Raw genomic sequence first — 51,855 nt, forward strand, 5'->3', positions numbered from 1 at the left:
CAATTGCAGAATTAGTAAGAAAAGGAGTAAAAAATATAACCTGTATATCTAATAATGCAGGAGTTGATAATTTTGGATTAGGTCTTCTTCTTCAAAAAAAACAAATCAAAAAGATGGTTTCTTCTTATGTTGGAGAAAACGATGAATTCGAAAGGCAAATGCTTAGCGGGGAGCTGGATGTAGAGTTAATTCCGCAAGGTACTCTTGCAGAAAGGTGCAGAGCAGCCCAAGGTGGGTTTCCTGCATTTTACACACCGGCAGGGTATGGTACCGAGGTAGCTGAAGGAAAAGAGACCAGAGAATTTAATGGCAAAATGTATGTGCTGGAACATGCATTTAAAGCAGATTTTGCCTTTGTAAAAGCCTGGAAAGGAGATGAGGCTGGTAATTTAATTTTTAAAGGAACCGCCAGAAACTTTAATCCATGTATGTGTGGCGCAGCTACTATTACTGTGGCAGAAGTAGAAGAGTTAGTTCCGGCGGGAGAACTGGACCCCGATCAAATTCATATTCCGGGGATATTTGTACAACGTATATTTCAAGGAGTAAATTATGAAAAAAGGATAGAACAACGAACAGTACTATCCAGATCATAAACTTTTCAGAATTAGATAAACTATAACAGTATGCTAGATAAAAACGGAATCGCAAAGCGAATAGCACAAGAGCTTAAAGACGGATATTTTGTAAACTTAGGAATTGGGATTCCCACATTAGTTGCAAATTATATACCTAAAGATATTGCAGTAGAATTTCAAAGCGAAAACGGAGTGCTGGGGATGGGACCTTTCCCTTTTGAAGGGGAAGAAGATGCCGATATTATTAATGCAGGAAAACAAACTATAACAACTATGCCAGGTGCATCCTTTTTTGATTCTGCTACCAGTTTTAATATGATTAGAGGCAAACATGTGCACCTTACTATTCTTGGTGCTATGGAGGTTTCTGAAAATGGAGACATTGCTAATTGGAAAATACCAGGTAAGATGGTAAAAGGAATGGGAGGAGCCATGGATTTGGTTGCAAGTGCAGAAAATATAATTGTTGCAATGATGCATACTAATAAAGCAGGAGAATCAAAATTATTAAAAAAATGTTCTCTTCCGCTTACCGGAATAAACTGCGTAAAAAAGATAGTAACAAACCTTGCAGTTTTAGAAGTTACACCAAATGGATTTAAACTTTTAGAAAGAGCTCCCGGAATAAGTGTAGAAGAAATAAAAAAAGCTACAGAAGGAAATTTAATCATAGAAGGAGATATCCCTGAGATGATCTTATAAGAATATAATAAAAACAATATCTAGAAAATAAAAAGTAGCATAATGATCACTATAGATCCTAAAGAAATTTCCATAGGAAAATTGCATGGTATGATGTTAGGATCCATTGGTCCCAGACCAATTGCTTTTGCCAGTACCATAAATTCTAACGGAGTTCCTAATCTTTCTCCGTTTAGTTTTTTTAATGTATTTAGTGCAAATCCGCCAATTCTAATATTTTCTCCAGCCAGAAGAGTTAAGGATAATACCACAAAACACACATTAGAAAATGCAAAATCAACAAAAGAAGTAGTTATAAATATAGTTACCTATCCTATGGTACAACAAATGTCATTATCCAGTACAGAATATCCTGAAGGGGTAAATGAGTTTGAGAAATCTGGACTTACAATGGTAGCTTCTGAAAAAGTAAAACCTGCAAGAGTTAAGGAATCACCTGTACAGTTTGAGTGTAAAGTGAATGAAATAATACATTTAGGAGATCAAGGTGGAGCAGGAAACTTAATAATTTGCGAAGTACTTTGTATGCATATAAGTGAAGATATATTGGATAGTAATGGAGCTATTGACCAGCATAAAATTGATCTGGTAGCAAGAATGGGCGGTAATTGGTATACCAGAGCAAATATGGGGATGTTTGAAGTGCCTAAGCCATTAAGTACTTTAGGTGTAGGAGTTGATTTGCTTTCGGATACTATTAAAAATAGCACTGTTTTTACAGGAAATGATTTAGGAAAACTAGCGAATGTAGATAATATTCCTTCTATCCAAAAATCAGACGAATTTTTTAAGGAACAATTGGAGTTAAAAGAAAAAATTAATCAAGGTGCTATTGAAGATATTCATAGGCTTGCAAAACAGTATTTGGATCAGGATAAAGTAGATATTGCTTGGTATATATTGGTAGCAAAAGGATTATGATTAATCTAAAAAAATAAAAAAGGCAGCGTTTCTTGATATAAAAACGCTGCCTTTTTTATGGAAGGGTGTTTTTATTTGTCAGGACTTATCCAATCCAATAAAGAAGCTGCACCTGCACTAGCACCAGCAGCACCAGCAATTCCTCCTGCTACAGCACCAATGCCAGTAGGAGATCCAACCAATGCTCCACTAGTAGCACCAGCAGCATCTGCTATACCAACAACTAACCATTTCCACCAACGCCTTTTAGAGGAAACCGAACTATTTTCTGACCCTCCAAGTTGATGATTCCAGAAATATAAAGAATGCCGAGCAACAGAAGATATTTTTAAAACTTCGTCCTTTTCAGAATCTTTTAAGTTAGAAAACAAGATGTCATTTTCAAAATTTACAATTTTGTCTTTAACATCTTTATAAGTTAGATTTTGTTCTGAAAGAGAATTTTTTAAAATCCCGAATAAGTCATGGATTTTTTCTTTAGTTGCAGCAGTAAGGTTACTGTTTTTAATAACATTAGCATACAGATTTGTCGAGTCGGCTAAAACCTCTCGGGTTTCACTAATTTTCATACAGGTATGCGTGTAGGATTTATCAAAATACTCATGAAAAATGGTATTAGAGTACTCAATATACGCATCTGTGTTTTTTCCTAATTTAGCTTTGTTTAAAACGACCTTACTTAAAATAAAGTTATGTTTTATACCACTACTATCCCATTTGTTATTTTTGTTGTAGGGGTTTACCAATTCTTTTTTTGAAAAATCAGTAGAATCTTTTATATTTTTAATATCTACGATTTCGTTTTCGTCATTAGTTGAACAAGAGTATATCGCAAAAGCAAATATTGCAAGAAGGACTCCTAAAGCTAGTTTTTTCATTTTTATTTATTTTTTATAATATTACTTTCTAAAACCTGACCATCGTTTAGGTATTTTTTGATGATATGATGACCATTAGGCAGTGTATTTATTAAGTTTTCGTTTTGGATTTCCTGACTATTTAATTTTTTAACTTCATAATCCCCACCATACAACATAGCATCAAATGTGATCACTTCTCCGCCATTAAAAGAAGATGGCATAGGATAATTACAATTTTGTGTATCTGTAGTAGATACTTGAGTAATTTTTATACTAGTAAGATAAGGATGTCCAGTTGGTATTTGATGTATTCCATACGATTGCATAACCGTAGGAGTAGTCTGCCCACATCCTACAAACTCATAATCAAATCCTTTTTGAAAACGAGGAGGGCTGCTAGGAGGAGGTGTTCCTTGATGACCACCAGCGTATCCTCCATCAAAAGCAAGGTATAGTGCATCAACGGTATTCATTTTTGTATTTAAGAAACGATTAGGAACAGATTCGTCTGTAATAAAGTTTCTCATGTAGGTATATTGACCTTGTGTAAAACCAGTTCTACAAGTATTATAATATGCCATGATATTATTGATAGATGGATTAAACAAACTAAAGTTTACAGAAGTAGAACAAGTGGCATTAGCTTGCCAACCCTGAGGTCTGATAGTACAATTGGAGTTATACATTGCACTTCCACTCATATATTTTCGGATAGATCTGTCAGGATTAGTATCTTGTATTCTGTCTCCTAAGGTACTCCACTGGGATCCATCATAATTTTCTTCTAGTGCACATTCTGCGTCATTGGCTTCTGCCAGTTGTCCTCCTACCATTTTCCATTGTGTATGGGTATGATAAAGCCCTAAATAATGCCCCATTTCATGCGCTAACGTATAATATTTAAAATCAATACTTGAAGGATTAGAAGAGTTTAATACAGGAATTTGATCTTTACGAATAACAATAAATTTATCATATATATTAAATCCGCCTCCAAAATTTGCCATTCTGGTAATACATATACCATTGGTGCCTTGGCTTGTGGGAGATTGCCCGTTAAATGTGTCACTAATAAAAATATGAATAGCATCTGGGGTAGAGAGTGTAAAAAGAGGATTTATATTAGCAGCATTAAAATCTAATAATGCGGGATTTGATATATTATCATATCCTTTATATTTAAAAAATATATTAGCTTGATTGTAATTCACATTTAGAGATCCTACAATATCCAATGCTTTATTTTGTTGATCTGCTACAGGAACATTGTTACTTATAAAATGAACTTTTACATTTAATACATATTGTGTGTTAGAAGTAGCAAATGTAGGATTGCTTCCTATTTCTGCTCCGGTTAAATTTAAGTCACGTTTTTTAGGAGGAGGAGAGTGTGTTCCGCATTGCTCCCCGTAAAAAGGCATTATTGTTTGAAACTCGGTAGGGTTTTCAAATATCATTTCATCTTCTTGAGCCGAAATTAGCTGTATAGAAGATAAAATTAAAAAGTAAAATAATTTAAGGCTGTTTTTCATGTTTGTTGATTTGTTGTTTTAGTTATCTCCTTCTTTGATAATTCTTTTTTACATTTTTTTCTAAGCCTATATGAAGACCAAAACAAATACGATTTAAAAATTAACAGAAAGGAGTTTTATTGTGTTTTATGTGATAGGTAGTTCCTGTTGTAATTTTATGTTACCCTAAAAGGTGAAATATTTTAAAGACTATTTAAAAAAATGAGTAAGTTATACCTACATTAATTTTGAAATCGTTCCTATAGAAATTGAATTAGATCTTTTTTATTGAAAGGTTTACAACAAAAAAAGAGGGTGTTTGACTTATCAGTACACCCTCTAACTAATTTTTTTAATCCATTAGGGTTAATTCATTTCGTAATAATCTAATTTTAAATCGATAGAGCCTTGTTTATGAAAACCATAAACTTTTTGTGATTGGATTCCTATAATTAAACTGGCTCCCTGATATCTTGCGCCACTAAATTTAGCTTTTACTCTTCGTCGTCTTTTTTCTTTTACTTTAAATTTTCTAAAAGATTTCTCACATTTTTGATATAAAGTACCATCACTTGTACCATTAATGTCTGTTATTCCTACAGTGATCCTGGTTCTTCTTCTCTTCCATTTTCCTCTTTTCTTTTTGTACCCAACAGTCAAAGCAGATATTTTTTTGTATCCCCACCAATCATTATTGATAACTTTAGATTTTCTTTTTATCCGATTAGAGCCATTTTGATGATATCGAAATTCTTTGACAAAAGTTTTACACTCAGAATTGGTTTCTGTGATTTCTTTTCTGAAATCCTTTATGATCACATTTGGATTGTTAGTTGGGATATTGTTACTAACTTGTTCTATGGCTCTTATATCCCATTTTTGTACTTCAATCCAATGAAAATCATCTAGTCGTTTATAGTAAACATACTCATCCTTTGACTTGCCAATGATTACTTCTGAGTTGCTGCTTAATAACGATCTTTCGGTTTCATCTTCGATGAAATGGTTGTCAGGATCTTCATTTATATTCCAATCTCCATCTCCTTGTTTATCTAACCAATCGTTTTCTAAAGATTCTATTTTACTACGCAGGGAGCAAAATGCCAAATCGGTTTCAAATTTTCGTAAGGTATTATCCTCATCAAATCCTGATGCATCTGCTAAAGAATCGTATTCCTCATCGGTTATGTCTGCTGGTACAGTAGCGTCAAAACTATCACAATCATTTTCGATCATATCGTCTAGTTTATCGATAGTTTCCCAGTATTTATCCCAGCTAGGAAAGATCAAAATATTATTCTCACATTTTGTGTTATTTGCTATATTGATGGATTTAATATAGTCAAACATACTGCTTTGGGTTTTGGATACCTCCAAAGCATCTGTTGTTCCTATTTCTTGTATTGCATTATCGTTTTCGCAAGAAATAGACAGTAATCCTATTATGATTAGAATATTTAAAAGATTTGTTTTCATAAATATGGTGTTTTTAGGTTTTATTATAAACCAGAACTCGACTTAATACCATTTTAGCTTAAGTCGAGCAAAGGTTATATGAGTATTTAATCTATACCGACGTTAAATTTGCTTCCATGCCATCCATTGCCTCTACGTGCCGCTCCGATTATCTTTACTCTAAAATTTTCTGGACGAGTTAGTATATTACCCTGTACAGGAGAAAAACGCCATGCACTTCCTCCAGTTTCTGACACATTAAAACTAAATTCTGCACCCCAATCAAATGTTTTCTTTCGTACTCCAATTCCAAACCCTTTGTCTAAAAACGATTTCTGAAAGATTAGTTTTCCGTTTTCAGGAAACTTTGCCACAAATGTTCTGTTTGCTGGGGTTGTAGTAGAAGAACCTAATGCACCTTGCAATTGCGAAGTAACCGTTGAATATAGGTTATTGTAAAAATAGTCATTTAGTTTTGATGCTTTAAGATTGCTATCGATGCCATTTTGAATTTGATTATCCAACCAATCCCAACCAGTACTAAAAAACTCAAAAGATAAATCGTCTTTAAAGATCATTGGTAATGCGTTCATGTTAGCATAGGTTATTGCGGGAGTTCCCCAATTCCAACTAGGCAATGTTGTTGAGTTTTGTAGGTAAAGAATTTTTTGATTATTCATAAAATAAATTCTCTCCTTAGTTTGATTATTAATTGCAGTATTGCCTAATAGCTTATCTAAATCATACTGAAATTGCCCAGCTTCTACCACCAATCTAATTTCGTCTATAGCTTCGATTCTCCAAAACCCTGTCCAGCCTCTGTATTGGTGTACGCATTTAACGCCTAAGTGGTAAACAAGCAGGTAATTATAGTTAAAAGCTTTTGTTTTTACCCTTCTGCGTCTTTCATATTTATCTTTACATACGTTATTATCTCCAAATAAATTACCAAATAAGCCACTACTAGGAGTACAGTAACTTAAATTTTTAACAAAATTATTGTAACTAGGATCTGTAGCAGTCACAGATCCAGGAGTAGGATTATAAGTGCCTCCACCATAACCTGAATCTGGTAAAATAGGTTGAATTCTAAAATAAGACAGCCCTTTTTCAACAGGTTGTGTTATACCATTAATTGGAAATTCTTTATGTATAGCTTCTTTAGCTCTTTCATCAGTTTTATAAGTCAAATCCTGGGGAATATTCTTTGCTTCAAGATATTTTTGCAGATCTTGGTATTTGTCCTCTTTTACAATAAATAAACCTACATCTGTATATTTATAAATTTCATCAACAATTTGAATTTCAGAATTAAAATCTAAAAATGCAGCAAATGTATCATCACCAACGATCTCTTCGGTATAATCCAAATAGTCCAGAGCTTCATTTTTTTCTCCGCTAGGACTTCCGATTGGTGAGCTTCCTTTTTCTTCTATTTTTTTTAAATAATTTCTATATAGAAATTCTTCATTTTTTTCTGAAACTATTGGTCTTAATGAATAGAACCCTTTTTCATAAAGAGGTTGAAAATATTCGTACAATTTTTCCTCAGAGGCATCTGCAAAATTTTTGTATAAGTCTTGAAACTCTTCTTTGCTAGAAAAATATAATCGTCCATTTTTAATTAGACTTTCTCCCTTACCTGCTTTTGAGGTAGTCGAATTTTGATTTTCAGAAGATTCAATAAGTTCTTTTTCGCAAGAGCTTATAAATAATATCCCCAGTACTATAATTAGATATTTTAAATTTTTCATGTGAGTTAAAATTTGGTTTTAAGTTAAAAAGATGATTAAAAATTGTTTATTCACGAGTAGCTGTACCTATTTGTTTAATTAGCTACTTGGGTAATTCGGAAAGATTTTTTGATATTTCATGGTGCTGATAATTAGATTATAAACTTTTAATAATTGCATATACCCCAGCTAGTTCTTGCTTTTTGTTTCTGTTACCCTAAAAAATATTTTTTAATCCACATTGTGGAGTTTAATTCTCTCGAGGCTTACCTCGAAAACAAAATATATTTTCGGAAGTATACTTCGTGAGCTTCCTTCGAGATTATTGATTTAAAATTCATATATTTTTAATACGAATATCTTTTGTATAGTGTAGTAGAATGATATAATGGTTTTGGTTGTCTAATGTTTGCTAATACGTATAACAGGTGTGATTTGTAATTTCAAAATGTACAATGAAATACTATTCTAATTATATTAGAAAATAAAGTAAGTAGAGGTTTAGGAAAAGTTATTTTCGTTTTTTAAGCCACCACAAGAAAACTACAAAAAAGAAGATTCCTGTAATCGAAAACCATATCCATGAATAGGAAGTAGTGTGTATTGCACTAGCATCACCTATAAGAATAAGCGAAGACCAATAATAAGGGGAGATTTTGCTAAGGCTATGATTTTTTAAGTATTCTAATTTTGCCAAATGCAGAGCTTTTGATTTGTTTTTTCCTTTTTTTAAATACTTGTAAAAACTAGTAGTTATGTATTGCCCAGATTTATCATCCACATTCCACATAGAGCAAATTACACTATTTGCTCCTGTATAAAAGAAACCTCTTGCCAGACTCATTACACCCTCTCCTTTATTGAGCTTGCCTTGTGCAGAGTTACAGGCACTAAGTACAACTAGCTCAGCATTGTTTTTGGTAGTATATAATTCATTTAGGCTCATTTTTTCATCTCCAAAAGCAATCCACGGTACAATCGAATCTGTTGCGTTGGCATGAGTAGAGAGATGAATTATTTTAGAATGGAGGGTATTCTTAAAAAAATTATCTTTTATAGCTGTTTCTCTGGTAAATAAATGTCCGGGAAAAAGACTTTCGGCGTCTGTTACTTCCTTTTCACTTTCTCTTAGAGATGTTAATTGATTATCATAAGTAAAATTTACTGGAGCAAATCCAGTAAAATTAGTTGTAAAATCGCGGGTTATATTTTGATTCTCTTTTAAAAATGAAATAGAATAAGCATAATTAATTTCGGTACTTGCAATTAAGTAAGACTCTGGAGTAGGTTGTTTTTTTGAAGTTATCAAAGCTTCAAAAGGGAAGTTTTGCAGACTATAATCAGGTATTATGGTGATTTTTTTGTTCGCTATATATTTTTGGGTATTATTGAATGGAAACAATTTTTGAAATAGTTGAAATGCCAAATTTTTATAACTTTCAAAATCGTTTTTGGAAACAAAAGGAGATCTTATTTTTGATTTAAAATCTACTATATGGTTATTTAATTGTGAGATATCTTTAAGCTCAAAAATATTTGTAGTATCCTTGCCAATTAATAATCCATAACCGTTATCCTCATTAAGGATATATTCTATAATAAGCTCTTCTTTAGTAAGAGAGTTTTGAAGTTCTTTTAAGGAGATTATTTTAGCAAGAGTTTTGTAATTATAGTATTTCGGGTAATCTATTTTTAAAGAATCTATAAACTTATGATATGCTATTTTTGTATTAAATAGTATGGAATGTATGGAGTCTTTTTTGTTAGTTTGATCTAAAGAGTAAGCATCTTGTAGTTGATATATATTGTTTTTTAACTGTTCTTCTTTTTTAAGAATATCATGAGGTAGTTTTGAGTTTTTTTTAAGCTCCCTGTCTTTAATGTCTTTAAGAAGAAGCACTGCCTTGTTTTTTTCCATAAAATGGAATGCTTTTTCTGGATTATTGGTTAGAAAAGCAGTTTTTGTAGCATTTTGGTATATTTTTGAGGCTTGTTCCTGCCAATGTAATCTAGATTGTTGGTCCTCGATTTCAAAACGCATATAATCTATGAGGCGTTCTGCTACATCAATATCTTTGTATATGGTGTTTAGCTCTTTTTTAGATTTTTTATAAATATTTTTATATCCAATCAAAAAAACATAAGCATCCAAAATATAGTTTTTATATAAGGAGGATTCGATTTCTATTTCGGGAACAGAAGCTACGGATAAAGTAGTATCTAAATTAAGATATTTAGCAATAGATAATTCTATACATTCTACAGCTTTTTTATAGTTTTTTATTTTAAAATAGTAGATCCCCAAATTATGAAGAAATATAGCTTTAACTAAATTAGAATTAGAGTGTTTTAATCCATCAGACAAATAAGAATATGTTTTTTCGAGATCATATTGTAGGTATAAATTCCCAAGATTAATGTATATTCCTGTCTCAAAAAATTCATCACCTCTTGCCTTTGCAATCTCTAATGCTTTAAGATAATGCTCTTCAGATTTATTTTTATCTCCAAAAAAATCTTTATCGTATAAGTTACCTAGTATTAGGTGTGTATTTTGAAGATAAGATGGATGTACAGGAGTTATTCGTTTAGAATTAAGAATGTCGAGTAGTATTTTTCGTCCTTTTTCAAGGTTTTTCTTTCCGTTAATACTTTCATGAATTTCTGCTAACTTTATAGATGATTCTATTTCTCCTTCTGGATAGGAGCTGGCAAAATATAAATTTTTTGCCATTTCATAATAATTAAGAGCAGTATAATAATCTCCATTTTCTTCATAAATCACCCCTAATCTATAAGCAGCCCTACCTTGGTATTTATCGACTCTGTTTTGATGCAGTACAGATTTATAATAATTTTCAGAAAGGTCAAAAGATTTGTTTAGGTAATGAAACAAGCCCAAGTTGCAAAGACCTCGTCTATAGGATAAAGAATCCAAGTTTTTTTCGTTACGTATGGATTTTAGGTTCAAATCCCCATAAAACAATGCTTCTGTATAGTTTTGGTTTTGATAAAAATAGACAGAAATCGCATAGGTTAACTCTTTTATCTCTTTTTTTGGAGTTACAGATAATAGACTATCAATTTTTTCTTTTTTAGCAGATAGAGAAGTTTCAGATTGAAGAATAGAGTCCAGAACATCAAAATCACTTTGCCCAAAGCTTAAATTATAAATAAATAAATGTACACAAGAGATTAATACTATTAATCTCTTGTGTACAAATAGAGTTTTATGTCTTCTTAAAAAGAAGTTATATTTTTTAGAAATCGTTACAATCTCCATCCCAGTTTAATGCAGTTTTGTCTACAGCTTCTGTAGGGCGGGATTTAACTTTTGGACCTGGCCTGCAGTTAGAACAATAAGCGATATACCATATTTCTACCTCCTTACAATCTGTAAGCTCCACACCTAATAACAGAAAATTATGTTCTCCATTTCGGATGTTTTGCTTCTGTTCTTCAGTGACATCACCCTGATATCTTACGGTTAGTTTTCCTTCGGTGTCATATGTATTGTCCGACTGTTTATTTACTACGGTACTATTTTTAGAAGGATTTTCTGTTTTGCTATTTTCTACTACAGTTTCATTATCTGTAGAACAACTAGCAAGAATAAGAACTAAAAGAATCAATACTTTTTTCATATTTTATTTTTAATTTAGGTACTAAAATAACTTATTTTTTTTACTGTAAAACCTTAAGCGTATAAGATTTCATCAATTAGTTCAAAATACCTATTTTTGTTACCCTAAAAGTATATATTTCTTACATTAGACTGGATGCAAAAAAGTGATTATTTTATTAAAGGTATTCTAGAGTCTGATGAAAAGGTTGTTGCCAAAATATACAATTTATTCTTCCCTAAGGTTTTATCTTTTGTGTATAGAAATAATGGGCAACGAGAAGATGCTGAAGACGTTTTTCAAAAAGCATTACTGCAAATTTCTGCAAGAATTAAACTTAGAAAACTAGAAGTTATCAATACCTCATTCGAGGCTTATTTATTTACTGCATGTAAAAACTTGTGGCGTAGAGAATTAAATAAAAAACAAAAAAGGGTAACAAATGATGAGGTTAAGGAACTGGTAAGCGAAGAGTCAGATATGGCGTATGCTTTACTAGATCAAGAGCGATGGGAGTTATTTAGGGATAAATTAGAACAGTTATCCGATAACTGTAAGGAAGTGTTAAACTTATTTCTTAAAAAAGTATCCTACGATCAAATTGTAAAAAAACTTGGATATACGTCTGAAACCGTGGCTAGACAGCGAGTCTTTAAATGTAAAGCAAAGCTAATAGAAATGATTAAAGCAGATAAACGATTTAGAAATCTAAAATAAATGGATACTAACCAGGAAAAATATCATGAACAAATAAGTGCTTACTTAAGGGACGAATTGTTACCTGAAGAAAGAATACTGTTTGAAAAATCTTTGGAACAAGATCCTGAGTTATTACACGAATTTAAGATTCATCAAGAATTATTTACGCAAGTAGAAGATAATAAAGGTATAGATGATGTGTCATGGGATTATGATACAGAAGATGTTAGGATTTTGGCAACCTATTTTAGAAGTAAAGAAGCAGAAAAACTTAAAAAAACAATACAAAAAGCTCAAAACAATTATCAAACGACTAAAAAAACAGTAGTTTGGAAGAAAAATATAATCCTGTCATTTTTTGTAGCAGCTTCAGTTGCAGTATTTGTTTTAGTATATATTTTTAATAGTAAATCTTCGACTACAGAAATGTACGTAAAATATAGTGAATGGGAAGATTTACCATCATTAACAAGTAGAGGTGAGGATAACAAATTAGTAGAAGGAGAACGGCTTTTTGTAGATAAGAAGTATAAGGAAAGTTACGCAATATTTACAGCTCTTCCACAAAAAGAACAACAACCTTCTGTATTAATATATTTAGGGCTTTGTGCTTTAGAATTGGATCAATTAGATAAAGCACTTCATTATTTTGAACTTCTAAAAAATACAGATGCAATAGATAGCTCTAAAGGATATTGGTATCTGGCATTAACCTATCTAAAACAAAACGAAAAAGAGAAAGCAACAAATATATTACAAGAATTGGTTTCAGGAAACCACTATAATAATACTAAAGCCAGAGAATTGCTGAATCAATTGCAATAAGCATTTTATTATCTTCTTTAAAGCGTAACCATATATAATACTTTGGCTACATTTTTTATTTAGGTCAACAACCATTTTCGCTTAAATACTAAATTCTACAACTTTTAATGGATCCTTGATCCCAATTCAGAGGTGTCAAAAATGTAGAATTTGATCTTGATCCGTCTTGATCCCCTAAAATCTAATTACAGTAAGTTCTAAACGCAAAAAAGTCCAACATTTCTGTTGGACTTTTGCTCCCCCTCTTGGGCTCGAACCAAGGACCCTTTGATTAACAGTCAAATGCTCTAACCAACTGAGCTAAGGAGGAATTTGTTTTTTCAACTAAAGAGCGTTTTTCTCTTTTGCGAGTGCAAATATATACTATTTTTTATATCTCAAAAAGTTTTTTTCAATTTTTTTTCAGCATTATTATAAGATAATAATCAAATACTATTTTAAAAGAAACGATTGCTAAGCTAAGGCAGGTGCGTATCTGTTTGAATATGAGCTATTGATTAAAAAAAATCCTTTGCGTTGTTTTATTTTTTGAATTCAAAAAAATTAATCCAAAAAATAAATATTTAGGCTATAAAAGTAAAGTGTTGTATTAAATACAAAAAGAGACAAAATAAAATTGGGGTAACTATACATAGACAGTTACCCCGATTTTATTAGTTAAAATTAATCTGGTATAGCATTTTTGCTATCCAAATACAGCTTTATAAAGATCATTACCATTCGCAAAAAGAAGTAATGTAATAAGAATTACAAATCCTACAAGTTGTGCATACTCCATAAATTTGTCGTTAGGTTTTCTTCCGGTAACAATTTCATACAGTAAAAACATTACATGACCACCATCTAATGCAGGGATAGGTAGGATGTTCATAAAAGCTAAAATAATAGAGATAAAAGCAGTTGTACTCCAAAAAGCACCCCAGTTCCATTGATCGGGAAACAACCCTCCAATAGCACCAAATCCTCCCACGCCTTTGTAAGCACCGGTTTTAGGATTAAATATCTTTTTCATCTGCTTCACATAGCTGCCTAAAATAGATACCCCTTTGTTAATTCCTGCCGGAATAGATTCTAAAAAAGAATATTCGATCGTCTCTACAGTTAGAAAACCTCTTTTTTCTAATTCCAAGTAATCTATATTTCTTATCACGCCTATTTTTCCGTCTTCGCTGATCTTGGCAGTGACACTTTTTTCTTGTCCGCTAACGCTTTTTACTAATAAAGAGATAGAACCACCTTTGTTTTGATCAACAATAGGTAGTATTTGATCCATATAGGTAACTTTTTGATTGTTTATACCTATAATCTGGTCTCCTTTTTGTAGATCAATTCCAGCATTAGGAGAGTCTTTAGGAACTTCTTGAATAATAAAAGGGAAACGTGGCTCTATAAACGATGTCTTATCTTCAACATCCAGAAGCTTTGCAATAAAATCAACAGGAATCTCCTTTTTTATAGTGTTTCCATCTCTTAGTATAGTTAATTCGTTACCATTTATAATTTCTATTGGTAGCTTGCTAAATTCTTTTACAGGATTTCCATCGATTGCAGTTATATTATCTCCCGTCTGTATTCCAAGTTTTTCGCCAATTTCAGTATTAGAAACATAAAACCCATCTTTTAAACTATCTGCTTTGATAAATTTATCGCCATAGGCATAAGCAATTCCAGCATAAATAATAATTGCAAGAATAAAGTTTACAGTAACTCCACCTAGCATAATAATTAATCTTTGCCAAGCTGGCTTGGATCTAAATTCCCAAGGTTGTGGCGGCCCTGCCATTTGTTCCTTGTCCATGCTTTCATCGATCATACCAGCAATTTTAACATATCCGCCTAATGGCAACCAACCGATACCATATACTGTTTCGCCTATTTTTTTCTTGAATAATGAAAATTTTACATCAAAAAAGAGATAGAATTTTTCAACTCTGGTTTTAAAAATTTTAGCGGGGATAAAATGCCCTAATTCATGTAAAACAATTAGTAAAGATAAACTTAATAATAGCTGTATCGCTTTTATAAAAAATGGACTCATGGGTCGTTATTCAAAATTAAATCACGCAAAAGTAACCTTTTAGAAGTGTATATAAAAAAAATCTAGTGTACAGTTAAGAATATTTAGGGTTTTTTTAATGAAAACGACTTCTGTATAATAGATAAACCTTGTAATTTTGTCGATATATTAAATTAATATGCTTCAGTTTTTTTCTAAATACAAATTTTTTGCAATTGTACTTTTTGTTTTATCAGCAATTATCATTTCTATTATATATTCTATTTTAAAGCCAAATAAGGTTTTACCAGTGTATGAACCCGATATGGTAAATACAGAATTAGTGGATAGTACAGTACAATACATACGTAAGTATCATAAAATCGCAGATTTTAAATTGATAAATCAAAATGGAAAAGAAGTAACACAACGAGATTATGAAAATAAAATTTATGTAGCAGATTTTTTCTTTACTACTTGCCAAACCATTTGCCCTGTTATGACAGATCACATGAAAGAGATTCAGGAACGGTTGTACGAGGATAAAGATGTATTATTGCTGTCGCACTCTGTTACCCCTCAAATAGACAGCGTAGCTCGTTTAAAAAAATATGCTATAGAAAAAGGAGTAGATGATACCAAATGGAATTTGGTGACCGGAGATAAAAAACAAATATATGATCTTGCACGAAAATCATACTTAGCTGCAAAATCTGATGGAGATGGAGGACCTTATGATATGGTGCATACCGAAAACTTTGTTCTAATAGATAAAAAAAAACATATTAGAGGGTTTTATGATGGCACTGATCCCAAAGAGATAGACAGATTACTAGAAGATATCAATATTTTGAAAAACGAAAATAAGTAAGAAAACCCGGGTATTGCCTTATTTTGAAACTTTAGCTTTTTCAATACAATTTTTTACATTACTTTTGCCTTGTTTAAAATCAATCTAAATAAATATTGAAGACTACAATAGCTACACTTAAAAGAGGTCAGCGTGCATTAATCAAGGAGATTACTTCAGATATCATTCCCCTTAAATTACTAGAAATGGGGTGTTTGCCGGGAAATGAAGTTGAACTGTTGCAAACAGCTCCTTTTCAATGCCCAATGTACCTCAATATTAATGGTAGCCATCTTGCCATACGTAAAGAAATTGCAGCTCAGATAGAAGTAGAAATCATTTAACAGCAATTTTTATATGGCTAAGCAAATTAAAGTTTCATTAATCGGAAACCCAAATACCGGAAAAACATCTGTTTTTAATTTGCTTACCGGCCTAAACCAACAGGTTGGTAATTATCCGGGAATTACCGTCGAGAAAAAAGAAGGGATATGTAAACTATCCAGAGGGGTTAAAGCCCATATACTGGATCTGCCGGGAACATATAGTCTTAATGCTTCCTCACTGGATGAAAATGTAGTAATAGAGCTACTTCTCAATAAAAAAGATAAAGATTTTCCTGATGTAGCCGTAGTGGTTAGCGATGTAGAAAATTTAAAACGAAATTTACTTCTTTTTACACAAATTAAAGACCTCGAAATACCCACTATTTTGGTAATTAATATGGCAGATCGTATGGATCGAAAAGGTATTTCAATAGATATTCCTTTATTAGAAAAAAAACTCCACACCAAAATAGCGTTGGTTAGCGCACGTAAAAAAGAAGGAATAGAAGACCTTAAAAAATTAATAGAATCCTATACATTATTACCAAAGACATCTAATGTTAACGCACTATCTTTTGCTCCAGATTATTTTGACAGGCTGCAAAAGGCATTTCCGGACCAATCCTTATATAAACTTTGGCTGGTAATCACTCAGGATGTTAATTTTAGAAAGTTCAATAAACAAGAAATATCCATAGCTCCGGATTTTAAAATTAAATCGGAAAGCGAACTTAAAAGACTACAGCAAAAAGAAACCATAAAAAGGTACCAATTTATAAATAGTGTACTTAAGGAGGCATTGATAATAGATGAAAGGGCAGCCACCGGAATGCGAGCTAAACTGGATAGAATCCTAACACATAAAGTATGGGGGTATTTTATCTTCTTTGCAATACTATTGTTGATATTTCAAGCTATTTATGACTGGTCATCTTATCCAATGGATTTGATTGATGAAGCTTTTGCATGGTTAAGTGAAACAACAAAATCTATATTTCCAGAAGGGCCTTTGGTAGATTTGATAACCGAAGGGATTATTCCAGGACTAGGGGGTATTGTTATTTTTATTCCACAAATTGCATTTCTTTTTCTTTTTATTTCTATTCTTGAAGAGAGTGGATATATGAGCCGAGTAGTTTTTTTGATGGATAGAATAATGCGAAAATTTGGATTAAGTGGTAAAAGTGTAGTTCCGCTAGTATCCGGTACTGCTTGTGCTATCCCTGCAGTAATGGCAACCAGAAATATCGAAAACTGGAAAGAAAGACTGATTACAATACTTGTAGTACCATTTACAACCTGCTCGGCAAGATTACCCGTATATCTTATCATTATTTCGCTGGTTATTCCAAACGAAAAAATAGGTTGGATATTTGGTTATCAAAGTCTTACGTTAATGTTTTTGTATTTTTTAGGATTTGGTACGGCAGTGGGATCCGCTTGGATACTTAATAAAATTTTAAAAATTAAGAGTAAATCTTATTTTGTTATTGAAATGCCCGGGTATAAAATCCCTTTATTTAAAAATGTAGCAATTAATGTAATTGAAAAAACAAAAGCCTTTGTATTTGGGGCAGGAAAAATTATTTTGGCAATTTCGATTATATTATGGGTATTGGCAAGTTTTGGACCCAATGAAAACTTTAATAATGCAGAAAAAATTGTTACTGAACAGTACACGGATCTTACGGAAGAAGAATTAAGTAATAAAATAGCATCTCATAAATTAGAATACTCTTTTATAGGATATGCGGGTAAAGCAATAGAACCATTGGTAGCTCCTTTGGGATATGATTGGAAAATCGGAATAGGTATTATAAGCTCTTTTGCAGCCAGAGAAGTATTTGTAGGCACTTTGGCAACCATATATAGTGTAGGAAGCGATGAAGAAGAAACTATAAAAAACAGAATGGCTGCCGAGGTTAACCAAAAAACAGGAGAACCACTATTTAATTTGGCAAGTGGAATATCTTTATTGTTGTTTTATGCTTTTGCAATGCAATGTATGAGTACTTTGGCTATTGTTAAACGAGAAACTAATACTTGGAAATGGCCAATGGCACAGCTTGTTTTTATGAGTGTTTTTGCATATAGTGTTGCACTTATTGTATATCAAATTTTAAAATAGAAGGTAAGCTTTCTGGTTTTGGTACGACTTTATAATTACCTTTCAATTTAAACCAGATTATTGTATAATTTGGGAAATGTTATTAAGTTAAGAATTTAAACTATTGATTTAAAGATTGTTAATAGAGGATTCCAAAGTAAGCAGGAATCCATGATAAAAGTAAAGGGGTATTTTGCTTTTACAGATATTTAATCCTCAAAAAGATACAGCTTAATTAAACGACATTAATAATTTGGGTTAAAAGAAAAATAGTAAAAAAAGAAAAAAATGAATATTCTTATACAAAATATACTGGTAGTGTTGATTTTTGTACTTGCAGTAGGATTTTTGATTAAAAAATTCTTTTGGAAACCATCCTTTTCTCCTGCAAAAAAAAAATCAACGAAGTCTTGCGGTGATTCAGGATGTGGATGTCATTAATTTGTTTGTATAAAACAATAACTTATTTTTTAAGCCATTTTAAAGGGCCACTACTAATTAAATACACTCCACAAAAAATCAAAACACAACATAATAATTTTGTAATAGTTAGATCACCCTTGTATTGGCTATCGATAACCAAATAAGATATAGTGGCAACAAGTAACATTGCTACTGCAGGCTGTACATAAATATAACTACTGGAAACGGTAGGTTTTACAAATTGTAACGCAAACATATTAAGTAAGTAAGCCAAAAAAGTAGGGCCAATAACCACATAGAATAAAGAAACCCAGTTCGAAACAGCAAAAGTAGTAAAATCAGTATGGATTAATTTTTCTATACAAAAAGGGAACATACTTATAAACCCGAATAAAAAAGTCCAGACAATTACTGTAATAGGTTTATATTTTGACATAAGGGGCTTTACAATAACCAGATAAAATGCAAAGGCCAGCGCATTTATGCATACAAAGATATTTCCTAACAGAGAGCCTGTTCCTAGGTCAGACCCCCCTAAGTAAATTAACAGAACAGCTCCCGTACCGCCAATAGATATCCCTGTAATACGTTGTATTGTTAGAGGTTCTTTTAATAAAAAATAGCTGATAATAACCGTAAAAATAGGCATTGCCGTAATGATAATAGCAGCATCTACAGGAGAGGTAAGGCTAAGCCCGTTCATCGAAAAGAATTGATTTGTTGCCACTCCCAGAAAACCACATAATGCCAGTCTTGGAAGATCTTTTTTATCTACTTTTTCTTTAATAAAAAACTTAAGAATTAAGAATAATACACCAGCACCACTTATTCGAAGAAATACTAATGCAGAAGCTTCAATTTTGTCTGGCATTAATCCTTTGGCTACAAGGTAATTTGCTCCATAAATAATATTAACGCTCAATAAAGCTATGTGAGCCTTCGCCTTGTTTGATATCATCCCCCAAAGTTAATGAAACTCTATTTTAAAAAGTTTGAAAAACGCATTTAAAACAGGTAGTTGAATTAATTCCGTTGTATAACGGGATCTATTATCATTTTTGAATGATTTGAAGGAGAACACTATTTTAAAAAGTTTGAAAAACGCATTTAAAACAGATAGTTGAATGAAACAAATATTGTATACAATAGAGTTGAGATATAGAAAAAAGTAGTTTTATTTTACTATCAATTCTAAATAATATTCAGGAGCAACAATAGATACAACGTGTCAAATACAGGATTTAATTAATCCCTCTTTCTTTTTTAATTTGGTCGTATGCCTTTTGCACTTCTTTAAATTTTGCTTCTGCTCCTTTTATATGAATATCATCCATGTGTTGAACCTTATCAGGATGGTATTTTTTTGCCATGGTTCTAAAAGCTTTTTTAACATCGGCATCTGTGGCAGACTTGTCAATTTCCAAAATCTTATAAGCATGGTCTCCGGTCTTAAAGAACATAGCTTTAATACTTTCAAAATCTTTAAAATTTATTCTTAAAAAGCCTGCTATTTTTTGTATTTCTTCAGCTTCAGAAACACTTACCGATCCGTCTGCATTTGCGATACCAAATAAAAAATGAAGAATTTGTAATCTCGAAGGATATCTTGTATGTTGTGTAATATACATACATATACGTTGAGCAGAAATCTCTCTGTTTTTTATAATTTCATTAAACGTTCTAAAAGTTGCATTAGCACGTTCTTTGCCGTAAGAACTTACAAAATAACTTCGTACATAATCTAATTCTGTTTGATTTATTTTGCCATCTGCTTTGATTACAATAGAAGAAAGGGACAGTAAATTCAACTCAAAATCGGCAGGTGTAACCTCTGGCTCTTGCGTAAATACTTTTTTAAAACCACCACTGCTTTTGCTTGTTGCAGAATCAATTAAGCTACCTACTATAAAACCTAAAATTGCTCCCGGAAATCTAAAAAACACATATCCTATTATAGTAGTAAACCATTTAATCATTGAAAACCATTTTTTGGGATGTAAAGATAAACTATTTATTAAAAGGTGCTTTTTTGTTCTTTACAATAAATTAGTATTTATAAGTATCAGTTCGTTACAATTCCCAAAGCTAAATTAGTGCAAATGTAAATAGATTTTGCGACTACTTGTCAGGTATATCTATGTGGTACATAATTTGTAACTTTGTATATAATTGCAATACAAAATATAACATTATGATTATGGTAGTTAATGCTAAAATAGTGTAGGTGATTTGTGTTTACAATTAAATAAAGAATTAGTGGATTATTAATACAAGAAAAATAAAAAATATGTACCCAGCAGATTTAGTTAAACCAATGCGCGAAGATCTTACGAGTATTGGCTTTGAAGAATTACACACAGAACAAGCTGTTGAAGCAGCAATAGCAAAAGAAGGGACTACACTAGTAGTTGTAAATTCGGTATGTGGTTGTGCAGCAGCAAATGCTCGTCCGGGAGCAAAGGCTTCATTAAATAATAATAAAAAACCAGATAATTTAGTAACCGTTTTTGCAGGTGTAGACAGAGAAGCAACAGATAGAGCACGTAGTTTTATGGTGCCATTTCCTCCATCTTCACCTTCTATGGCATTGTTTAAAAACGGAGAACTGGTACATATGCTAGAACGTCATCATATAGAAGGGCGTCCTGCAGAAATGATAGCAGAAAATCTTAAAGATGCATATAACGAATATTGCTAGAAAATTAAAAGGGTGTTTTGGTTTTTAAAACACCCTTTTTTATAAAAAAATGTTTAACACATGGGGCAAGGGGGATTGTTGTTTTCATTTCCAACACAACTGCAGTTTGATTCCCTCTCTATCCAAAAACCAGCATTAACCTGTTTTAAGATTTCTTTGTTCAATACTTGAACACCATTAATATTTAAAATTGTTTTTGTCATAATATATTGTTTTAAGAGTTTAATGATATGAATGTATGAAGATTTTCTTCTCTTTTCTCAAAATTAGCCTTAAAATCCCTTCCAATGTTGTTTAAAAAAACAGTTCATATTTTGTTGGTAATTAGCAAAGTAATAATGATTTAGAACAATTTGATTATTATGTTGGTGAAAGGGTTGTTTTAAAGATATAACATAGTGTTTTTAGACATTTTAATTTTGTACATTATTCTATTGGTCAACTAAAAATAATGTAAGACCTTGCAATACGTTCACACAAGTTAAATTTTATTAATTGTAACAGAGATAATGGGAGCAATAAAAAAGATACTTAGTTATCCGCTTTCTGTAGTTTTTTATTTATTTTTTGGATTAGCACTAGTGGTTTTTCAACCATTACAATGGCTAGGAGTAAAATTGGGAGGTGCCAAAGCACATAGGGGAGTTGTAAATATAATGAACCTGTGTTTACTACGATGTTTACATATTCTGGGAGTAACATTTAGCTTCAAAAACCCTCATAAATTACCAAAAGAACAATCTTTAATAATAGTGTCCAACCACCAGAGCATGTTTGATATCCCTTTAATATCCTGGTTTTTGCGTAAAAATAAACCAAAGTTTATTTCTAAAATTGAATTAGGTAAAGGAATACCAAGTATATCTTTTAATTTAAAATACGGGGGGAATGTTCTTATAGATAGAAAAAACCCAAAACAATCTATTCCAGCATTGTCCCAATTTGGAAAATTTATTTCAGATAATAATTTTTCTGCTGTAATTTTTCCAGAAGGTACCCGAAGCAGAAATGGAGAGCCAAAAGAATTTGCCCCAACCGGTTTAAAGATATTATTTAAAAATGCTCCAAATGCATTAATAGTACCAGTAACTATAAATAACAGTTGGAAATTAGTGCGATTTGGCAATTTCCCGATGGGAGTAGGAATACACCTAACATTAGAGGTTCAAGAACCTTTATTAATTGATAAAGAACCAGAAATATTACTGGATAAAATACAAGAAAGAGTTACTTTAGCAATCAGAACGTAACATCAATAATAATGGCTTTAGATAATATAAGATTAGAGGTAATGCAATTGCTGGAAAAAAAGGTGGATTCTTTTATAGATAGATTTTTGATTCCGGTAGATAAAATATGGCAGCCAACCGATTTTTTGCCGGATTCTCAAAATGAAGATACTTTTTTTGATGAGGTTAAAGAGTTAAGAGAACTGGCAAAAGAACTTCCTTATGATTTTTGGGTAGTTTTAGTTGGGGATACTATAACAGAAGAAGCATTGCCAACTTATGAGTCCTGGTTAATGGATGTAGAAGGAATAAACCAGCAAGAAGGTGGAAATGCATGGTCAAGATGGACCCGTTACTGGAGTGGGGAAGAAAATCGACATGGTGACGTGCTTAATAAATACCTGTATTTGTCTGGCAGGGTAAATATGATTGAAGTAGAAAGAACCACACAATATTTAATTAACGATGGTTTTGATATTGGTACAGACAGGGATCCGTATAAGAATTTTGTATATACCAGTTTTCAGGAACTAGCTACCTATATTTCTCATAATAGGGTAGCAAAATTAGCAAAAGAATATTCTAACAAATCTTTATCCAAGATGTGTAAAATTATTGCAGGAGATGAAATGCGCCATCACAATGCATACAGTGAGTTTGTTAGTAGTATTTTTGAAGTAGATCCAAGCCAGATGATGATCGCATTTAGCGATATGATGAAGAAAAAAATTATAATGCCAGCACATCTTCTTAGAGAATCCGGGCAAGCTGTGGGGAGTGCCTTCGAAGATTTTTCATGGTCAGCGCAACGAATAGGAGTATATACCTCACAAGATTATATCGATATTATGCAACGTCTTATTGATCGATGGGATATTGATAAAATAATGGATCTTACCGATGAAGCAGAAAGAGCACGAGATTATTTAATGAAGTTACCCGCAAGGATGCAACGAATTAGCGAGCGGTTAGTTATTCCTAATGATATTTTTGAATTTAAGTGGGTACAGCCAGCAATAGCAAAATAATAGGTTTGAGGTGACAGAAGATCAGATTATATCCAAAACTATAGATTTTGTAAAAGATAAACTCTCTGGAGCCGAAGGCGGTCATGACTGGTTTCATATCCAGAGAGTATATAAAAATGCATTATTAATTTCTGAAAGAGAAAAAGTAAATCTCTTTATAGTTTCTTTAGGCGCTTTATTACATGATATTGCAGATTCTAAATTTCATGAGGGAGATGAAACGGTTGGCCCTAAAGTGGCAAGAGAATTTTTAAATACTCTAAAAGTTAATAACGATATTATCGAGCATGTAATTAAGATTATTGAAAATATTTCTTTTAAAGGAGGAAATGAACATCAAAAATTCAGATCTCCAGAATTAGATGTTATACAAGATGCAGACCGCTTAGATGCTATAGGTGCTATTGGTATTGCAAGATGTTTTAATTATGGAGGATTTAAAAACAGGGCATTGTATGATCCCGAGATTGTGCCTGACCTTAGTATGAACAAGGAAGAATATAAATCTTCAAAAGCACCTACAATAAATCATTTCTACGAAAAATTATTGCTTCTCAAAAACAAGATGAATACACAAACAGGTAAAAAACTAGCAGATAAACGTCATGTATTTATGGAACAATTTCTAGAGCAGTTTTATAAAGAATGGGAAGGAAAATTGTAACTGGTTATTTTCTATATTTTTTTGATGCATACAATTAGTAATAAATTGCACAAGGATAGATTAAAACAAACGTAATTGTCCGTCTTTATAATGAGAATGTAAATCACAATTTAAGAGAATCCTTTTTTGGTCTGGCAAATATTTTTGCCGGGCAATAGTAAATAATTGATGTATTTGCTCTGCAATAGTCCCGGATCCTTTCATTCGTCTTCCGTAGGTACTATCATTTAAGTTTCCGTCATGGCATTCCATAATTTGATTCAGAATTTTATCTTTTCGATCTGGCAAAGTATTTTCTAACCATGTAGTAAAAACTTTTCCGATAGCACCGTTTAATCTAACAATAGTATATCCAACACTTTTGGCCCCACGGTCAGAAATTTCTTTAACCAATGGTAATATCTCATGGCTGTTTATAGAAGGTATAACAGGAGCCATCATTACACTTGTAGGAATACCCAAAGTATTTAGTTTTTCTAAAGCATCCAGACGTTTTTTATACTCGCAGTCCTGGGCTCTAAAATTCTTCGGGTCTCTTCATTTAAGGTAGTAATAGATAAAAATACAGATACCAGATTATCTTTTGCCAACTCTGATAAAATATCCAAATCCCTTAAAACAAGAGTGTTTTTGGTTATAATACCAACAGGGTGTTTATATTTTAGGAAAACTTGAAGTAATTGGCGTGTTATTTCCAGTTTTTTTTCAATAGGTTGATAGCAATCGGTATTTCCGGAAAGGGAAATAGGATAAGCCTTCCAATTTTTGTTCTGCAATTTTTTTTCTAATAGTTCGGGAGCATTTTTTTTAACCAAAATTTTACTTTCAAAATCTAAACCTGCACCATAACCCCAATATTCATGAGAGTTTCTGGCATAACAATATACACAACCATGCTCACAGCCTTGGTATGGATTAAGAGAATATAACATACCTACATCTGGGCTGGAGACTTTATTTACTATCGTTTTTGGAAAAGTTTCTATAAAAGAGGTGGGGATTTTTTCTATAGACTCTCCTTGTAGAGAGCAATAGTTTAAAAAATCATCCCGGGTCTCATGATGGTTTTCTAAGAATTTGCTGTTTATTTTTTCCTGTGCCCCTCTTCCTTTTATATACTTTTCAGACTTCATGATTATATGAATTTAAAATTATAAAGATATATATATTTTGGAAAAATTCCATTTTAAAGGAATATTTCCACAAAATAATGGTTTTTATGCTCCTTAAAATCGGTAAAAGCAAAAAAAACATTAAAATTACAGGAACAGAGTATAAAAAAGGGGTTAAATCCCCCGATATACTTTTTGTGTTTAACCAAATAAATCTTCAACTTTAGGTATTCTATTAAACCACTTAATTTTCACACCTAACAATCATACTCTTATGAAACCTAATTTCTCTACAACCCCTTATCTGGAAGAACCCATTTTCACCTCTGACATTTCTAAACTATTGGATACCTGTGATGATCTCAAGAATTTAATGATTAGTATTTATATGATAGAGGAGGATAAATTTTTGTATTGCAATAAAGTTTTCAAAACTCTTTTGGGTTTTGATCCCAATGGTTTAATAGAAAAAGGCTGGGATTTCTGGTTTTCGTTGATCCACCCTTGCGAAGTTTCCAGAATAAAAGAAAAAATCTTCACTTTTTTTAAAACACCGCTTGTTAAAGATGTCATTACCATGCAATACCATATTACTAATTATAAAGGAGAAAGGATTTATATAAAGCATGAAATCCTGATTTATAAATTAAAGAAAAGGATATTGGCTTTGAACTATTTTTTTGATGTTTCTGAAAAAGAAGAAATAGAGCGCTGTGTTAAAATTAATGGAGGACATAGGGGAAAAAATGTTTATAAAGATGAATTGGATCAAATATCCTCCAGAGAAGAAGAAGTTCTTAAACTTATAGCAAATGGATACTCTTCAAAACAAATTGCAGACGAACTTTCTATAAGTAACCATACAGCTGTATCCCATCGTAAGCACCTGATCAAAAAGTTTCAGGTAAAAAATACTGCCCAACTTATAAAAGAAGCATCCAAGCTTTTGGAGTTGTAATTTAGCATTTGATTAAGTACATGATAAAAAACATATATTAGCATAAATGGTTGATATTTAGTAAACTACAATTGTATTTGTTGTTTTTTGTTATCCCAGCCCTTCAGCTCAGCTCAGGATAAACCATAGGTTGGATCCATTTTGGCATAGTATTGTCAATGAGCTGATTTCATTCTGTTGAAGAATAAAATCTACTGCAACTATAGATTTTAGCTTCTATTATTTGTGCTGATTTTTACTACATGAATTTTCATACTTTAAGACATATAGTATGAAAATTCGTGAAATCGTTATTAATGGAGACACTCTTGAAGAAGCTTTGTTTAAGAGTAGTAATACCCCTTAAGGATAACAAAGCTACCTCTGCCCTTGAAACCTATTTTGAAGAACACTTAGATACAACTTCAGAAGAGATTTACAAGAGATAATTACAGAAATCAACAGTAATTTTGGCGGAATCCTTAGTTGTATAGGAGAAGATACCACACAGGATATTATCGCAAAGTATTTTACAAAAAATGGGAAGCTTACTTTTAATTTTGCAAACTATCAAGACAGGGTAAAATTGAGGCAATTAATGGTAGAAGAGCTTTATCATCTAAGAAATAGGGATATTCTTGCACCAAAACTAGAAACTATTAGAAAAACCCCAAAACAATTTGCTAGGATAATACCCACACAAAAACCTTTTGATAAAGCTACAGTTGCTATATTATTATATGAATTTGCCACAGGAGAAGGGCAGGAAGAGCGCAAATTTTAACAGGTTACTTATACACTGTCATATCCCCCAAAGTTTCAGACAAAAAATACTGCCCGGTTTATAAAAGAAGCATTCAAGCCTTTAGAACTGTAATTTAACTTTCTATTAACTACTTATTAACTAAATATTTAGATTGAAAAATCCCCAAAAATGGGGATTGATTTCCTTGTCTTTTTTTTCAAACTTTAACTATCCCTTAGAGCAAAGTGTATCCATAACATAACTTTAATAGTAAATAATTTTAGTAATCTGTTTTATTAAGTGTATAGGGTTTGATATTTTATCAAACCGGTTAATTTAAATTCTGTCTATGATCGGGTTAGCATTAAAATTATTAAGAGATGAATTAAGTAACTATGTTTTTCAGAATAAAAGACCTGGAGACTCAATCACACAGGATGATATCATATTGCATAACATAGCATTGATGGAGAGTGATACGCAGGCAGATCTAAGCAATAAGATCGTTATTACTCTGGTAAACACAGAAGAAGAAAGTACTTTAAAAAATAATGGCAATATTTTAAGAACCCCAAGTGGCATAAAATATGTAGAGCCACCTGTTTTTTTAAACCTGTATATCCTTATTTCATCCACATTAGGGCAGGATCTACAAGATGCGTATGAATTTGCTTTGGGTAGATTATCCTTGGTAATCCAATTTTTTCAAGCCAAAAAAAGCTTTACCATCAAAAACTCCCCTTTTACTACCATTTCTGGGGATAGTAATATTCCTCAGGAGAGCAAAGACGAGTTAAAACTAAACGTAGAACTGTATACTCTGACCTTTGAACAAATAAATCATCTATGGGGATCTCTGGGCGGAAAACAAGTTCCATTTGCAATGTATAAAATACGCTTAGTGAGCATTAAAGAAAATTCTGGAGAAATAGCTCCTTTAATAGAAGAAATAGTAAACAATCAAAGTGTAATAAATTAGTAATGGGCAATAGTACAATCTTTAAAAGATTATTCGAGGTTCAGATAGTACATGACTATTATTTAACCACAGCAGATGGAGAATCATTTTTTGATAAAAACCAGAAACAAAAAAAGGATATAATAAATAAAAAACTCATAAATAGAATATATGATGTTAAATCATTATTTGAAATTGAGCCTGATGCCTCGACAAAAAAGAATCTGGACAAATATAAACTGGTTTGGGCAAAAACAGCATTGGGTTTTATAGTAGGAACAGAAGTTAATGTTGAAAACCAAGCGGGTGAGATAGTATATAAACCTCGTTTTGAACTCAAACCTGATCTAAATTTTACTTTTTCAATTCAACCAAGTACACCTTTTTTTAATGGAATGACCAATATTAGCTTACGCCCTTCCTTACCATCAATTTATTATTTTACCAATAAAAATAAAGAAATATTTAACGAACCTGTAATACCAGCATATACATCCACTCCAATTTCAAACAAAGTAGCTACAGTACAAGGTGGCAAAATATACGAAATGGGCGCACTTGCAGAACTTGCAGGATCGGTTCAGGAAGCAATACAATATACAGACGGGACAGACCCAAATCATTGGGAGGTAATAAATGACAAACGTTTTGTGAGTGATGCAGATCGAATATTACTGCCTAATAGTTTTGAATATAAACTTAAAAAATCGCAAAATATCACTCAGATAGATTTTGTATTGCTGGATCAAAGCGATAACCAAATAAAAACGATAAGCAAAACAGCTGCACAAGCTATCCAGAATATAAAAGTAGACTTTACCAAAGTAGATGATAATGATATAGACTCAGATACTATTCCGGCAGGACATTATACCCTCAAAATACAACAAAATGCAGGATCAGAATTACTATATCCTGTATATCTCAACACTAACATTTATGATAAATACAATCTTGCCGTAGTAGATATTAGGTTAGATGAAGAAAATTCTCCATATAGTTTGTTGGATAGTAATGGATTTCTTAAAACCAGAATTAGCGCAGCTAATCAAAAAATATCACATCCTGTTTTTGAAATCAGGTTTAAAAACAGAAAAACTTATTGGCGATACAATAAAGAAGGAGATTTTAGTCCGGGAGAAATTGCAGGAACAGCTACACATTTACAGCATAGTGCAGAGAGACTGATCTCTATTAAACCAAAAGCATTAACAGCAGCATTAGTACCATTTCAAGATGGAGGTTCTTTGTTATTACCATATCCTGCTATACCTTCTATAAAATTAGAAAATGACAAAATATTTTCAGAGATATTTATCAATCCATCGAACAGACTATTAAACAATTAAAATCAAACTTTTATAAAAATGAAATTATGAATTACAAAACGCCAGGAGTTTATGTCGAAGAAATTCCAAAACTTCCACCATCGATTGCACAAGTAGATACGGCTATTCCTGCTTTTATTGGGTACACACAAAAAGCAGAAGATGATAGAACGGGAGAATCCTTGGTTTTAGAACCAAAAAGAATACGATCTATGCTAGAGTATGAACGTCTTTTTGGAAAACCAGATATAGAAACCAATTTATCTGTTTTAATTAACGATTCAAAAACACCACCAGTAATACAGGCATCTGTAGATAAAGCTGCACAATCAAAATATAAAATGCACTATGCACTACAAATGTTTTTTGCAAATGGGGGAGGACCTTGTTGGATCGTATCTGTTGGACTTTATGAATCCTCTGGAGGAGTAGTAGATGACACCACCCTTATTAACGGGCTTAATACTACCGAAAAAATTGACGAAATAACATTGTACGTATATCCGGATGCGCAAGGAATAACAGTTGTGGAAGGGTTTTATAATGTATATAAAGCATCTCTGAACATGTGTGTAGAACTAAAAGATCGTTTTACCGTAATGGATATTTGGCAAAACCCGGATCTTGACTTTTTAGGCAATGTAGAAGCTATGCGTTCCTCAGCAATTGGCTCACAAGAAGATATATTAAAATATGGAGCCGCATATTTCCCGAATTTAGAAACTACTCTTAATTATTATTATGGAGGCGAAGGAGACGGAGATGCAAATGTAACTATTGAGCATAGCGGAGATTTGGCAGGTACATTGGCAGAATTAAAATCCAAGGATAATGCAATGTATTTCCAGGCACAAAACGCCTTGAGAAATTTACCAATGGAAATGCCCCCATCACCAGGAGTAGTAGGGCAGTACGCCTCAGTAGATAATGCCAGAGGTGTATGGAAAGCTCCTGCAAATGTAAGTATTGACCTGGTGAGTAAACCAATGATAAAAATTACAGACAAAGAACAAGAAATCTTAAATGTAGATACTACTGGTGGAAAATCTGTAAATGTAATTCGGTCTTTTGTAGGAAGAGGACCTTCCATTATTTGGGGAGCCAGAACTTTGGCAGGAAACAGCAACGAATGGAGATACATTCCTGTAAGAAGGTTTTTTAATATGGTCGAAGAATCTGTTAAAAAAGCAACTACTCAATTTGTATTTGAACCCAATGACCTGAATACCTGGTCCAGAGTAAAATCCATGATCGATAACTTCTTAGTACAGCAATGGAGAGCCGGTGCCTTAATGGGAACCACACCAGAGCAAGCTTTTTTTGTAAAAGTAGGATTAAACGAAACTATGGATGAGGTAGATATCTGGGAAGGAAGAATGATAGTAGAAATAGGAATGGCAGTAGTAAGACCAGCAGAGTTTATCATTTTAAGGTTTAGCCATAAAATGTTATCAGAATAATAAAAAAGAACCGCAATAAAACATATTAATATGGCAACCAAAAAAAGTTGTGACAATGGTAGTCAACGAAATGCCGATACGGTAATTTGTGAAAGCCTGAAGGTCATTAAAAGAGACAAGAAAACCGCGGAGAGTAGGTATACTTCAAATTATACACTTCAGCAATCCAAAGAAACAGCAAGAGGATATAAAATTTGTTGTTTGGACAAAGCCGAAGAATCCCATAATGTATATCAGGATATAATGAGTTGTGTTACTCTGGAAAATTATAAAAAGAGTGAAATTATTCAAAAAAATATCGATGCATATATAAAAAAAGATGATGATATAGATAAGCTTATTAATGACTCCTCCAAGCTTTTAAATGAAATGAGAATAAAAATAGAGGAAGCTCATAATGCAGCCTGTGCAATGTCTAATTGTATCAAAAATAAAGTGTTGCCTAAGTCTGGTAAACCTTCAAAAGATGGCAAAATAGGCGAAGTAGAACATGAATTAAAAGAAATTCTGGATAAAACCAAAGAACTGGACGAAAAAGGACAAAATGCATTCGAATCTATAGTAACTATAGCAGGAATACACACATTTACCAATACAGTAAGCCTTAAAGGATTTGCAGCTAAGTTAATGGACTCTGTAAAAAACTTTAAAACATGTGTGGATGCCAATATAAAGTCTACTGCAACAGACGTAGTAACTTCCAGAGAAGAACTTAATACAATAGTAAACGAACTGGCACAAATCATTTGTGATAAAAAAACAGAAGCTACCATTGGCAATGGATTAGAATCTGTTATAGAATTTGTGTGCGAAAGTGATTGTGAAGATGGATGTATAGACCTGTGTAAAGATATCGGAAACTGTTATGACTCTGATCAAGATCACGAACAGAAAGGAAAAGATAGACGTAGAAGAAAACAGTCAAATGATAAAAATTAACAGACACTATTAATCACAAAAAAGAACAATTATGACAAAATTTATGATAAATAATGCCTGTTGCTATAATGGTGGGGGCAATGACGATCCGGAAGCTAAAGATTGCCTGGATAAATGGAGAGAACAGCTAGAAGAAGTTTGTAACCAATATACAGAGTGGAGTGCAAAAACATTTAAGCACGAAGAAGAGTATGTAAATTCTTTAGGTTGGGAAACAAAACTTAAAAAATGGAATGAAATCATTAAAAAAACCGATGAAAAAGCAAAAATAATAGTAAAAGAATTAGAGTTTTTTATAGAGCAAGCAAGTGTTGTATGCCAAAACTCAAAGCATACAACAGAAGCATTAGAAAAGCTAAACTGTCTGGTAAAATCAATTTTTGATTGTTTTCATACCTATATGGATACCAACGATCAGGGGCTAAAAGATAGAGTAATAGAGTTCAAAAAAACTATAGATTGCCTTAACAGCATTAGCGACGAAGAAAAAGTAGAGGTTATAAAATGCATAGAAGTCTATGAGCAAAAAATCAACCTTGTTTGTGATATGCAAGATGCTATTTTAACCAAACTTTTGGATACCCTGAAATGTGCATACCTGTTATCTGCATCTATTTGTGGAAACGATGGGCTAGAAGGCAAATTAGAAGAAATGCTGGATGATTTTAAAGGAATGGAAGGAGATGTAGATTGCACACATGAAGATCATCATATGGACGATGATAATACCAATCCAGAAGCAGCCACACGCAAAAAACCGTATGATGGGGATCAACATTATATGTATCCATGTAATGACAAAAAAGCAAAACCAAAACCAAAATTCCCTATTCATAAAAGTATGTACTACATAAAACTTGAAAAAGGAGTGGAGATAGCAATAGACAAAACAGAAGGTTTTGAAAAAACATGGATAGAGAGCAAGAAAAAAAGCGATAAAATCTTATCCCGTAAAACAAGTCTTACAGAAGCAATAAAAGCAGCTGAGGCAGCTGAAAGTGGAAAATAATTTAAAAAAATAACAAGTACTAAAAAAAACAAATATGGCAGCAATAGGAGATTATCCGTTACCAAAGTTTCATTTTCAAGTAGAGTGGGGAGACAATTTTCGTATCGGGTTCACAGAAGTAAGTGGATTAGATTTTGAAACCGAAGTTATAGAATATAGAGAAGGTAATAGCAAAAAGTATAATAAATCAAAACAGCCAGGCCTTACCAAATACAGTAACATTACCCTTAAAAGAGGAACATTTCAAGGAGACTTTGACTTTTTTAAAGAATGGCAAAAAACCTATTATTTCCAAGAAGGTAATGATACAGGATCCAAATTTAGGAGAGCAGTTACTATCAAACTGTTGGATGAAAACCATTCTCCGATTATTACCTGGATTCTGGAAAACGCATGGCCAAGCAAAGTGCAATCCACAGACCTTAAAGCAGATGCTAATGAAGTAGCAATCGAAACCATGGAGCTTGTACACGAAGGATTGACCATACTCGAAGCCAAATAGATATTTTTTCTAATCATATAGACCGTTACAAATGCACCAAATAGTTGGTTTTCATTTTAGAGTTTCCTTTTTAAATCTACCCGAAAACAAGGCTGTAGATGTACAATTTCAATCCGTTTCGGGACTGGATGTTCAAATAGAAAAAGAAACTATAAAAGAAGGAGGAGAAAACAGGTTCGAGCATAACATTCCTGGTAGAAGGAAATACAGTGTCCTAACCTTAAAAAGAGGGATCCTTACTCCCAAAGATTCCGGTTTAACCAAATGGTGCCAGAAAGCTTTTCAGAGCCTTGTTGTTGAACCGGTAGGAAAAGTAAATGTAGAGCTGTTAAATGAAAACCATAATGTATTAATGCAATGGGAACTCTCTCATGTTTGGCCGGTAAGTTGGAAAGTAGGAGAATTAAATGCAGAAAAAGGAGAGGTGCTTATAGAAACCCTCGAACTTAATTATAATTATTTCAAGTTAGTAACGGTAAGTTAAAAAAATATGCGATGCCATTAGAAATTCGAGAATTAGTCATAAAAACAACGGTAAATAAAGGGAACAACAAAGCAGGAGGAAGTAGCGAAACCGGTAAAGCAAAAGAATTTAATATAAACGAAATCGTAGAAAAGGTTTTTGAAATATTAAAAGAAAAATCAGAGCGATAATGAACGATACAGGCGAATTAATAAAGGTTTTAATACACGTTTTTGAAGATGAAAATTTTCAGAAAAAAGCAAAAATAAGCCCTAATCCCGTTTCGTTACCAGTAAATCCTGAAAGTTTCACTCAAAACTATAAAGTAGAAGTTAACAACGATCAAGGGCATGGCAGTCAGGGAACTAATCCAAAATTTACCAGAACCCCGCCCAAAGAGTTAAAACTGGACTTTGTTTTTGATGGCACCAATACTATTCAAGGATATAAATACAATGATGGTAAACGAGAGGTAAAAGAGCAGATTGATATTTTTTTGAAAGCAGTGTATAACATGAATGGAGAGATACACAAACCACATTTTTTAAAAATACTGTGGGGCAAAAGTTGGACATTTGCTTGTGTACTTACCAGTTTGGATTTAAACTATACCCTTTTTAAGCCAAATGGAGATCCCTTAAGAGTTAAAGCCAGTGCCACCTTTCTGCAATATTTGAGCGAAAGGGAACGGGTAGCTTTAGAAGGCAAAAAATCCCCCGATTTAACACACTCCAGACAAGTTAAAGCAGGAGACAGGCTAGATAACATGACGTATGATATCTATAACAGTGCAAAGTATATAACACAAATAGCCAAAGCAAATGGATTGACTTCTTTTAGAAAAATTACTCCCGGAAGTGAATTGGTTTTTCCTCCATTAGATAAAACAAGCAGCACATGAAGGATAGAGAAATACCAGTAGAAACATCCTATAACGTAGCCACATTTGATATCCTGATTGACGGTAAGGTAGTGGATCAAGGCTATCAAATACTATCTATTTCAGTTTCTAAAGAAATAAATAGAATTCCTACTGCAAAGATTATTCTTAAAGATGGAGATGCAGCCGAAGAAACTTTTAAAATAAGTGAAGAAGAAGAATTTTTGCCAGGAAAATCAATAGCTATAAAAATTGGTCGGGACAGTGAAAACAAACAACTATTTAAAGGCATAATCGTTAAACATGCCATTAAAGTGCAAGAAAGTGGAGAAACCAGATTAATACTGGACTGTAAAGACGAAGCTGTAAAAATGACCATAGGCCGCCATAATTACTATTACGAAGAAAGTAAAGATAGTGAGATTATCGAAGAAGTAATTGGCAGATATTCAGGATTAAACCATGATGTAGAACCAACAACAATCCAACATCTCGAAATGGTGCAATATCACGCCACAGACTGGGATTTTTTACTAATGAGATCCGAAGCCAATGCAAAACTGGTTGTTGTAGACGATGGTAAAATTAGTGTCAAAGCACCAAAAACCAATACAGATGCAGCAGTAGCAGTTTTATTTGGCTCTACTCTACTCGATTTTGAAGCAGAAATGGATGCACAAAATCAATGGGCATCGGTCGAGGCAAAATCATGGGATTATGGAGCACAAAATATGTTTGAACACACTACAGATAGTGTGCCTGTTAACGAATTAGGAAATGTAAATGGGCAACAATTATCAGAATCCATAAGCCCGGGCACATTTGAGCTACGACATTCCGGGCAAGCAATCGCCGAAGAGCTACAAGAGTGGACCAAATCTGTGATGCAAAAAAGCAGATTGTCCAAAATACGCGGACGGGCAAAATTTATTGGTTTTGGCGACATTAAACCAGGACAATTAATAGAGCTGCAAGGATTAGGAGCCAGATTTACCGGTAAAGCCTATGTTTCAGGAATACGGCAAGACGTTTATAACGGTTCGTGGTATACACAAGTGCAATTTGGGGTACATCCGGACTGTTATGCACACATTCATAAAGATGTAGCAGATGCACCGGCATCAGGGCTAGTACCTCCTATACACGGCATGCAAATTGGTAAAGTAGTCCAGCTACAAGATGACCCCGAAGGAGAACACAGGGTATTGGTAAGATTACCAATTATAAACAACTCGGCAAGGGGAGTTTGGGCAAGAATAGCCACATTAGATGCAGGCAAAGCAGATGATGGGGTAACAGGAAGAGGCTCTTTTTTTCGCCCGGAAATTGAAGATGAAGTTATTGTAGGTTTTATAAACGATGATCCCAGAGATGCCGTTATTTTAGGAATGTTGCATAGCAGTGCCAAACCAGCACCTATTACCGCGCAAGACGTAAATCACGAAAAAGGATTTGTAACCCGATCTGGTATGCGCTTACTTTTTCATGATGAAACCAAAACAATAACTATCGATACCCCGGCAGGAAACAGTATAGTCATCGATGAGGATACTACATCTATAACCATTAAAGATCAAAATGATAATAGTGTGTTATTAGATCCCGCAGGAATAGAAGTGAAAAGCCCCGGAGATATTAAAATAGAAGCAGATGGAAACATAGACATCAAAGCAGGAATGAATATGACCCTTGAAGCTACACAAATAACAGCAAAAGCCAGTGCAGCTATGGAGATAAAAGGAGCAACAACAAAAGTTTCGGCAGATGGAATAACAGAGATAAAAGGATCTTTGGTAAATATAAATTAAATTAAAAAAAATGCCACCAGCAGCAAGAATAGGAGATATGCATACCTGCCCTTTGTTTAATGGACCATCCCCCCATGTAGGAGGACCAATTACAGGACCAGCAGTGCCCACAGTATTAATAGCAGGACAGCCAGCAGCCGTAGTAGGAGATGTATGTGTTTGTGCAGGACCCCCGGATACTATTGTAAAAGGATCAGGAACTGTTTTTATAGGAGGTAAGCCAGCAGCAAGAATGGGAGATACCAGTGCACATGGAGGGGTTATTGTACAAGGAAACCCAACCGTAATGATTGGGGGTTAAAAATCAAGAAATGAACACAAATAAAGAATATTTAGGCACAGGGTGGTCTTTTCCTCCGGCTTTTGATAAAGAAAGTCAAACCGTAACCATGGTTAGTGCCGAAAAAGATATAGAGCAAAGCTTAGAGATATTACTATCTACAAGCCTGGGCGAACGGGTAATGCAGGCAGACTATGGATGTAATCTGAAAGATTATCAATTTGAAAGCATGAACAGTTCACTCATAGGATTTTTAAAAGATCTGGTAGAAAGAGCCATTTTGTATTATGAACCAAGAATAAAGTTGGAAAAAGTAGAGATTACCGAAGCAGAATCTTTTGAGCTAATAGAAGGGGTATTAAAAATAACTGTGCACTATGAAATAGAAGGAACCAATACCCGATATAATTATGTATATGATTTTTATCTAAGAGAAGCAGATCAAGGGATATAAAATAAAATAAAAGATGAACAAACCATCCAAAATATCACATCCCTTAAAAAACCGAACAGGGACCAGCCAAAGAACACGCCATATACAAGCATTGCAAAACGATTTTGCGCCTGTAGATGGAAAAACTCTGGCAGACAGGCTTACTATTATCAGCAAATATGCATTGCAAATTAATTTCTATGAATACGCCAGAAATGAGATAGAAGGCGAATACCAAAACTTGGATAATTGGTCACATTTTTTCAAAAAAAGCCTGCCTTTTCAATTGGCAGTATTAAGCAAAATATCTACAGGGGATTTAGACAACGAGTATGCCCTTTTATATAGCGAACTCAAAAGAAATCCTTCCAAAAAATCTTTAGAATCCCTTTTCAATTGCATTCAAAAAAAAATAATTACACCAACTACAGCTTTATTAAGCGAAGTAGAAAAATCCCAAAATAGTTTTGTTACCCCAATTCAGGCAATATTAAAATCTGCATTTGTAGAACCATTAAAAACTTTTATCTCGCTGCACAATGCAAGTGCAACATTTTTATGTGTTCGTAAAAAAAATTTCACAAACTACCTTGCCTCTCCATGGCAATTTGGAGTTCATGAAATTTATAAACTTTTTGATGGAGTACAACAAGTTACAAAAGGAGAAAACGAGGCGTTTTTATTAGTTGCAAAAGAATTAAATACTATTTTTTATCAATTCCTAAGTGGTTTTGCAGCAATTATAGAAGAAGCACCAGATTTTATCAAAGAAAGTTTATACCCATTACAACAAGAACTACAAAAAAAACACGAACCTCATATAGCACTACTTTTTACATTTTTAGAATTATTTACCCATCTGCAAGGCAATATAAATGATCTGGGAAAAAAACATTTAGATTTTTTCTATGAAAAAGTGCTAAAAATAATACCCAAAGAAGCAATACCAGATAAAGCCCACATAGTTTTTGAAGTAGCAAAACATCTTGAAGAATATCCTTTAAAAGAAGGCTTGTTGTTAAAAAATGGAAAAGATGCAAATAAAGAGGATATCCGGTTTGGATTGGATCATGAAGTAATTCTGGATAAGGCAAAGATTGTGGAGTTAAGAACTTTAGCTCTTCCTAAATTATCACATAATAACAAAATAGAAGGAGTATATATTGCACCAATAGCAAACTCTGCAGATGGATTAGGAAAAAACTTCACAAAAGATCAGTCTGTAAATTGGGCAACACTTGGTGCCAAGAATAGTAAAATTTTTGAAGAAGACACAGGTTTTGTTAAACACCCAAAAGCACGATTGGGATTTGTTTTATCCTCTCCGGTACTATTGTTGCAAGAAGGAGAAAGAACTATCTGTATCGAATTTGATTGTGAATTACCCCTAGGAGTAACATCCACTACAGTTGAGGATATAAAAGATGCTTTTGAAAAGGCAAAAAGGCAAAGAATATATAGTATAAATAAAGAGATGTTAGATAGTTGTTTATCAGGTATATCAAATCAAGCTAAACAATATCTTAAAGAAAAACTAGTAGAGGAGACTCCTTATGTTATTGGAGAAGATCTAAAAGGATTTCTAATGCAACAAGATAAAATTAGCTGCGTACCAATTTTTGATAAAAATGATAAAAACATCCTTTGTAAATGTCTTGAGAAGTATGCAGAAACTTCTTCGGTATCAGTTTTTGACATTAGTTTTAGCGGAGAAAAATCTTGGGTAATCCCAAAGGTTGAAAATGTATTGGGTACTACTATAGATATTTTAACAAATAACACTTTAAAAATCTCAATAAAAATTAAATTAAATGTAGATGACCCTTCTGTAGTTTTTTTTAATGATAAAGTATTAGAAGAGGAACTTCCTCTCGTAAAACCTTTTCCGATAGTAAAAATTGAATTAAATTCTAAAGCTAAAGTAAAACAAAATATTTTTGATTGTGGACAGATAGACAACCCTGTTGTAAAAGATAAAGACAAATGCTGTCTTAAAAAAGAAGCTTTGCCTCAGGATGAAATTAATATTTCTTTATATCATTTTTTTCAACATCTAACACTTAAACGCGCAGAAATTAAAGTAGACGTATGCGGGGTTAAAAATCTAATTGTACAAAATGATGATAATTTACAAGATGTAAATAAACCTATCCTGCCTTTTGGACCAAGGCCAAAAGTGGGTGATGATTGGTTTATAGATGGAGGAGCAAATTTTTATATTGGTAGTAAAGAGATTTTTTGCAAAAATTGGCAAAAATTTTGGATTAATACAACTTGGAAAGACAAGCCATCAGATTTAGAAAAAGCTTATAAGTTTTATGAAGACTCTAAATCTAATTTTCAATTTGAAGATAATTCAGAGAAAATTACCAACAGTAGTTTTCGTTTTTTAACAAGTATACTTGAGGACGGAAATTGGATAAAAGATAAAATACATGAGCTGCCCAGCGGAACAACAGCACCTGGAAAAAAAGAACTTTTAAAACTATTTGAAAGTAGTAACCACGAATCACCTGATTATGATTGTCAAAATATATCTAATATATCAACATTCCATCATGGATTAACAGAGGGTCTTTTTGATAGAAATTACACCCCTAAAACAATGCCGGTAGATCCATTGTCACCTCTTACAATAAACACAAGAAAAGGGTTTGCAAAAATAACTTTGGCAGGAGTAAGTTTTCAGCATGAAAGATTTCCTTTTGTATTAACTAAGCAGATGATGGCTTTGGCGGATTTAGTAGACCCAAAAACAATTTCAGATTCTTTGGAAGACTTAAAAAAATTGGGAGAATTAGGAACTAAAGCTAAAGATAAGATCAATGCAATTATCGCAAAAATTAATGCCCTTGTAAATGCAATTAATGAGTTTGTAATCCTCATTGATTTAGATGATTTAGCAGAATTTGAAAGTAATTTACCTTCTTTTCAACCCATTATTAACAGGGCAAATCAGGTTAAGGGATTTTTAAACGATGCAATTGCGGCTTTTAATGCAAATCCTCAAGATATAGCAGCAGCAGAAACTGCTGTTGGAAATGCAAAAACTGCTGTTAATAATTTGATAAACACTGATTTATTTGGTTTTAATGCCGCCATTGCAGCATTAAACTCTAAGATTGCCACTTATAATAACGCTGTAAAGCAACATAATCAAGATATTTCAGAATTAAAGAATAAAGTAACTATAGATGTTACTAATTTCAAAACTGCTGCTATTACTATATTAGAAGAGATCAAAGAAAATTTAAGTAATATAACTCCTGTTGATCCAAATGATGAAGGAGTACTTGAGATTATCAAAGAAATGTGCGATTTGGCAGATAGCCTTCAAAATAGATTTGGAGAAAAATTAGAAATAGGATTGCCTATAGAGCCGTACACACCATCAATAAAATCCTTATCTATAGATTATACAGCCAAGGCCAAAATGGATGATATAGACATTATCCATCTGTATCCTTTCGAAAACACCTCTAAATACGAAGATATTCAGCAAAACCCAACCCTTTTTCCTTTTCATGATAAGGAAGGGACTTTGTTTATAGGTATTGAAGATCTTACCCCGGGAAGCAACCTTTCTGTACTGTTTCAACTGGCAGAAGCAACCGCAAATTCAGAAATGGACAGAGCAAAAATTCGTTGGGAATATTTAAGTAATAATAATTGGATAGAATTACTTCCTGATTTTAATATCATTTCAGACCAAACAGATGGCTTAACAGTTTCGGGTATTGTTACCATTGCCATACCCGATACCATTAATAAAACAGGTAACACAGTAATGCCGGATAACTTGTATTGGTTACGGGTTTCAGCAAAGGATAATGCTATGGCAGTGGCAGAAACTATTGGTATACATACACAAGCAGCAAAAGCTTCTGCTAGGTTAAGTGATAAAAATGATACCAAAAGGTTGAATATTGCATTAGAAGCTGGAAGTGTAAGTAAATTGGTAGAAGCAGACTTTAGTGTAAAAAAAGTAGAACAATTGTACCCTTCTTTTGGAGGAAAACAACCAGAAGGAGAAGGACATTATTATGTAAGGGTTAGTGAGCATCTCAAACACAAAGGGAGAGCATTAATGGTAAATGACTATGAAAAAATAGTATTAGAAGGTTTTCCGGAAATATACAAAGTAAAATGTATTAGCCATACAATGGGACTTTCAGCGATTACTTACCAAAAAGATCTCGAAGTAGCTCCGGGGTTTGTAGTAATTACAGTGATACCAGATTTAACCAAGCTTTTGTCAGGTAATCAATTAGAACCCAAAGTACCTGTAAGCCTTTTAGAAAAAATAGGAAATCTGCTACGCAAAAAAACATCTCCTTTTGCAAGGATAAAAGTAATGAATCCCAGATATGAGTACGTAGATGTAGATATAACCGTACGATTATACAGAGGAAAATCTACAGATTTTTATAAACGAAAATTAAAACAAGATATTACCAATCTATTGGCTCCTTGGTTTTTAGGGGATTCAGAAAAAATTGCTTTTGGGCAATCGATACTATTTTCAGATATAGTGGGCTTTGTAGAACAATTAGATTATATAGATTTTATTACCAAACTAGAGCTAAAAGACGAACAGGGACAAAAAGCATCACAAATCACACCTCTTACCGCCAGATCTATCCTAACCGCAGGTAAAATATGTGTGGGTATAGACAAAGAAGAATGTCCGGATCCAAATCAAAATATGGACCCTAAGACCTCTGTTCAATACAAAAATATAAACGAACCATCAGAACTAAGTTGATATGGCAGAAGTAGAGAACAATAATATATCTGTTATTAAACAAAAGGATCCTAACCTTCCTGAATATCTGGATTTTGAAAAGCTAAGAAAACAGGGTTTAGAGCATATAGGAAACCTTTCTGGAAAAATATGGACAGATCATAACGTACATGACCCGGGAATTACCATTTTAGAAGTGTTGGTATATGCTTTAATGGATTTGGGATATAAAACAAATCTGCCCTTTGAAGATTTAATAGCTTTTAAAAATAAAAATGGAAAAGACGATAATTTTTTAACCCCTTTAGAAATATTAACCAGTAATCCAGTTACCATTACAGATTATAGAAAACTATTATTAGAGATTAAAGGAGTTCGAAATGCATGGTTAGAAGTGGTTACCCAAGACAAAAAAGATATATATATTAATAAATATAACAACACTTTGTTTTGTAGTCAATATCCGCTAAATAACAGTCAACAAAAAATAGAGCTGAATGGTTTATATAGAGTCTACATCGAAAAACAGAAAGATGTTACAAATGATGAGGAACTCACCCATAAAGTAAAAACAATACTTAATGCACATAGAAATATATGCGAGGATTTTACCACAATCGAAATCTTAACCCCTATTGAAATAGGAGTATGCCTTAAAGCAGAACTTCATGACCAGTATAAAGCAGAAAAAGTATACAAAGAGATTTTTAAAACAATAAAACAATATATACAACCTCAAATTAAATACTACACTCTCGAAGAATTATTAAATAAAGGAAGAACAATCGATACTATTTTTGCAGGCAGACCGTATAGAGAAGAAAGTTATGGTTTTGTAGATACAGAAGAACTGGAAAACTTTGAAAAACGTGAAAAAATATATCTTTCTGACTTATATGATGCGATATTAAATGTAGATGGGGTAAGAAAAGTTAATGAAATATCCCTTAAAGGAAACCTGTTTGGTGATTCAGGGTCCAAAAAATGGGAAAATGTTATTCCGGAAGGTTACGTTCCCGCTTTTTCTATAGAAAAAACCTGCATAGATCTTTTTAACGATCAAGGTTCTTTATTTCTGGATAAGGCACGAATACATAAATCTTTATCTTTTGACAAAAAATATATAATGCCTCTGGAAAATCTGGATAGCAGTATTCCCTCTGGCAGATATCGTGAAGATTTAGAAGAGTATTATTCTATTCAAAATGATTTTCCTGTAGTCTATGGTATAGGAGAAGACGGTTTGCCGGATAGAGCTACAGTACTGCGAAAAACGCAAGCATTACAATTTAAAGGATATTTGATGTTTTATGATCAAATACTTGCCAACTATACATCACAATTGGCAAATATTAGGTCTTTATTTTCATTACAACCCGAAGAACTAAAAAATCCCCGGAAAAAGCACACCTATTTTACACAAATACCAGATTCTGTACCCGGGATAAAAGATTTATTACGGTTCTATAATCAAAACGAATCCATAACAGAAGGATCCGTATTGGCTGTACCTGTAGCAAATACCATACAATGGAAAACTATTTTAGAAAAACTGAAAAATGACCCATCTGCAGAACTTACTATAGGTGGATACTGCAAAGGCAAGGAAAGCAGTATAGATATATTTACTTTTTCCTCTGCAGGAATAAGGACTATTTATATTAACCAATTGGCAGACTCGTTATATAATGAAGATTATATAGTCGAAATCATAAAAGATAAAAGAGGATATTTCTTTATAATACAAACCAATATTCCGGACGATATACTAATTATTGGTACAAAAAGATATACAACAACAAGTGCCGCCAGAAAAGAAGCAAAAAATGTTGCATTTATAGCGACAATGCATCAAAATTATAATTTAATAACCAGTGCTTCGAACACAATAGCAGCAGACCAACATTTTTTTGATATTACGTATAATCCAATATCTTATATCGATTTAATTCAGGAATTAACCGAGGATAAGGAAGAATATACAACGCGCAGAAAACAGTTTTTAGACCACCTGTTAGCTCGATTTGGAGAAGAATTTACAGAATATACTCTATTACAATATCAAAACAAGGAAGCAACAAAAAAACAACTGGAAAAAGAGATAGATAGTCAATCACAATACGTTAACCAGTTTGCAGAAGTTAGTAGAAACAGAAGTAAAGCGTTTAACTATGCAGAACCATCCTGGAATACAGACAATGTTTCCGGATTTGAAAAAAGAGCCTCTCTTTTATCAGGAATAGATAATTATCAACGACGCAACCTGTGTAATTTTGAAGTCGTACAAAGCTTTAGATTAATTTTAAAAGATGCATTTGGTAATCCTCTGTTCAGAAGCAACAAAGGGTATGAAAGCAAAGCAGAGTTACAGGATACAGCTCATAAAATATTACAACAATTAAGAGATCCAAAAACATACAAAAAATTAGAAAAAAACCTTAATGGTTTTGATGCAACAACCATACAGCGTATTTTTTCTGAGAAACCTGCAAAAGAAAATATTATTATTACCAAATACAACTACCATCAGCATTTGTGCAAAGTAGAAAACGACGAAGTAGTAATCGTTAGTAAAAGCACAAAAATGAAGTCAGAAAAGGTAGGAATAGATAAAAGGGAAGACTTTGTTAAAAATATAAATACGCAGACCAAAGTATCCAAAGAAGATAAAAACGAAGAGTATCGCTTGCTATCTTTGAATGAAAAAAACAGATATCTGGATGCTAATGCCCTACACTGTGATATAAAAACACTCATAACATGGAAATGGCATGTTAATGAAACACATACCAATACAGAATCGGTAAGCCAAACTGTTTTCCATACAGAAAATGAAGCATGGGAACACATGATTCTGGAAGCAAAACTCGATACGTATCTTACCACACACGACATAGCATTACAATGGAAGCTTGCAATAAACAAAAATATTTCGATTACGGGATTAGAGTATTATCCCGATGCCTATAAATCAGTAGCAGCATGGCGACAAGCAAAAGTATTGGGAAGCACTGTTTCAAAATATCATATTAAAGACGAAGAGGATGGTTACCAAATAGAACTAAAAAATGAAAAAGGAATAACAATAGCCATTTCCAATACGATTAACCCCGACCAAAATAACAAAGAAACCATTCTCGAAGATTGCGTTAAAATTTTTAGCAATAGAAATACAAAACCAGAATACAGTAAAGAAAGAAACAAGTTTGGTTTCAGGATTCTGGGAAAAGACAACACACCTGTTTTTTTAAGCTATTGTGTATATGATTCTGCAAAAGAAGCATTACAACAAATAGATACTGTTTTTAAATTAGGGATCACTAAAAAAAACTATTTACTTTCTGGAGATCAGGGTAATCCCGAATATAATTTTATCCTTCGAGACGCAAATAACTCTTTTTTGGCATTACCTCCCGATCATTTCGAAACCGCATCTGATCGTACCAAAGCATTAAATGCAAGGATTCGTTATTTTAAAGATAATACACTTCCTGTTTTTGTAAAAGAAGAGCCCAGAAGATATATTTGGTCATGGATAGATCAGGAAAAAACAATATTAGCTTCAAAAACAGAGTTTTTTTCAAAAGCAAAAGCACAATCCGATTTTGATAAAACAGTAATAGCAGAAGCAGCAAAAAACAATAATCATCTTCTTAGACCACATTGTTATGAGTTTGGAGTAGTAGCTACACCTGCACAATACAAATATGTATATGGATCTGGAAATACTCAAAATGAGTTAGATCCGGTATTTATAAGCAATGCTACTTTTAATGCAGAGGATGAAGCTAAAAACGAATATATAAATTTTGTTAAGAGCTTACCATCATTAACATTAAAACCCTCCAAAGAAACCCCGTATGAATTTGCATTATATGCCTCGGATAAAAAAGAACCCATAGCCGTACAATACACCAATCAAAGTATAAAAGCCTCTCTCCAAAAAGCAAAAACAGCTACCGATTATATACATAAAATCTATACAAAGATTTCAAATCCAAGAGAAGATTTTATTGCCGGTCAAATGCTCGAAAACCAGAAAGGGCGCTATGAGTGGCGGTTTTATAAAAAAAATATGCCTTTGGCAATAAACCCTTACAGATGCACAGATAAAGTAGCAACAGCACGTATTAAATCTATTATTTGCGATATAACCCCGCCAATTAACCTAAAACAATGCCCGGAAAAAGAAATAGTTATTTGCACCAAAAAAGATCCGTATAAATATCACTATCAAGTTTGCTATAAAGACGATCAAAATAACAAATTTGTGCTATATAGCTATGTAGGATATACAAGTTATGAAGCAGCAGAAAAAGCATATCATAAACAATGGCTGGAAGTTCTTAAAATTGCAGAAAACCGACAGGAATATCAAACAGGAGGGAGAATTAGTATAAACGAAATATATAAAAGCACAGAAGATAAAACATGTAATGATGCTTCTTTTATTGCAGTTATTCCAGAAGAAAACAAAAATGAAATAGAAGCACAGGGCAAGAATGTAATAGATCACTATGTACAATTGGCAAATCTATTTCCTGTTTATAAAGTTATAGATAAGCAATCAGAAACCGAAGTGATCCGATATAAATATAGAGCAGTAGTGCCACAGGTTTTATTAGAAGGACTTGGTTGTATATATAATGGAGATACACAACCATTAGGAACTGTATTGTGGGAAAGCGCAGAAAAATATACCGATCCCCAAAAAGCAATACAAGCGTACCAATATTTTTATAATCTGGCAGGAACCTCTAATAATTGCAAGATATTTTGTGAAGAAGGAGGGTTTTATGTTGGATTGGTGGAGGTCTTGGCAGAAAGCTCTTATGAATTTGAGACCGAAGGACAAGCCTGGGATGATATATATCCAAATAATACAGACGATTGCGAAAACTGTGTACCAGGAGGAGTAAGAGAGTTTATTTATGCAGCAGACGAAGACAAAAACTACTTGCCGGTTTGTGATCAAAATTATTGGAAATTTAAAGTAGTATCGCCAGCATACTTTGTAGCAAATCATGAATGTTATTACAATTCTGAAATATTAAGAGATGAGCAAATACATAACTTGATTACAAAGCTTGAAAATCTGAATTGGGACAGATATCTTGTAGGGCAGCTCGGCTATGGTACAGGACTTCCTTCAAGTTTGGCTTTTTTATTAAATATGGGATATGGATATACCACCAAAGAGTTGTGTGATTTGGTTTTTGCGTGTAGAGAAGGTATAGAAAAATGTAATTTGAGAGAAGAAGCAGCAAGTGTGGATACTATCAAATCATTTTTAAAAATGAAATATCAGGAGGACACAAATACGTATCAAAAAATTGAAAAAGCATCTTTTACGACCACAGATATTCAGTATTTAACACAATATTTTCCAGTATACAAAACAGAAGAAGGATATCGATACCGATTATATTTTCCAGAAAATGATGTAGTAACCACACCTCAGGGGTTACAGCCATGTGGTTGTACAGATGAGGTGCCCGGTATAGATAATCCATGTAATATACCTTACCCATTTATTAGCAGTAATTATTATAGCTGCTGTACAGAAGCATTAAATGCGTTTATAGAGTTTTGTGCGCTAATTACCAGTAAATCATACAGTATAGAATGTACATCAAAAACAGAATATGGACCATATTCATTTAGTTTTGTCAATAAACGAAAAGAAATAGCATACCATCCACAACAATACCAAAGTTTGCAGCAAGTAAAAGAAGCAATTCAAATAACAAAAACATCTGCAAATGATTTGGGAATGCACTTATTAGAGCATATTCTTTTAAGACCACAAAGCAATGAGGATTGTAGTGGTTTATACGATAATGACGGGAACTCCAATAATATAAGCTGTCTGTTGCCGATTTGTCCTGACTATGATTGCGAGATAGACTGGCAACCTGATATGGATAAAAATGACCCTTGTGCAAATACAGATAATGCACCTAAAATAAAATACATACCAGGTAGTGATCCTTATTCTTTTTGGGCAACTCTGGTTTTACCTTCGTGGCATAAACGATTTAGAACAAAAGAAAACAGAATTACCTTCGAAAAATTCTTGTATAAAGAAGCCCCCGCATTAGTAGGATTGCATATTGTATGGTTAAGCCCAAAAGATATGTGCAAGTTTGAAGACGCATATAAAAAGTGGTTGATATGGAAAGAATATAAAGAAAACCCTGAAAAACAGAAAAATCTAAGAAAGCTGCAACTATGTTATCCAAACGACCCGTATTCTCCTAATTGCTTACTTTCTCAATGTATTAAAAATTTAAAATCAGAAGAGGTATGCCCTTCTGGCACAGAGCAACAAGACGATTGTAATTGTACTCCAAAAAAAGATGAAAAAATACATTTGGATGCATCCGGAAGCCTTTTTTGGGGATATTGCCCACCCAATACTACATTGCCACAAACAACCGCAGGGACGACAAGTATAGCTATCTCCGATAAAACAGATATAGAAATCTCTTCCAAACCAATAAAAGATATAGCTATAGAAAAGATAGAACCTCCAAAAGCAGATAAATCTGTTGTACGTGCAAAACAAAGTAAAACTCCCTCTAAAAAAGCAGTAGTAAAAAAGGAAAGTTCTAAAAAGCAAACGGGTAGCGACTTAGCAACTATTCGAAAACGAAAACCACAATATTTGATAAATATAAAAACAGCTACAGACAGAACGATAAAAAAAACAAAAAGCTATGAGCGCACTGTATTTTTTCTGGAAAATACCCCTACCATAGTTGGGTATGTTGGTCTGGTAGAGTTTTTTAACAGATATAGTTTGCAAAAAGACAATAATACAGAAGGTTTTTTAATACTTCTTAAAAACGCAAGCTGGCACCTGTTGGATACACTCGTTTTAGATCAAAAAGAGAATATTAAAAAAGAAGACCTGGATAGTTTGCAAAAAAGCCTTAAGGTTTTAAGTACAAATGGAGTCTCTCTAAAAGAACTTTATAAAGAATGGAAAAGCGAAGAACTAAAAACAAATGCAAACCCTAAACCGCTATCTCAGATCAAAAAAATGTTGAGTTAAAAGCAAGGCTATGGCAAATAAGCATCTTATAGGGAAACAAATTATGGAAATAGAGATTAACTCTTCTCAAGAAGCGTATGCCATACAACAAAAAATGAGTCAATTGATCTGGAAAGAACTCACTCCCAGAATGAATGCCCTGTTCGATACTATAGTGGGAGAAGATCAGGTATTATATTTTGACTCTATAGAAATAGATATAGGATATATTAATCCAAATAATTTAGATACAAACAAGATAATCAATAAAATAATAGAGCTTTTAGAATATAAAATAAGAAAAGAAATACCAAACATTTCCTCAAAAACAGATACATACAACTTTAAAGAGAATATATATATTAATAAAAGAAGAGAGTATTTTAATAAACAAAAACAAATAAACAAGTATACATCTCACTCAAAAGAAGAACTTCAAAGCCAGAAAGACAAAGACACTTTAAGCAATACGTATGTAAATAAAACAAATGATATTGATGATAAAAAACCAGATAAAATAACATCACAACCTCTTAGGCAGTATTATTTTAATGCATGGCTATATTGGTTAGAAAAAGGAACATTGCCCTCCTATAGTATCATACCAGAAGACAATTGGATATCTCTTGTTTTAGAAACATTGGTACTGGATACAGATGCCGTCACCCAATTAAAAACTAAAATAAAAAGCACTACAGTTGTATTACAGAGGTTAGTAGTACAACATACCTCAGAAGATTTAAAATCCATAGTAGAAATATATACAGGATTTTCTCAAACAGAAATAATCAAGTTTCTTAAGGAAATAGAAACAGTTTTTAAACAAACCTCTGTTACAAATATAACTCCAATACCCTTTAGAACTTTAGAAATTGAATTATGGAAGCAAATTTTGGAGATAACCATTCTAAAAACGCAAAAAGTAGATAGTATTTCCTTAATAAAGCAGGCAATACAACTTCTCGTAATCAGTAAGGTTATAGACAAAAAAGAGTGGAATCAGATTCTGAATAGGATTATAAATACAAATAAGGACACATCTTTTTCGGTTTTAAAAGAAATATATAAAGAAGAAACCGTAACCGGGATTAACAAAGAATCTATAGTAAACCAACATGAAAAAGATACCAAAGCTATTTTACAACAAGAAACAAAAGAGGAATCTTCTTTTGTCGAAACAATAATGGAATCTCCACAGTTTTTTAGTAATGCAGGAGTAGTATTGTTACATCCGTTTTTGAATAGTTTTTTCAAAAAACTAGACCTGTTAGAAGGTAAAAATTTTAAAGATGATACGGCAAAAAGTAAAGCAGTTATCTTATTACATTTTTTAGCAACAGCAGAAGAGTATCCCAGAGAATACGAAATGGTATTACCAAAATTTCTTTGCGAAATGCCGGTAAACATGCCTTTGGATCATACCATACAGATAACCAAAGAAGAAAAAGAAGAAGCCAATAACCTGTTACAAGCAGCTATTACCCACTGGGGGGCATTAGGTAGTACTTCTCCCGATGGATTGCGGGAAGGATTTCTTATTAGAGAAGGAAAGTTAGAAAAAGAACAAACCGGGTGGAGACTTTTTGTAGAACAAAAAACACTGGATATTTTATTAGACAGGCTCCCATGGGGCATAAGTATCCTAAAACTCCCATGGATGAGCGAAATGCTAAATGTAGAATGGCGATAATAACACTATTTCACAATTAAAATGGTATAAAAAAGAAACCTATGAACAAAATATTTAGCAATCTATATCTGTATGAAATCGTACTCCTTTTCTTAGGAATATTTTTATTCATGCTGCTATGTGCTGCGTTAGTATATTTTATTATAAGAAAAGATGATCTCAAAAAATTATTGTTTTTTTTTCCGATACCCATAATTATGATTGCATATCCAAGTATACAGGAAATACAAATAGAGAAAGACAAATTCGAATTACGAAAATACTCCGATAAAGTGATAGAAAATCCAGAAGATACTGTAGCACAAAAAGAATTAATAAAAGTCACAGAAAAATTAGAAAAAAGAGCAACCACCATATCAGATTTTAGAGCAGTAGCAGAAGCAAATTTAATCTTGGGTAATCCAGATAAGACAATTGATTTAACTAATAAAGCAATTCAGAATAAAATAGATAATCCAGTAGAATCCAATAGTATAAAAAAGGATGAGGTAGATAGTTTAGCCAATGCAGAGCAACAAAAAGAACTTAAAAACATACAAAGAATAAAAGATGTAGCCACCATACAAAAAGAGTTGAAGAGAGCCCCGTCTACATTAAAAGATACAATGGTTTTAAAAGAGCAAATAGGTAAGATCAATTGGGAGAATCCAAAAACGGAACAGTTTTTAAATACAAAAATTATACGATCAAATAAAAAACAGATACAACAAAAACCAGAGTAGAACAATAAAAAATAATTGAAAGTAGCAGAAGTACCAAAAAGCACTACCGCAAAAAATACTATCCAGACAAAGCGGCAACCTTTCTTTAGTAAAGAAGGGGAAGGAAACTTTTTTTCAAAATCTACAGAAAACACAACCCCATTTTTTAAACACAATACACCCTCTGTTAAGAGGGGGCAGGGGGCTTTACAGCCTAAATTAACTATTGGAAAGCCTAATGACAAGTACGAAGTTGAGGCCGATGCCATGGCAGATAAAGTAGTACAAAGATTAAGCGATCCAAAAAGCAATTCCCCCTTAGAAGGGGGCAAGGGGGATGTTTTCAATCATTCAGGCCGGGGGGCTGTCCAAACCAAATGCGCTACTTGCGAAGAAAAAGAAAAGTTACAAAAAAAGGAAGAAGACGAGGTTTCAGGAAACGATTTAGAAGTACAACGCAAGCCCATTTTTGAAAGCAACGCAGAGCAACCCGAAGCAAATGTGCAAGCAAAGCTACTAAATTCCCCTTTCGGGGATCAGGGGGCTGTCCAAACCAAATGCGCTACTTGCGAAGAAAAAGAAAAGTTACAAAAAAAGGAAGA

41 protein-coding genes, 1 tRNA gene and 2 pseudogenes (1 of these 44 cut by a window edge) are annotated in these 51,855 nt (G+C 32.8%); 32 read left to right on the top strand and 12 right to left on the bottom strand.

Features of this window, described 5'->3' with window-relative positions; all coding sequences use genetic code 11:
- The 3 genes in view from ACZIYX_RS07640 to ACZIYX_RS07650 are tightly spaced (at most 42 nt apart) and all read left to right on the top strand, a layout consistent with a single transcriptional unit that may run on beyond the window.
- Positions 1-596 carry the 3' portion of a CoA transferase subunit A gene (locus ACZIYX_RS07640; protein ID WP_462681620.1) on the top strand. The gene continues 106 nt to the left of window position 1, outside the view, so only the last 596 of its 702 coding nucleotides appear in the window; the start codon falls outside the window, past its left edge; it ends in the stop codon at positions 594-596.
- A 30-nt stretch (positions 597-626) separates the two neighbouring features.
- Positions 627-1,280 (top strand): CoA transferase subunit B, encoded by a 654-nt coding sequence (locus ACZIYX_RS07645; protein WP_462681621.1) that lies wholly within the window; start codon positions 627-629, stop codon positions 1,278-1,280.
- 42 nt (positions 1,281-1,322) lie between these two features.
- Positions 1,323-2,201 carry a flavin reductase family protein gene (locus ACZIYX_RS07650; RefSeq protein WP_462681622.1) on the top strand — a complete coding sequence of 293 codons (879 nt, stop codon included), beginning with the start codon at positions 1,323-1,325 and terminating at the stop codon, positions 2,199-2,201.
- 71 nt (positions 2,202-2,272) lie between these two features.
- Here ACZIYX_RS07650 and ACZIYX_RS07655 read toward each other — a convergent pair whose 3' ends face one another.
- The 6 genes from ACZIYX_RS07655 to ACZIYX_RS07680 all read right to left on the bottom strand — a co-directional run bounded on the left by ACZIYX_RS07655 (position 2,273) and on the right by ACZIYX_RS07680 (position 11,404).
- The gene (locus ACZIYX_RS07655) at positions 2,273-3,079 is read right to left on the bottom strand and encodes a hypothetical protein (RefSeq protein WP_462681623.1); all 807 of its coding nucleotides are present in this window, start codon (positions 3,077-3,079) and stop codon (positions 2,273-2,275) included.
- 2 nt (positions 3,080-3,081) lie between these two features.
- Entirely contained in the window at positions 3,082-4,593 is a 1,512-nt protein-coding gene (locus ACZIYX_RS07660; RefSeq protein ID WP_462681624.1) for a zinc-dependent metalloprotease family protein, read from the bottom strand.
- A gap of 345 nt (positions 4,594-4,938) precedes the next feature.
- Entirely contained in the window at positions 4,939-6,048 is a 1,110-nt protein-coding gene (locus ACZIYX_RS07665) for a hypothetical protein (RefSeq protein ID WP_462681625.1), read from the bottom strand.
- A gap of 86 nt (positions 6,049-6,134) precedes the next feature.
- Positions 6,135-7,781 carry a hypothetical protein gene (locus ACZIYX_RS07670; protein ID WP_462681626.1) on the bottom strand — a complete coding sequence of 549 codons (1,647 nt, stop codon included), beginning with the start codon at positions 7,779-7,781 and terminating at the stop codon, positions 6,135-6,137.
- A 490-nt stretch (positions 7,782-8,271) separates the two neighbouring features.
- Positions 8,272-11,043: a CHAT domain-containing protein gene (locus ACZIYX_RS07675; protein ID WP_462681627.1), complete on the bottom strand. Its 2,772-nt coding sequence runs from the start codon at positions 11,041-11,043 to the stop codon at positions 8,272-8,274.
- Positions 11,021-11,404: a hypothetical protein gene (locus ACZIYX_RS07680; RefSeq protein WP_462681628.1), complete on the bottom strand. Its 384-nt coding sequence runs from the start codon at positions 11,402-11,404 to the stop codon at positions 11,021-11,023. The genes ACZIYX_RS07675 and ACZIYX_RS07680 overlap by 23 nt, the downstream gene beginning before the upstream one ends.
- 135 nt (positions 11,405-11,539) lie before the next feature.
- Here ACZIYX_RS07680 and ACZIYX_RS07685 point away from each other — a divergent pair, with 135 nt between their 5' ends.
- On the top strand, positions 11,540-12,100 hold the full coding sequence (locus ACZIYX_RS07685; protein ID WP_462681629.1) for an RNA polymerase sigma factor: 561 nt from the start codon (positions 11,540-11,542) through the stop codon (positions 12,098-12,100).
- Complete coding sequence (locus tag ACZIYX_RS07690; RefSeq protein ID WP_462681630.1) at positions 12,101-12,907, top strand: hypothetical protein; 807 nt, start codon at positions 12,101-12,103, stop codon at positions 12,905-12,907.
- Between the two features lie 236 nt (positions 12,908-13,143).
- Here ACZIYX_RS07690 and ACZIYX_RS07695 read toward each other — a convergent pair.
- Both ACZIYX_RS07695 and rseP read right to left on the bottom strand, forming a co-directional pair.
- Positions 13,144-13,217 (bottom strand) — tRNA-Asn (locus tag ACZIYX_RS07695).
- Positions 13,218-13,592: 375 nt separating this feature from the next.
- Complete coding sequence (rseP, locus tag ACZIYX_RS07700; protein ID WP_462681631.1) at positions 13,593-14,945, bottom strand: RIP metalloprotease RseP; 1,353 nt, start codon at positions 14,943-14,945, stop codon at positions 13,593-13,595.
- Between the two features lie 157 nt (positions 14,946-15,102).
- Here rseP and ACZIYX_RS07705 point away from each other — a divergent pair, with 157 nt between their 5' ends.
- From ACZIYX_RS07705 to ACZIYX_RS07720, 4 genes are all read left to right on the top strand, one after another.
- On the top strand, positions 15,103-15,774 hold the full coding sequence (locus ACZIYX_RS07705; RefSeq protein ID WP_462681632.1) for an SCO family protein: 672 nt from the start codon (positions 15,103-15,105) through the stop codon (positions 15,772-15,774).
- A gap of 95 nt (positions 15,775-15,869) precedes the next feature.
- Entirely contained in the window at positions 15,870-16,097 is a 228-nt protein-coding gene (locus ACZIYX_RS07710) for a FeoA family protein (protein ID WP_462681633.1), read from the top strand.
- 13 nt (positions 16,098-16,110) lie between these two features.
- Positions 16,111-18,207 carry a ferrous iron transport protein B gene (gene feoB, locus ACZIYX_RS07715; RefSeq protein ID WP_462681634.1) on the top strand — a complete coding sequence of 699 codons (2,097 nt, stop codon included), beginning with the start codon at positions 16,111-16,113 and terminating at the stop codon, positions 18,205-18,207.
- Between the two features lie 267 nt (positions 18,208-18,474).
- The gene (locus ACZIYX_RS07720) at positions 18,475-18,627 is read left to right on the top strand and encodes a FeoB-associated Cys-rich membrane protein (protein ID WP_462681635.1); all 153 of its coding nucleotides are present in this window, start codon (positions 18,475-18,477) and stop codon (positions 18,625-18,627) included.
- A gap of 22 nt (positions 18,628-18,649) precedes the next feature.
- On the opposite strand, the gene ACZIYX_RS07725 is transcribed toward ACZIYX_RS07720, so the two are convergent.
- Both ACZIYX_RS07725 and ACZIYX_RS07730 read right to left on the bottom strand, forming a co-directional pair.
- Positions 18,650-19,567 (bottom strand): DMT family transporter, encoded by a 918-nt coding sequence (locus ACZIYX_RS07725; protein ID WP_462681636.1) that lies wholly within the window; start codon positions 19,565-19,567, stop codon positions 18,650-18,652.
- A gap of 283 nt (positions 19,568-19,850) precedes the next feature.
- Positions 19,851-20,585, bottom strand: coding sequence for a TerB family tellurite resistance protein (locus ACZIYX_RS07730; RefSeq protein ID WP_462681637.1), 735 nt, complete (start codon positions 20,583-20,585; stop codon positions 19,851-19,853).
- 311 nt (positions 20,586-20,896) lie between these two features.
- Between ACZIYX_RS07730 and ACZIYX_RS07735 the strand changes: the two genes are divergently transcribed.
- Complete coding sequence (locus ACZIYX_RS07735; protein ID WP_462681638.1) at positions 20,897-21,307, top strand: BrxA/BrxB family bacilliredoxin; 411 nt, start codon at positions 20,897-20,899, stop codon at positions 21,305-21,307.
- Positions 21,308-21,360: 53 nt separating this feature from the next.
- On the opposite strand, the gene ACZIYX_RS07740 is transcribed toward ACZIYX_RS07735, so the two are convergent.
- The gene (locus tag ACZIYX_RS07740; protein ID WP_462681639.1) at positions 21,361-21,510 is read right to left on the bottom strand and encodes a hypothetical protein; all 150 of its coding nucleotides are present in this window, start codon (positions 21,508-21,510) and stop codon (positions 21,361-21,363) included.
- Positions 21,511-21,816: 306 nt separating this feature from the next.
- Here ACZIYX_RS07740 and ACZIYX_RS07745 point away from each other — a divergent pair, with 306 nt between their 5' ends.
- Genes ACZIYX_RS07745 through ACZIYX_RS07755 form a run of 3 tightly spaced genes read left to right on the top strand, consistent with a single transcriptional unit; the run spans position 21,817 to position 24,228 of the window.
- A complete protein-coding gene (locus tag ACZIYX_RS07745) occupies positions 21,817-22,557 on the top strand; it encodes a lysophospholipid acyltransferase family protein (protein WP_462681640.1) in 741 nt (246 codons plus the stop codon).
- 11 nt (positions 22,558-22,568) lie between these two features.
- A complete protein-coding gene (locus ACZIYX_RS07750) occupies positions 22,569-23,564 on the top strand; it encodes an acyl-ACP desaturase (RefSeq protein WP_462681641.1) in 996 nt (331 codons plus the stop codon).
- Between the two features lie 10 nt (positions 23,565-23,574).
- Entirely contained in the window at positions 23,575-24,228 is a 654-nt protein-coding gene (locus ACZIYX_RS07755; protein ID WP_462681642.1) for an HD domain-containing protein, read from the top strand.
- A gap of 60 nt (positions 24,229-24,288) precedes the next feature.
- Here ACZIYX_RS07755 and ACZIYX_RS07760 read toward each other — a convergent pair.
- A pseudogene (locus ACZIYX_RS07760) lies at positions 24,289-25,361 on the bottom strand (PA0069 family radical SAM protein).
- Positions 25,362-25,614: 253 nt separating this feature from the next.
- Here ACZIYX_RS07760 and ACZIYX_RS07765 point away from each other — a divergent pair.
- The 19 genes and pseudogenes from ACZIYX_RS07765 to ACZIYX_RS07855 form a co-directional block, all read left to right on the top strand.
- Positions 25,615-26,298: a LuxR C-terminal-related transcriptional regulator gene (locus ACZIYX_RS07765; RefSeq protein WP_462681643.1), complete on the top strand. Its 684-nt coding sequence runs from the start codon at positions 25,615-25,617 to the stop codon at positions 26,296-26,298.
- A 577-nt stretch (positions 26,299-26,875) separates the two neighbouring features.
- The gene (locus ACZIYX_RS07770; protein ID WP_462681644.1) at positions 26,876-27,061 is read left to right on the top strand and encodes a hypothetical protein; all 186 of its coding nucleotides are present in this window, start codon (positions 26,876-26,878) and stop codon (positions 27,059-27,061) included.
- A 310-nt stretch (positions 27,062-27,371) separates the two neighbouring features.
- Complete coding sequence (locus ACZIYX_RS07775) at positions 27,372-28,001, top strand: Pvc16 family protein (RefSeq protein WP_462681645.1); 630 nt, start codon at positions 27,372-27,374, stop codon at positions 27,999-28,001.
- A 2-nt stretch (positions 28,002-28,003) separates the two neighbouring features.
- Positions 28,004-29,329 carry a hypothetical protein gene (locus ACZIYX_RS07780; protein ID WP_462681646.1) on the top strand — a complete coding sequence of 442 codons (1,326 nt, stop codon included), beginning with the start codon at positions 28,004-28,006 and terminating at the stop codon, positions 29,327-29,329.
- A 26-nt stretch (positions 29,330-29,355) separates the two neighbouring features.
- On the top strand, positions 29,356-30,768 hold the full coding sequence (locus ACZIYX_RS07785; RefSeq protein WP_462681647.1) for a phage tail sheath family protein: 1,413 nt from the start codon (positions 29,356-29,358) through the stop codon (positions 30,766-30,768).
- A gap of 30 nt (positions 30,769-30,798) precedes the next feature.
- Complete coding sequence (locus ACZIYX_RS07790) at positions 30,799-31,707, top strand: hypothetical protein (RefSeq protein ID WP_462681648.1); 909 nt, start codon at positions 30,799-30,801, stop codon at positions 31,705-31,707.
- 31 nt (positions 31,708-31,738) lie between these two features.
- Positions 31,739-32,716, top strand: coding sequence for a hypothetical protein (locus ACZIYX_RS07795; protein WP_462681649.1), 978 nt, complete (start codon positions 31,739-31,741; stop codon positions 32,714-32,716).
- A 34-nt stretch (positions 32,717-32,750) separates the two neighbouring features.
- A complete protein-coding gene (locus ACZIYX_RS07800) occupies positions 32,751-33,218 on the top strand; it encodes a phage tail protein (RefSeq protein ID WP_462681650.1) in 468 nt (155 codons plus the stop codon).
- A gap of 31 nt (positions 33,219-33,249) precedes the next feature.
- Positions 33,250-33,702, top strand: a complete 453-nt coding sequence (locus ACZIYX_RS07805; protein WP_462681651.1) for a phage tail protein — start codon at positions 33,250-33,252, stop codon at positions 33,700-33,702.
- Positions 33,703-33,713: 11 nt separating this feature from the next.
- On the top strand, positions 33,714-33,872 hold the full coding sequence (locus ACZIYX_RS07810) for a DUF5908 family protein (RefSeq protein WP_462681652.1): 159 nt from the start codon (positions 33,714-33,716) through the stop codon (positions 33,870-33,872).
- Positions 33,872-34,582 (top strand): CIS tube protein, encoded by a 711-nt coding sequence (locus ACZIYX_RS07815; RefSeq protein WP_462681653.1) that lies wholly within the window; start codon positions 33,872-33,874, stop codon positions 34,580-34,582. The genes ACZIYX_RS07810 and ACZIYX_RS07815 overlap by 1 nt, the downstream gene beginning before the upstream one ends.
- Positions 34,579-36,369 carry a type VI secretion system tip protein VgrG gene (gene vgrG, locus ACZIYX_RS07820; RefSeq protein ID WP_462681654.1) on the top strand — a complete coding sequence of 597 codons (1,791 nt, stop codon included), beginning with the start codon at positions 34,579-34,581 and terminating at the stop codon, positions 36,367-36,369. The genes ACZIYX_RS07815 and vgrG overlap by 4 nt, the downstream gene beginning before the upstream one ends.
- A gap of 10 nt (positions 36,370-36,379) precedes the next feature.
- A complete protein-coding gene (locus ACZIYX_RS07825; protein WP_462681655.1) occupies positions 36,380-36,670 on the top strand; it encodes a PAAR domain-containing protein in 291 nt (96 codons plus the stop codon).
- Between the two features lie 10 nt (positions 36,671-36,680).
- Positions 36,681-37,103, top strand: a complete 423-nt coding sequence (locus ACZIYX_RS07830) for a GPW/gp25 family protein (RefSeq protein ID WP_462681656.1) — start codon at positions 36,681-36,683, stop codon at positions 37,101-37,103.
- Positions 37,104-37,116: 13 nt separating this feature from the next.
- Positions 37,117-41,847, top strand: a complete 4,731-nt coding sequence (locus tag ACZIYX_RS07835) for a hypothetical protein (protein ID WP_462681657.1) — start codon at positions 37,117-37,119, stop codon at positions 41,845-41,847.
- A 1-nt stretch (position 41,848) separates the two neighbouring features.
- A complete protein-coding gene (locus ACZIYX_RS07840; RefSeq protein ID WP_462681658.1) occupies positions 41,849-48,883 on the top strand; it encodes a hypothetical protein in 7,035 nt (2,344 codons plus the stop codon).
- 10 nt (positions 48,884-48,893) lie between these two features.
- Positions 48,894-50,552 carry a contractile injection system tape measure protein gene (locus ACZIYX_RS07845; RefSeq protein WP_462681659.1) on the top strand — a complete coding sequence of 553 codons (1,659 nt, stop codon included), beginning with the start codon at positions 48,894-48,896 and terminating at the stop codon, positions 50,550-50,552.
- A gap of 41 nt (positions 50,553-50,593) precedes the next feature.
- Positions 50,594-51,274 carry a hypothetical protein gene (locus ACZIYX_RS07850; RefSeq protein WP_462681660.1) on the top strand — a complete coding sequence of 227 codons (681 nt, stop codon included), beginning with the start codon at positions 50,594-50,596 and terminating at the stop codon, positions 51,272-51,274.
- Between the two features lie 15 nt (positions 51,275-51,289).
- Positions 51,290-51,855, top strand: a pseudogene (locus ACZIYX_RS07855) (eCIS core domain-containing protein); the annotation flags it as partial.

It is taken from the genome of Aquimarina sp. (assembly GCF_977115655.1).

What these genes read in the sequence shown, in the direction of transcription:
- rseP (WP_462681631.1), bottom strand. Translation starts at nt 14,945, where the DNA reads ATGAGTCCATTTTTTATAAAAGCGATACAGCTATTATTAAGTTTATCT.
- ACZIYX_RS07705 (WP_462681632.1), top strand. Translation starts at nt 15,103, where the DNA reads ATGCTTCAGTTTTTTTCTAAATACAAATTTTTTGCAATTGTACTTTTT.
- ACZIYX_RS07735 (WP_462681638.1), top strand. Translation starts at nt 20,897, where the DNA reads ATGTACCCAGCAGATTTAGTTAAACCAATGCGCGAAGATCTTACGAGT.
- ACZIYX_RS07690 (WP_462681630.1), top strand. Translation starts at nt 12,101, where the DNA reads ATGGATACTAACCAGGAAAAATATCATGAACAAATAAGTGCTTACTTA.
- ACZIYX_RS07825 (WP_462681655.1), top strand. Translation starts at nt 36,380, where the DNA reads ATGCCACCAGCAGCAAGAATAGGAGATATGCATACCTGCCCTTTGTTT.
- ACZIYX_RS07795 (WP_462681649.1), top strand. Translation starts at nt 31,739, where the DNA reads ATGACAAAATTTATGATAAATAATGCCTGTTGCTATAATGGTGGGGGC.
- ACZIYX_RS07660 (WP_462681624.1), bottom strand. Translation starts at nt 4,593, where the DNA reads ATGAAAAACAGCCTTAAATTATTTTACTTTTTAATTTTATCTTCTATA.
- ACZIYX_RS07785 (WP_462681647.1), top strand. Translation starts at nt 29,356, where the DNA reads ATGAATTACAAAACGCCAGGAGTTTATGTCGAAGAAATTCCAAAACTT.
- ACZIYX_RS07745 (WP_462681640.1), top strand. Translation starts at nt 21,817, where the DNA reads ATGGGAGCAATAAAAAAGATACTTAGTTATCCGCTTTCTGTAGTTTTT.
- vgrG (WP_462681654.1), top strand. Translation starts at nt 34,579, where the DNA reads ATGAAGGATAGAGAAATACCAGTAGAAACATCCTATAACGTAGCCACA.
- ACZIYX_RS07850 (WP_462681660.1), top strand. Translation starts at nt 50,594, where the DNA reads ATGAACAAAATATTTAGCAATCTATATCTGTATGAAATCGTACTCCTT.
- ACZIYX_RS07750 (WP_462681641.1), top strand. Translation starts at nt 22,569, where the DNA reads ATGGCTTTAGATAATATAAGATTAGAGGTAATGCAATTGCTGGAAAAA.
- ACZIYX_RS07685 (WP_462681629.1), top strand. Translation starts at nt 11,540, where the DNA reads ATGCAAAAAAGTGATTATTTTATTAAAGGTATTCTAGAGTCTGATGAA.
- ACZIYX_RS07680 (WP_462681628.1), bottom strand. Translation starts at nt 11,404, where the DNA reads ATGAAAAAAGTATTGATTCTTTTAGTTCTTATTCTTGCTAGTTGTTCT.
- ACZIYX_RS07805 (WP_462681651.1), top strand. Translation starts at nt 33,250, where the DNA reads ATGCACCAAATAGTTGGTTTTCATTTTAGAGTTTCCTTTTTAAATCTA.
- ACZIYX_RS07650 (WP_462681622.1), top strand. Translation starts at nt 1,323, where the DNA reads ATGATCACTATAGATCCTAAAGAAATTTCCATAGGAAAATTGCATGGT.
- ACZIYX_RS07675 (WP_462681627.1), bottom strand. Translation starts at nt 11,043, where the DNA reads ATGGAGATTGTAACGATTTCTAAAAAATATAACTTCTTTTTAAGAAGA.
- ACZIYX_RS07835 (WP_462681657.1), top strand. Translation starts at nt 37,117, where the DNA reads ATGAACAAACCATCCAAAATATCACATCCCTTAAAAAACCGAACAGGG.
- ACZIYX_RS07720 (WP_462681635.1), top strand. Translation starts at nt 18,475, where the DNA reads ATGAATATTCTTATACAAAATATACTGGTAGTGTTGATTTTTGTACTT.
- ACZIYX_RS07775 (WP_462681645.1), top strand. Translation starts at nt 27,372, where the DNA reads ATGATCGGGTTAGCATTAAAATTATTAAGAGATGAATTAAGTAACTAT.
- ACZIYX_RS07765 (WP_462681643.1), top strand. Translation starts at nt 25,615, where the DNA reads ATGAAACCTAATTTCTCTACAACCCCTTATCTGGAAGAACCCATTTTC.
- ACZIYX_RS07845 (WP_462681659.1), top strand. Translation starts at nt 48,894, where the DNA reads ATGGCAAATAAGCATCTTATAGGGAAACAAATTATGGAAATAGAGATT.
- ACZIYX_RS07770 (WP_462681644.1), top strand. Translation starts at nt 26,876, where the DNA reads ATGGTAGAAGAGCTTTATCATCTAAGAAATAGGGATATTCTTGCACCA.
- ACZIYX_RS07725 (WP_462681636.1), bottom strand. Translation starts at nt 19,567, where the DNA reads ATGATATCAAACAAGGCGAAGGCTCACATAGCTTTATTGAGCGTTAAT.
- ACZIYX_RS07740 (WP_462681639.1), bottom strand. Translation starts at nt 21,510, where the DNA reads ATGACAAAAACAATTTTAAATATTAATGGTGTTCAAGTATTGAACAAA.
- ACZIYX_RS07645 (WP_462681621.1), top strand. Translation starts at nt 627, where the DNA reads ATGCTAGATAAAAACGGAATCGCAAAGCGAATAGCACAAGAGCTTAAA.
- ACZIYX_RS07655 (WP_462681623.1), bottom strand. Translation starts at nt 3,079, where the DNA reads ATGAAAAAACTAGCTTTAGGAGTCCTTCTTGCAATATTTGCTTTTGCG.
- ACZIYX_RS07665 (WP_462681625.1), bottom strand. Translation starts at nt 6,048, where the DNA reads ATGAAAACAAATCTTTTAAATATTCTAATCATAATAGGATTACTGTCT.
- ACZIYX_RS07815 (WP_462681653.1), top strand. Translation starts at nt 33,872, where the DNA reads ATGAACGATACAGGCGAATTAATAAAGGTTTTAATACACGTTTTTGAA.
- ACZIYX_RS07730 (WP_462681637.1), bottom strand. Translation starts at nt 20,585, where the DNA reads ATGATTAAATGGTTTACTACTATAATAGGATATGTGTTTTTTAGATTT.
- ACZIYX_RS07780 (WP_462681646.1), top strand. Translation starts at nt 28,004, where the DNA reads ATGGGCAATAGTACAATCTTTAAAAGATTATTCGAGGTTCAGATAGTA.
- ACZIYX_RS07800 (WP_462681650.1), top strand. Translation starts at nt 32,751, where the DNA reads ATGGCAGCAATAGGAGATTATCCGTTACCAAAGTTTCATTTTCAAGTA.
- ACZIYX_RS07810 (WP_462681652.1), top strand. Translation starts at nt 33,714, where the DNA reads ATGCCATTAGAAATTCGAGAATTAGTCATAAAAACAACGGTAAATAAA.
- ACZIYX_RS07840 (WP_462681658.1), top strand. Translation starts at nt 41,849, where the DNA reads ATGGCAGAAGTAGAGAACAATAATATATCTGTTATTAAACAAAAGGAT.
- ACZIYX_RS07670 (WP_462681626.1), bottom strand. Translation starts at nt 7,781, where the DNA reads ATGAAAAATTTAAAATATCTAATTATAGTACTGGGGATATTATTTATA.
- feoB (WP_462681634.1), top strand. Translation starts at nt 16,111, where the DNA reads ATGGCTAAGCAAATTAAAGTTTCATTAATCGGAAACCCAAATACCGGA.
- ACZIYX_RS07830 (WP_462681656.1), top strand. Translation starts at nt 36,681, where the DNA reads ATGAACACAAATAAAGAATATTTAGGCACAGGGTGGTCTTTTCCTCCG.
- ACZIYX_RS07790 (WP_462681648.1), top strand. Translation starts at nt 30,799, where the DNA reads ATGGCAACCAAAAAAAGTTGTGACAATGGTAGTCAACGAAATGCCGAT.